Origin of the sequence: Hydrogenophaga laconesensis (assembly GCF_031457235.1) — a bacterium.
GTDB lineage: Bacteria > Pseudomonadota > Gammaproteobacteria > Burkholderiales > Burkholderiaceae_C > Hydrogenophaga > Hydrogenophaga laconesensis.
This window is the reverse complement of record NZ_JAVDWE010000010.1, coordinates 111,885-167,439: the sequence shown is the minus strand read 5'-3', so window position 1 is coordinate 167,439 and position 55,555 is coordinate 111,885. Positions and strand designations below refer to the sequence as shown.

The window sequence follows — 55,555 nt, the reverse complement described above, 5'->3', positions numbered from 1 at the left end:
TGCGCAATGAGCGACGCCAGCCAGATTGCCTCTCCCAAAGCGCGCAAACGCTGCGCGGTCTACTGCCGGGTGTCGTCGGATGAGCGCCTCGATCAGGAATTCAACTCCATCGATGCGCAGAAGGAGGCTGGCCACGCTTACGTCGCCAGCCAGCGCGCTGAGGGTTGGATTCCGGTGGCCGACGACTACGACGACCCCGGTTTCTCCGGCGGCAACACGGATCGGCCCGGGCTGAAACGCCTGATGGCGGACATCGAGCGCGGCCAGATCGACATCGTGGTGGTCTACAAAATCGACCGCCTGACGCGCAGCTTGGCCGACTTCTCCAAGATGGTCGAGGTGTTCGAACGCCACGGCGTGTCCTTTGTGTCGGTCACACAGCAGTTCAACACCACTACCTCAATGGGGCGGCTGATGCTGAACGTGCTGCTGTCTTTCGCCCAGTTCGAACGCGAGGTCACCGGCGAGCGCATCCGCGACAAGATTGCGGCGGCCAAGCGCAAAGGCATGTGGATGGGCGGAGTGCCCACCTTGGGATACGACGTCGAGAACCGCCTGCTGGTCATCAATGAAACCGAGGCAGCGGTGGTGCGGCGTATTTTCGAGGAAATGCTCACCATAGGTTCACCGACAAAGATCGCCGCCAACCTGACCGCCGAAGGCATCACCACCAAGGCGTGGACAACGCAGGATGGCCAGATTCGCAAGGGTGCTCAGATCGATAAGAAATATCTGCACAAAATCCTGCGCAACCGCATCTTCCTCGGCGAAATCTCCCACAAGGGTAAATGGTTCCCCGGCGTCCATGCTGCCATCATTGATCCTGGCCTGTGGGGCCGAGTCCACGAGGTGCTGGCCAAGGATTCACATGGGCGCGCGGTGGAAACCAAAATCCGCTCGCGTACCGATGCCTTGCTGCGCGGCCTACTGTACGCGCCGTCGGGCGAACGGATGTACCCGACCTACTCGCGCAAGAACGGGCGCAAGTATCACTACTACGTGTCCAAATCGGAAAACCGCTTCGGCGCACCGGGCAAGAATTACGAGCGCCTGCCAGCGCCGGAGATCGAGGGCGCAGTGGTGGCCCAGATCCGCACGGTGCTGACCAGCCCGGAGTCGGTCGCATCGGTGGTGCGGCATATCCAACGCAACGGTGCCCAGATCGACGAGGCCGCCACGGTAATGGCGATGGGGCGGCTCAACAACGTGTGGGATCAGTTATTCCCGGTCGAGCGCCATCGCATCGCCAATCTGATGATCGAACGCATCGACCTCATCCACGCGGGTGAGGTTCAAGGGATCAAAGTGAAGTGGCGCGAGATCGGTTGGAATGCGCTGATCGAGGAGTTCGCCCCTGACAGCATCGGTGCCGAGCTGCTCGAGGTGGAAGCCTGATGGACGATTCGATGGAAACCTTCGTGCCCCTGACGTTTCGTCGTCGGGGTGTCCAGCGCGTGGTCACCGACGAGCGCAGTGTCCACGACGTCACGCTGATCGACGGACTGGCCCGCGCCTTTTACTGGCAACACCTGTTGGACACCGGGGCAATGCAAAGCGGTGCCGCCATCGCCCGTGCCGAAAAACTGCACCACTCGGTGGTCAACGAACTGCTGCGCCTGACCCTGCTGGCACCCGACATCATCGAACAGTTCCTGGTGGGCAAACAGCCACGGCGGCTGACATTGATGTGGTTCCAACGAAACCGCCTGATGGTCGATTGGCACGCACAGCGCCAGCTCATGGCCAGCTTCGAGGAGGACGTATGAGCAAAAAACACCGTGGCCAGGTAAAGGGCGACCCGGTGACGTACCAGACGCCGTTGCCCGCTGGCGGCGTGCAGATGGAAACCTTCCTGCCTTGGACGCTGGTGCGCCGGGGTCTGAAGAAGCAGGTCATCACGCCATTGGATGCGCCACAGGAATTTCTGGACGAGGCTCGCCGCGAGCAGCAGGTACGGGAATTGGCGCAAGACACTCCCTTGATACGGGCGCTCGGCCTCGCGCACCACTGGCAGCGCTTGCTGGACGAAGGACGGTTCACGTCGATCACCGAGATCGCCGAGGCCGAAGGACTCGATCTCGGTCGTGCCAGCCGGATTGCCCGATTGGCACAGTTGGCACCGGCCATCGTTGAAGCCTGCGCGACCGGCACATCTTCGGGCGTGACGCTGGAAAGCGTCAGCCGTCGTGCCATTCCCCAGCGCTGGGACGAGCAGCACGAGCGCCTGCGGATTGCGTGATCACCCTCCGCAGCAACTACCTCTGCCGCGCTCCTGAATCGGTGGGCACGGCACCGTGCCATAGGAGCAATACACGCAGCAGTCTCCAGCTTTGGGCTTGAGCACCGCGTGGCACTGTTCGCACTCGTAGAACCACTGGCAGGCGTCCGTTGGCATCGTCTCGGTCTTGGTGTGGCCGCACTCGGGGCAGGTCAGCGTCGATTCCAGCATCACCGCAGTCACTTGGTGCTCCCCACCACGGTCGAGGGGTAACCAGCGTCCTTGGTGGCGCGCATGAGGGCCTCGACGTTGGTCTTCGCATCATCGAATGTCACCTTGGCTTCGCGGTTGTCCAGATTCACGTCGGTCTTGCTGACGCCCGATACCTTGGTCAGCGCCTTCTTGACCGTGATCGGGCAGGTGGCGCAGTTCATACCGGGCACGGACAAGGTGACGGTTTGGGTCGCCGCCCACAGGGGCGCGGCGAAGGCGGTGAATGCGGCCAATGCAACGAGCTTCTTCATGGCAATCTCCTTTCAGTAGAACCAGGGCGCGATCAGCGGGAAGCCGAGCGCGACAATCACCAGCACCACCACGATCCAGAACAGCAGCTTGTAGCTGCGGTTGACGGGCGGCAGCGCACAGACCTGCCCGGGAGCGCAGGCGGCAGCTGGTCGCCAGATGCGGCGGTAGGCGAAGAAAAGCGCCGCCATCGCCGCGCCGATGAACAGGGGCTGGTAGGGTTCGAGCAGCGTCAGGTTGCTGATCCACGCCCCGGAAACGCCGAGCGTGATCAGCACCAAGGGGCCGAGGCAGCAGGTGGAGGCCAGGATGGCGGCTAGGCCGCCGGTCAGTAGCGCACCACGCCCACCGCTGCGGCCATCGGTTGGAGAATCTGTTTTCATAGGGTAAGCTTACTTCCGTACTTAAGTACGGAGTCAAGCGCCATGAATGAACCACCCGAAACCCTGACCATCGGCGTCCTGGCCGATGCCGCCGGGGTCAATGTCGAGACGATCCGCTTCTATCAACGCAAAGGCTTGATGCAGGAGCCCGACCGGCCCCTGGGTGGCATCCGTCGCTACGGTGAGCCGGATCTGGCGCGCGTGCGCTTCATCAAATCGGCCCAGCGCCTGGGATTCAGCCTGGACGAGGTCGGGGACTTGCTAAGGCTTGAGGATGGATCGCACTGCACCGAGGCCCGCGCGCAGGCCGAGCGCAAACTGGCCGATGTGCGCGACCGCTTGGCCGACCTGCGCCGCATCGAAGTCGTGCTGCAGGATCTGGTGCAGCGCTGCTGTGCCGCCCACGGCGAAGTGCGCTGTCCGATGATCCAGGCTCTGCAGGAGGCATGACGATGGAACTGTTGAAAGTCGCCATCCTGTTTGCCGTCACGGCGGTCGCTGAAATCGTCGGCTGCTACTTGCCCTGGCTCGTCCTCAAGCAGGACAAGCCCGCGTGGCTGCTGATACCGGCCGCCTTGTCGCTCGGGCTGTTTGCGTGGCTGTTGACGCTGCACCCGACTGCGGCGGGGCGAACCTACGCGGCCTACGGAGGGATGTACATCGCCGTAGCGCTGGTCTGGCTGCACTTCGTTGATGGCGTGGCCCTGACCCGCTGGGACGTTGCGGGAGCCAGCATCGCCTTGGCCGGTATGGCGGTCATCGCGCTGCAACCGGCGACGGGTGCGTGACGCCCCCGCCTTTCTCCGTTCTCGGTCGCCTGCGCCATGCAGACGAAAAACGCAACTGCTGACCCTCAAACCCGCGAAACCAGCGGATTTCGGCACTTGCACGCTCAAGAGGGCAGCAGAGAACAGAGAGAGAAAAACGGCGGAATGCACGCCAAAAACCGCAAACTCGGGATGGGCGTGCTCAAGAGGCCAAGGCGTGAAACCGCGCCAACACTGGCGTTGCGGGCAAAAAAAATCCCAACCGATAAGGGTTGGGATTTTGGGTATTGGTGGAGCTGGGGGGATTTGAACCCCCGTCCGCAAGCCTTCTTCGAGCAGTTCTACATGTGTAGCCGTCTGTTTTGAGTCTCGCCGCCCAGGTCGCGCAGTGGCACGCTACAGGGGAAGCCAGCACCCTTGGATCTCACGCCGCGTCAAGGTGCCCGACGCAGCGCCAGCCGATGTGAATTACCTCGCAGCCGGGAGGTCTTGCGACCCCCTTGCCCAGCCCATCGGCCTGCTGTTGCGAGGCTCACCGGTGTTTAAGCGGCGAGTGCGAAACGTTCGTCGTTTGCAGTTAGGTTTTTTCTGCGGATTAACGAGGTGACAGAACCTCGACATGCCCTGCTGCGCGTCCGAACCCACGTCGAAACCAGTGCAGCCCCAGGAGAGTGAATTTTAAGGCAGTTATAGAAGTTTCAAGAGTTCCAGAGGCGCAGAAACTTCCGCATCCGCCTGCCAGCTCGAGACGTCGGCCCCGGCACCCAGATAGCCATACCTTGCAGCCACTGTCTGCATGCCTGCGGCCTTGCCGGCAAGAATGTCGCGCTCATCATCACCCACATAGATGCACTGGCCTGGCAGCAGGCTGAGCCTGCGCGCAGCTTCCAGCAGGGGCTCGGGATGCGGCTTGGAATGGGGCGTGGTGTCTCCACTGATCAGGACAGACGCCGCATGGAAGAGTGCCATGGATCTCGCCAGTGGAACACTGAACCGCTCGGCCTTGTTCGTCACGACACCCCACTGCAAGCCCAGCGAAACCAGACGAGACAGCAGATCCGGCACGCCATCGAAGGGCAACGTCCGTTCGGTCATGCATGCCTCGTAGGCGCGAAAGAATTCCTCTTTCAACGCAGGATAGTCCACATGATCGGGCGTGATGTCGAACGCGACACGCAGCATCCCGCGCGCGCCAGACCCAGCGTGCGGTCGGTACAAATCCAGGGGCAACGAAGGCAGGCCACGTCGCACCCGCATGCCGTCTGCGGCGGACCCGAGATCCGAGGCGCTGTCGATCAGGGTTCCGTCCAGATCGAACAACACGGCCCGCACGCCGTGGAACACGCGTACGCTCATGGTTTGCGCGTGGCAAACAGGTAGTTCACGCTCGTATCGTCGCTCAACCAGTAGCGTCCCGTCAAAGGGTTGTATTCCATGCCTCGCGTCTGCAGCAGATCCAGTCCCGCAACCCTGCAGTGTCCGGCCAGCTCGCTGGGGCGGATGAATTTGGCGTATTCGTGTGTTCCCCTGGGCAGCAACTGGAGCACATACTCAGCTCCCAGTACCGCAAACAGAAATGCCTTGGCGTTGCGGTTCAAGGTGGAGAAGAACACCCAGCCACCAGGCTTGACGAGCGTCGAGCATGAACGAACGATGGAACCGGGGTCGGGCACGTGCTCAAGCATCTCCATGCAGGTGACCACATCGAACTCACCGGGATGCTCCAGCGCCATCGCTTCCGCGCTGATTTCCTGGTAGCTGACATCGCTGGTCCCCGCCTCCAGCGCGTGCAACTGGGCCACCTTCAGAGCCTTCACCGACAGATCGATGCCCGTCACCCGGGCGCCCTTGCGCGCCATGGAGTCGGCCAGGATTCCCCCGCCACACCCAATGTCCAGTACATTCTTGCCGGCCAATCCGGCCAGACCGTCAATCCAACCCAGACGCAGCGGATTGATCTGATGCAAGGGACGAAATTCGCTGTCCGGGTCCCACCAGCGATGCGCGAGATCGGAAAACTTGGCCAGTTCGGCCGGATCGGCATTGACGTTCGGATTCATGCGTTGATTATCGCCAGCCCAATAAAAAACCGCGCCGAAGCGCGGTTTTCCTGATCAGAACCGAATCAATCAGTTCTTGCGGGTGCCGACCACTTCGACTTCCACGCGACGGTTCTTGGCGCGGCCTTCGCGGGTGGCGTTGTCGGCCACCGGCTGGGTCAGGCCCTTGCCTTCGGTGTAGATACGGTTGCTTTCGATGCCCTTGCTCACCAGATAGGCCTTCACGGCTTCAGCACGGCGGTTGGACAGCGCCTGGTTGTAGCTGGCAGCACCGGTGGAGTCGGTGTGGCCCACAGCGATGACGACTTCCAGAGCGATGCCGGACACCTTGCCAGCCAGATCGTCCAGCTTGGCCTTGCCTTCGGGCTTGAGAACAGCCTTGTCGAAGTCGAAGAAGGCGTCAGCGGCGTAGGTCACTTTGGAAGCGACGGGAGCCGGTGCGGGAGCGGGTGCCGGTGCGGGAGCAGGTGCAGCGGCGGGAGCGGGAGCAGGTGCGGGGGCCGGAGCCGGGGCGGCCACCGGAACGATCGCGCCGTCGCAGCCTTGAGCAGCGGTGGCCGGGGTCCAGTTGGCATCGCGCCAGCAGAGTTCATTCGTGCCGTTTTTCCAGACCAGTTCGCTGGTGCCATTGCGCCAGTTGTCGATGGTTTGGGCGCCGGCGGCGGTTGCCATGGCGGCGGTTGCCAACAGCATTGCCACTTTGTTAAGTTTTTTCATGGTTTTCCTCTATATAGGCCGCAGACAGACTGCGTAACAAGAACGACGCTTCAAGTGACCACCACTAAAAACGCTGGAATTTATTGTGCCACAAGCGCGCAATGCCAGACGGGCCGGCCAATGCGGTGGTGTCACCCGGTACAACCCACCCGGCCATTCGTTGTGGATGTACAACAAATTAACCAAAGTGGTGTAGGAGAACACGCCGCTTAAAATCTTGGGTTGCCTTAAGGCTCATTCACGCATCACATCACCTCGCTCATGACACAGTTCGCCAAAGAGACCCTGCCCATCAGTCTTGAAGAGGAAATGAGGCGCAGCTACCTCGACTACGCCATGAGCGTGATCGTGGGCCGCGCCCTGCCCGATGCCCGGGACGGTCTCAAACCTGTGCATCGCCGGGTGCTGTTCGCCATGCACGAGCTGAACAATGACTGGAACCGCCCGTACAAGAAATCGGCCCGCATCGTGGGCGACGTCATCGGTAAATACCACCCGCACGGCGACAGTGCCGTGTACGACACCATCGTCCGCATGGCGCAGGACTTCTCGCTGCGCCACATGCTGGTGGACGGCCAGGGCAACTTCGGATCGGTCGACGGCGACAACGCGGCGGCCATGCGCTACACCGAAATCCGCCTGTCGAAGATCGCCCACGAGATGCTGGCAGACATCGACAAGGAAACCATCGATTTCCAGCCGAACTATGACGGCAGTGAAAAGGAACCTACCGTTCTCCCCAGCAAGTTGCCCAACCTGCTGGTCAACGGTTCTGCCGGCATCGCGGTCGGCATGGCCACGAACATTCCACCCCACAACCTCAACGAGGTGGTGGACGCCTGCCTTCACCTTCTGAAGAGTCCTGAGGCCACCATCGATGAGTTGATGGAGATCATCCCGGCCCCCGACTTCCCCACCGCCGGCATCATCTACGGCATCCAGGGCGTGAAGGATGGCTATCGGACCGGGCGTGGCCGTGTGGTGATGCGCGCCAAGTGCCACTTCGAAGACATCGACCGCGGCCAGCGCCAGGCCATCATCGTGGATGAGCTGCCTTACCAGGTCAACAAGAAGACGCTGCAGGAACGCATCGCCGAACTGGTGCATGAGAAGAAGATCGAAGGCATCAGCCACATCCAGGATGAGTCGGACAAATCCGGCATGCGCCTGGTGATCGAACTCAAGCGGGGCGAAGTGCCTGAAGTGGTGCTCAACAACCTGTACAAGCAGACGCAGCTGCAGGACACCTTCGGTATCAATATGGTGGCGCTGGTCGACGGCCAACCGCGCCTGTGCAACCTGAAAGACCTGATCCAGGTGTTCCTGGAGCACCGCCGCGAGGTCGTGACCCGGCGCACGGTATTCAACCTGCGCAAGGCCCGCGAGCGTGGCCATGTGCTGGAAGGCCTGGCTGTCGCCCTGGCCAACATCGACGACTTCATCCGCATCATTCGGGAGTCGCCCACCCCGCCGGTAGCCAAGGCCGAACTGATGGCGCGCCCCTGGGACAGCCAGTTGGTGCGCGAAATGCTCACCCGCACCCGCGCCGATGGCGGCGTGATCAATGCCGACGACTACCGGCCCGATGGCCTGGAGAGAGAGTTCGGCATGGGTGGCGACGGCCTGTACCGCCTCTCGGAGACCCAGGCCCAGGAAATCCTCCAGATGCGCCTGCAGCGCCTGACTGGCCTCGAGCAGGACAAGATCGTGGCCGAATACAAGGAGGTCATGGGCGAGATCGACGACCTGCTCGACATCCTGGCCAAGCCCGAACGCGTCTCCACGATCATCGGCGAAGAGCTGATCGTGGTGAAGCAGGAGTTCGGCCAGACCAAGCTGGGCGCGCGCCGCAGCCTGATCGAACACAACGCACAGGACCTCGCGACCGAGGACCTGATCACGCCGACCGACATGGTCGTCACGCTCAGCCACAACGGCTACATCAAGAGCCAGCCGCTGTCGGAGTACCGCTCGCAGAAGCGCGGCGGGCGCGGCAAGCAGGCGACGGCCACAAAGGAAGACGACTGGATCGACCAGCTCTTCATCGCCAACACGCACGACTACATCCTGTGCTTCTCTAACCGGGGGCGCCTGTACTGGCTCAAGGTCTGGGAAGTGCCCGCGGGTTCGCGCGGTTCGCGTGGCCGCCCCATCGTCAACATGTTCCCGCTGCAGGAAGGCGAAAAGATCAACGTCGTGCTGCCTTTGACGGGCGAAATGCGCAGCTTCCCATCCGACCGCTATGTCTTCATGGCCACGTCCATGGGCACGGTCAAGAAGACAGCGCTGGACGAGTTCAGCAACCCACGCAAGGCCGGCATCATCGCGGTGGATCTCGACGAAGGTGACTTCCTCATCGGCGCCGCGCTCACGGATGGCCAGCATGACGTGATGCTCTTCAGCGACGGCGGCAAAGCCGTGCGTTTCGACGAGAACGACGTCCGGCCCATGGGCCGCAATGCGCGCGGCGTGCGCGGCATGATGATCGAAGACACACAAAGCGTGATCGCGATGCTGGTGGCCGAGGACGAAGAACAGAGCGTTCTCACCGCCACCATCAACGGCTACGGCAAGCGAACGCCCATTGCCGAGTACACGCGCCATGGACGCGGCACCAAGGGCATGATTGCGATCCAGCAAAGTGAACGCAATGGCAAGGTGGTTGCCGCCACGCTGGTGCACAAGGATGACGAGATCATGCTCATCACCGACAAGGGCGTGCTGGTGCGCACCCGCGTGTCGGAGATTCGCGAGATGGGTCGCGCCACGCAGGGCGTGACGCTCATCGCACTGGATGAAGGCGCTGAACTCTCGGGCCTGCAGCGCATTGTGGAGAACGACGCCAACGTGCCGGAACTCGGCGACGCAGGCGAAGCAGACGACACGGGCACCGAGCCGTGATGGCGCGCCCCTACAACTTCTCCGCCGGCCCGGCAGCCATGCCAGCGGAAGTGCTGCAGCAGGCCGCATCGGAAATGCTTGATTGGCACGGCAGCGGCATGAGCGTCATGGAGATGAGCCACCGCGGACAAGAGTTCGGTGCAATCCTCAAGTCCACCGAAGCAGACCTGCGTGAGTTGCTCGCGGTGCCGGAAAATTTTCGCATCCTGTTCATGCAGGGTGGCGGCCTGGGTGAAAACGCCATCGTGCCTCTCAACCTGTCTCGTGGGGAAACCGTTGACTTCGTCGTCACCGGCAGCTGGAGCAAGAAGTCGCTCAAGGAGGCCCGCCGCTATTGCACGGCCCGCGTGGCCGCGAGCAATGAGGCCGATCATCACACCCATCTGCCGGCACCAGCCACCTGGCAACTCAGCCGGGATGCGCGTTACGTGCATCTGTGCAGCAACGAAACCATCAACGGCGTGGAAGTTCATGAGCTGCCGGACCTGAAGGCCCTTGGCGCCGACGCACCGCTGGTCATCGACTTCTCGTCCCATGTGGCATCGCGCACCGTGGACTGGTCGCGCGTGGGCCTGGCCTTTGGCGGTGCGCAGAAGAACCTCGGGCCGGCGGGTCTCACCCTTGTGGTGGTGCGCGAAGACCTGCTCGGTCACGCGCTGCAGATCTGCCCCTCTGCGTTCGACTACAAGACCGTGGCCGACAACCACTCGATGTACAACACGCCGCCTACATATGCCATCTACATGGCCGGGCTCACCTTCCAATGGCTCAAGCGCCAGACCGAAGGAGCGCTGCGTGGCGTGGCGGCGATGGAAGCGCGCAACGTCGCCAAGGCCGATCTGTTGTACGGCTGTATCGACGAGTCGGCCTTCTACAGCAACCAAGTTGCGAAAGACTGCCGCTCGCGCATGAATGTGCCTTTCTTCCTGCGCGACGAGTCCCGCAACGAAGCGTTCCTGGCCGGAGCGAAGGCAGCAGGCCTTCTGCAACTCAAGGGGCACAAGTCCGTGGGCGGCATGCGCGCAAGCATCTACAACGCCATGCCCATTGAAGGCGTGCAGGCTCTGGTGGCCTACATGCGTGAGTTTGAAAAAACACAGGCCTGAACCGATGACCCTTCCCTCACAGTCCGAAGCCCTGGGCGCGTTGCGCGTCCAGATCGACGCACTGGACCAGCAACTGCTGAGCCTGCTCAACGAACGCGCCCGCGTCGCTGAGAAAGTGGGCGACATCAAGCGCGCTGAAGGCTCCCCGTTCTTCCGGCCGGATCGGGTTGCGCAAGTCATCGAGAAGATCCAGGGTGCCAATCAGGGCCCTTTGCTGAATCAGCATGTCGCCTCGATCTGGCGCGAGATCATGTCCGCGTGCCTGGCATTGGAAGCGCCCCAGCGTGTTGCCGTGCTCGGCCCCCAGGGGACGTTCTGCGAACAGGCCGCCATCGAGTTCTTCGGCGGTGCTGCCAACCTGATCTACTGCGCCAACTTCGACGAAGTCTTCCACGCCACCGCGGCCGGCACAGCCCAGTTCGGTGTCGTCGGCATGGAGAACTCCACCGAGGGCGTAGTGGCCCGCTCGCTGGACCTTTTCCTGCGTTCGCCCGTGCATGTGGTGGGTGAAGTGAGCCTGCTGATCCGGCACAACCTGCTGCGCCAGGTCAATCACCTCGAAGGCGTCGAAGTGGTCATGGCGCATCCGCAGGCGCTGGCCCAATGCCAGAACTGGCTCACTCAGCACCTGCCGAACGCGGAACGACGTGCGGTGTCGAGCAACGCAGAAGGCGCTCGGTTGGCGGCAGAGAATCCGGCCTGGGCCGGTCTGGCGAGCGAACGGGCGGCCGCCCAGTTCGGACTGCATATCGTGGCGCACGCCATCCAGGACGAGGCCTACAACCGCACGCGCTTTGCCGTGATCACATTGCCGCAGACCCTGGCCATGCCCCCGGCTTCTGGCCGCGACTGCACCAGCCTGGTGGTGTCCGTACCGAACCGGCCTGGTGCCGTGCACGACCTGCTCGTGCCGCTCAAGAACAACGGCGTGTCGATGACACGCTTCGAATCGCGCCCGGCCAAGTCGGGCCAGTGGGAGTACTACTTCTACATCGATCTCGCCGGTCATCCGTCTCAACCGCATGTGGCCGCCGCACTGCAGGAACTCCAGGGTCTGTGTGCCTTCTACAAGGTGCTGGGCGCGTATCCGGTGAACGAATGATGTTTGAACAACTGGGATTGATCGGCTGCGGAATGATGGGTGGCTCGTTCGCGCTGGCGCTCAAGCGCGCGGGCCTGGTCAAGCGCGTCGTGGGCTACAGCAAGTCGCCCTCCACCACCGAACGCGCGCGGCAGCTTGGTGTGATCGACGTCGAAGCCCCCTCGGCCCTGCTGGCTGTATCCGGCGCCGACCTCGTGCTGCTGGCCGTGCCGGTCTCTGCCACCGAAGCCACTTTCAAGGCGATCCGCCATCTCGTGCGCAGCAATGTGCTGATCATGGATGTCGGCTCCACCAAGCGCGAGGTGATCGATGCGGCACGCCGCGTGTTGAAGGATCAGGTCGGCGTGTTCGTTCCGGCCCACCCCATCGCGGGCAAGGAGGTCGCCGGCGTCGAACATGCCGACGCGGACTTGTACCAGGGCCGCCAGGTCATCCTCACCCCGATCGAACGCACGCTGACCACACAGCTCGACAAGGCTGCCCAGCTCTGGACCGCCCTGGGCTGCCATGTCAAACAGATGTCGCCAGAAGCGCACGATGCGGCGTATGCCGCCGTGAGCCACCTCCCTCACATGGTGGCCTTCGCCTTGATGAACGCCATCCATGGCCAGAGTGAGGCACAGGATTTTCTCTCACTGGCAGGCCCGGGTTTTCGCGACTTCACGCGCATCGCCGCCAGCGATCCTGCGGTATGGCGCGACATCCTCATGTCCAACCGCGAGGAACTGCTGGCGCAGTCGCGCCACTTCCAGCGCGCGCTTCATGCACTGGAAACGGCCATCAACGCCGGCAATCCGGATGCGCTGGAAGCCCTGATCGAACAGGCCAGCAGCGCGCGCTCGCGTTGGCGCATGACCGCCGTCAAGCCCCGCAGCTGAGCGCCGCGGCGGGCGACGCTCAACCTCTTTCGCGCATGTTTGCCATCCCCCACCTCGATATCCCGCCGCTGGCCAGTGCCGGTGGCACGATCCGGCTACCCGGCTCCAAGAGCATTTCCAACCGCGTGCTGCTGCTCGCCGCACTCAGCGTGGGGCACACGGACATCACCGATCTGCTCGACTCCGACGACACCCGTGTGATGCTGAAAGCCCTTGCCGAACTCGGCTGCCGCATCGAGCCGCAAGCCGATGGCGCACTGCGCATCCACGGCGTGGGCGGAGCGCTACCCGTGCAACGCGCGAAGCTGTTCCTTGGCAACGCGGGCACGGCCATGCGGCCCCTCACCGCCTCGCTCGCCCTGCTGGCCACCCGACATGGGGGTGAATTCGAGCTCAGTGGTATTCCGCGCATGCACGAGCGGCCCATCGGCGATCTCGTCGACGCCCTGCGCCAGCTCGGCTGCCCCGTCACCTGCCTGGCCAACGAGGGCTATCCACCCCTGCGACTCGGAGACGGGCAACCCCATGCGCTGCAACTGGAGCAACCCATCCGCGTGCGCGGAGATGTCTCCAGCCAGTTCCTGACGGCGCTGCTGCTCGCCCTGCCGCTCGTGGCACAGGAGAGCGACGTCGCCATCGAGGTCGTTGGCGAACTCATCTCACGCCCCTACATCGAGATCACGCTCAACCTGCTTGAGCGCTTTGGCGTCAACGTGCGACGCGACGGCTGGGAGCGGTTCACCATTTCCGCGGGCAGCCGCTACGCGTCACCGGGGCGCATTGCGGTCGAAGGCGACGCCTCTTCCGCGAGCTACTTCATCGCGCTGGGCGCGCTTGCGCCCGCCACCCCAGGCACCGATGGCATCACCATCGAAGGCGTGGGTCTGTCGTCGATCCAGGGCGACATCCGTTTCGTCGAAGCCGCGCGCCTCATGGGTGCGAACATTGCGGGTGAGGCGAACCGCCTGCACATCCGGCGCGGCACCTGGCCGCTCAAGGCGATCGATCTGGATTGCAACCACATCCCCGATGCGGCGATGACGCTCGCGGTGATGGCGCTCTACGCCGACGGAACGACGACACTGAGCAACATCGCCAGCTGGCGCGTCAAGGAAACCGACCGCATCGCGGCCATGGCCACGGAAGCCCGCAAGCTCGGCGCCAGCGTGGAAGAAGGTGCGGACTACATCCGCATCACGCCGCCGGCCCGCCCCCAGGACTGGCGCGCCGCCTCCATCCACACCTACGACGACCACCGCGTCGCGATGTGCTTCTCGCTGGCCGCCTTCAATCCGGCGCACCTCCCCGTGCGCATCGAAGACCCGAAGTGCGTCGCCAAGACCTTCCCGGACTACTTCGAGACGTTGTTCCAGGTGTGCGCCACACCCATCGAGAACATCCCAGTGATCTGCGTCGACGGCCCCACCGCCTCGGGCAAGGGCACACTGTCGGCTGAGGTCGCGGAGCAGCTGGGCTACCACCTGCTGGACTCCGGGGTGCTGTACCGTCTGGTGGGTCTCGCGGCCGAGCAGGCGGGCCTGTCCACGGCGGAACCCGACTTGAAAGACCCTGCGCATGCCCGTCGCCTGGGCGAACTGGCCGCCGGACTCCGCGTGCGCTTCGAAGGCCAGAAAACCCTGTTCGAGGGGCGCGACGTCACCGACGACCTGCGGACCGAAAGCGCCGGGATGGCCGCCTCCCGAGTCTCTTCTGTGGCCGAGGTGCGGCAGGCTCTGCTGGGCCTTCAGCATGCCTTTCGCCAGCTGCCAGGCCTGGTGGCCGACGGGCGCGACATGGGCACCGTGATCTTCCCTGACGCGCGGATGAAGGTGTTCCTCACCGCCAGCGCCGAACAACGCGCCGTACGGCGCCATAAGCAGTTGATTTCAAAGGGAATTGCTGCTAATATCGACGGTCTTTTGGCGGATTTGAAGGCGCGCGACCTGAGGGACATATCCCGCACGCACGCACCTCTCAAGGCCGCCGAGGATGCCTTGCAACTGGACAATTCCGGCATGGACATCGAGCAATCGGTGCAGCAGGTTCTTGACTGGTGGCAGGGCAGGACAGCGTTCTCAGGCAGCTGAGCACGCTCTTGTTGGCCCCGACGGCACAGCCGGGCGTTCCCTGCCCGCAGGCCCGAGGGTTCTTTTCACTTAACCCCGCGGTGTCACGCACCGCAATGTCAACGCCGCCCATCCGTCGATCCCTGCGCCCACCCGGCTCTGCCGGAAGAACGCGTCGACGCTGAGTGGCTGAGGAAATTCAATGTCTGAATCTTTTGCCGCCCTTTTTGAAGAGTCCCTGAAACGCGCCGAAATGCGCTCGGGCGAAGTCATCACCGCCGAGGTGGTCCGCATCGAGCACAACCACGTGGTGGTCAATGCCGGCCTGAAGTCGGAGGCCTACGTGCCCCTGGCCGAATTCAAGAACGACCAGGGCGAACTCGAGGTGCAAGTCGGTGACTTCGTCTCCGTCGCCATCGACTCCGTGGAAAACGGCTTCGGCGACACCCTGCTGTCGCGCGACAAGGCCAAGCGCCTGGCTTCCTGGATGTCCCTGGAAAAGGCCCTCGAATCCGGCGAATTCGTCACCGGCACCACTTCCAGCAAGGTCAAGGGCGGCCTCAAGGTCATGGTCAACGGCATCAGCGCCTTCCTGCCGGGCTCGCTGGTCGACAGCCGTCCGACCAAGGACCTGACCCCGTACGAAAACAAGACCCTGGAATTCAAGGTCATCAAGCTCGACCGCAAGCGCAACAACGTGGTACTGAGCCGCCGCGCCGTGGTGGAAGCCTCCATGGGCGAAGAGCGCGCCAAGCTGATGGACACCCTGAAGGAAGGCGCCATCGTTCACGGCGTGGTCAAGAACATCACCGAATACGGTGCGTTCGTCGACCTGGGTGGCATCGACGGCCTGCTGCACATCACCGACATGGCATGGCGCCGCGTGCGTCACCCGAGCGAAGTGGTCACGGCCGGCCAGGAGATCACCGCCAAGATCCTCAAGTTCGACACCGAGAAGCACCGCGTCTCGCTGGGTCTCAAGCAGATGGGCGACGACCCGTGGATGGGCGTTTCGCGCCGCTACCCGCAAGGCACCCGCATGTTCGGCAAGATCACCAACATCGCCGACTACGGCGCGTTCGTGGAACTCGAGCCCGGCATCGAAGGCCTGGTGCACGTCTCCGAAATGGACTGGACCAACAAGAACGTGGCCCCGTCCAAGCTGGTGTCGCTGGGTGACGAAGTCGAAGTCATGGTGCTCGACATCGATGAAGACAAGCGCCGCATCTCGCTGGGCATGAAGCAGTGCCGCGCCAACCCCTGGCACGAATTTGCTGAGCAGACCAAGCGCGGTGACCGCGTCAAGGGCCCGATCAAGTCGATCACCGACTTCGGCGTGTTCGTGGGTCTGGCCGCCGGCATCGATGGCCTGGTGCACCTGTCCGACCTGTCCTGGAACGAGCCCGGCGAGTCCGCCGTGCGCAACTACAAGAAGGGCCAGGAAGTCGAAGCCATCGTTCTGGCCATCGACGTGGAGCGCGAACGCATCTCCCTGGGCATCAAGCAGCTCGACGGCGACCCGTTCACCACTTTCGTGTCGGTGAACGACAAGGGTTCGATCGTGACCGGCAAGGTCAAGACCGTGGACGCCAAGGGCGCCGAGATCGACCTGGGTGAAGACGTGCTGGGTTACCTGCGTGCCAGCGAAATCAGCCGTGACCGCGTGGAAGACGCACGCAACGTGCTGAAGGAAGGCGACGAAGTCACCGCCGTGGTGGTGAACGTCGATCGCAAGACGCGCAACATCCAGCTGTCCATCAAGGCCAAGGATGCCGCCGACCAGCAGGAAGCCATGGCCAACCTGAGCCAGCAGTCTTCCCGCGAAAACGCCGGTACCACCAGCCTCGGTGCTCTGCTGCGCGCCAAGCTGGACAACAACCAGAACTGAAGCGGAACCGGATCGGCGCCGGATTGAACAGTCCGCCCGCAAGGGCGGCATTCTGTCCGGCGCTGTTCCTCAACGGCCCTCTATTCAAACCACATGACCCGCAGCGACCTCGTTGAAGCCCTGGCCAACCGTTTTGGCCAACTCACCCACCGCGATGCCGAGTTCGCCGTGAAGGCGATCCTGGACGCCATGGGCGACGCCTTGGTAAAGGGGCACCGCATCGAGATCCGGGGTTTTGGCAGTTTCTCCGTCAACCGCCGGTCACCGCGCATCGGGCGCAACCCGCGCTCCGGTGAGAGCGTGATGATTCCCGAAAAGCGTGTGCCTCACTTCAAGCCGGGCAAAGCCCTGCGCGAAGAGGTCGACAAGAAGACCGCCGAGATTCTGGGCCGCGAAACCCAGAAGAGCACCTGAACAGGCCCGCTCGCTACAATCGTCCGACCACAAAGGGGACGACGTGAAATACCTGATGTGGCTGCTCAATGCAGCCCTTTTTTTTGTGCTGTTCGCCTTCGCGCTGAACAACCAGGACAGCGTGACGCTCCACCTGTTCTTTGGTGCCAGCTGGCAGGCGCCTCTGGTGCTGGTGATCCTGGTCGCGCTGGTGATCGGCGTTTTCCTCGGCGTGCTCGTGATGCTGCCGCTGTGGCTGCGCGCAAGGCGCTCGCGCCGTGCGGGCGCCACCAGCTCGGTACTGCACAGCACGGCCTTCGAGGGCGACACCACCCTGCTGCCGCCTGAAACGATCGATCGCCGGCATGGACTTTGATTTCACCTGGCTGTTCTGGGGCCTTCCCCTTGCATTCGCCCTGGGCTGGGGGGCCTCCCGGTTCGACCTGCGCCAATGGCGCATGGAAGGCCGGCAAGCGCCCAAGGCCTACTTCCGTGGACTGAACCACCTGCTCAACGAGCAGCAGGATCAGGCCATCGACGCTTTCATCGAAGCGGTACAGGGCGACCCTGACACCGCCGAACTGCATTTCGCCCTGGGCAACCTCTTCCGCCGCCGGGGTGACTACGACCGTGCCGTGCGCGTGCACGAGCACCTTCTCTCGCGCGCCGACATCAGCCGCAAGGACCGTGACCGCGCCCAGCATGCGCTGGCGCTCGATTTCCTCAAGGCGGGTCTGCTGGATCGCGCAGAGTCCGCGCTGCACAAGCTTCAGGGTTCGGCTTTCGAGGGCGAGGCCTTGCTCGCGTTGCTGGGACTGTATGAGCGTTCACGAGACTGGCCGCAAGCCAAGCTCATCGCGCAGCGCCTCGAAGACGCCGAACAGGGCAGCTTCGCCACCCGCCTGGCGCACTACCTGTGCGAAGAGGCCGAACTTGCGCAGCGCAGCGGCGACAGCGCCAAGGCCCTGCGACTGCTGGAAGAGGCGGTACAGCGTGCGCCGCAACTTGCGCGAGGCTGGATGTCGCTCTCGATCCTCAGGAGCCAGGCATCGGATGCATCAGGGGCATTCGACGCACTCGTGCGGTTGAACCAGAACGCACCACAGAACCTGCCCCTGGCCGCGCGCGCCCTGGTGGAACTCGCCCGACAGACCGGGCGCGAAGCCGAGGCCCTGAAGCTGCTGCAGGCGAGCGACGAACGCTCGCCCTCGATCGATGTGACGGAAGCCCTTGCCAGCCTGAGCAGTGGCACCGAGGCCGTGCGCGACCGCTACCTCAGCCACCTGGAACGCGAGCCGTCCCTGGTGATCACCACACAGTGGATGGCGGGCGAGGCGCTGTCCGGCCCGGTCGCGCACGCACGCGTGCAGCAGGCGCTGGAGCACGCCAGCGCACCGCTGCGGCGCTACCGCTGCGCCGCTTGCGGCTTCGAGGCGCGCCAGCATTTCTGGCAGTGCCCAGGTTGCCAGACCTGGGACAGCTACCCCGCACGGCGCGTGGAAGAGTTGTAGTCAGGCCTTGCCGTAACCACCGCCGCCCGGCGTGTGGATCTCAAAGACATCGCCCACTTCCATCTCGGCCTGGCCGATATGCGCCAGGTCTTCGGTGCGCCCGTCGGTGCGCACGACGCGGTTGACGCCGAGCGCGCCCGGTGCGCCACCCGCCATGCCAAATGCCGGGTGCACACGGCCATTGGAGATAATGCTGGCGGTCATGGGCTCCAGGAAGCGCACGCGGCGCACACCGCCGTTGCCACCGCGCCATCGTCCAGCGCCACCGGAGTCGATACGGATCTCGTAGCTCTCCAGCCGCACCGGAAAGCGGAACTCCAGCACCTCGGGATCGGTCAGGCGTGAGTTCGTCATGTGGGTCTGCACCACGCTCGTGCCATCGAACCCATCGCCCGCGCCACTGCCTCCGGAGATGGTTTCGTAGTACTGGTGCGCGGCGTTGCCGAAAGTGAAGTTGTTCATCGTGCACTGGCTGGCCGCCATCACGCCCAGCGCACCATACAGCGCGTTGGTGATGCAGCTCGAGGTTTCCACATTGCCCGCCACCACCGATGCCGGCGGATTGGGGTTGAGCATGGAGCCCGGCGGAATGATCACCTTCAGGGGCTTGAGGCAACCGGCGTTGAGCGGGATGTCGTCGTCGACCAATGACCGGAACACATACAGCACCGCTGCCATGCACACCGCGGTAGGCGCGTTGAAGTTGTTGAGCTGCTGCGGCGAGGTGCCGGTGAAATCGATCTCGGCGCTGCGTTCAACCGCATTCACACGAACACTCACCTGGATCTGTGCACCGTTATCCAGCGGCAGCATGTACTGGCCATCCTTCAGGCGCGTGATGACGCGCCGCACCGACTCTTCCGCGTTGTCCTGCACATGGCGCATATAAGCCTGCACCACATCCAGGCCGAACTGCTCGACCATCTTGCGCAGTTCCTGCACGCCCTTCTCGTTGGCGGCGATCTGCGCCTTCAGATCGGCCATGTTCTGCTGCGGGTTGCGCGATGGAAACTTGCCACTCTGCAGCAGCGCCACCATCTCGGCTTCGCGCAACACGCCACGGTCTACCAGCTTCACGTTGTTGATCTGCACCCCCTCTTCCTCGATCCGCGTGGAGAACGGCGGCATGGAGCCGGGCGTGGTGCCACCGATGTCTGCATGGTGGCCACGCGAGCCCACATAGAACGTGGGCTGGCTACCCAGATAGACGGGCGTGATCACGGTCACGTCCGGCAGGTGCGTGCCGCCGTGGTATGGGTCGTTGAGCGCGTACACGTCGCCGGGCTGCATGCGGCCGCCGTTCTCGCGGATCACCGTCTTGATGCTCTCGCCCATGGAGCCCAGATGCACGGGCATGTGCGGCGCGTTGGCGATGAGATTGCCTTCGGCATCAAACAGCGCACATGAAAAATCCAGGCGCTCCTTGATGTTGACCGAGTACGCCGTGTTCTGCAGCTGCAGCCCCATCTGTTCGGCGATGTTCATGAACAGGTTGTTGAAGACCTCCAGCAGCACCGGGTCCACCGTCGTACCCACGGCATACGTAACAGTTCGCGGCACGCGACGGTCCAGAACCAGATGGTCGAGCGCCGTGAGCACGGCCTCCCAGCCGGGTTCGACGACCGTGGTCGCGTTCTTCTCGGCAATGATCGCAGGCCCCGGAATCGCATCGCCAGGCCGCAGGTCTTCACGCACAACGAGCGCGGCATCGAGCCACTGGCCACCGGAATACACGCGCACCGTTTCGCGGCGCGGCACTTCACGCGGCTCGTGCGTGTCAAGCCGCGGTTCTTGCGGCGCGTCCCCGGCCACCACGGCCTCGACCGACACCGCCTCCACCACGAGGCGCTTGCCCTGCATGAGAAAGGCGAAGCGCTGCCGGTAGGCTGTCTCGAAGCGCGCCTCGATCTCGGCAAGGCGACCGAAGGGCACGACCAGGGCCGAATCAGACCCCTCGTAGCGCACGTGCACGCGGCGGTGCATCGTGGTCTCGCCCGCGTTCACCTGCTGACGCTGCAACTCCGCACGCGCCGCATCGGCCAGGGCATCGAGCGCACCGGCCACTTCGGGCAAGGTCTCTGCCACCAGCGGCCGCTCGATGGCCTGCTCGCGGATCACGTTCTGGTCGGCCAGACCCATGCCGTACGCGCTGAGCACGCCCGCCAGCGGGTGCACGAACACGCGCGTCATGCCCAGTGCGTCGGCCACAAGGCAGGCATGCTGCCCGCCCGCACCGCCAAAGCACTGCAGGGTGTAGCGCGTCACGTCATAGCCACGGGCCACGGAGATCTTCTTGATCGCGTTCGCCATCTGCTGCACCGCGATGTTGATGAAGCCCTCTGCCACCTCCTCGGGCAAGCGACCGGTCTGCGCCGCGAGTTCGCCGAATTTCTTCTGCACCGCTTCCAGGCTCAGCGCCTCGTCGGCCTTGGGGCCGAACACCTTCGGAAAGTGGCGCGGCTGGATCTTGCCTGTCATCACGTTCGCGTCGGTCACCGCCAGCGGACCACCGCGCCGATAGCTCGCCGGGCCCGGGTTGGCACCTGCGCTCTCGGGGCCCACGCGAAAACGGGAACCGTCGAACGAAAGGATGGAGCCGCCACCGGCGGCCACCGTGTGGATGCTCATCATCGGTGCGCGCATGCGCACGCCAGCCACCTGGGTCTCGAACTCGCGTTCGAACTCGCCGGCGTAATGCGACACATCGGTCGACGTGCCGCCCATGTCGAAGCCGATCACCTTGCCATGCCCCGCCAGGCCGGCCGTGCGGGCCATGCCGACGATACCGCCCGCCGGGCCGGAGAGGATCGCGTCCTTGCCCTGGAAGGCGTGGGCATCGGTCAACCCACCGGAGGACTGCATGAAGAACAGCTTCACGCCCGGCATCTCGCTCGCGACCTGCTCCACGTAGCGGCGGAGGATGGGCGAGAGATACGCGTCCACCACGGTGGTGTCACCGCGGCTCACGAACTTCATGAGCGGGCTGGTGCCATGCGAAGTGCTCACCTGCGTGAACCCGACTTCGCGCGCGATGCGGGCAGCAGCCTCTTCGTGCGCGGTGAAGCGATAACCGTGCATGAACACCACGGCCACGCTGCGCAGGCCGCGCGAGTGGGCAACCTGCAGGCTGGTGCGCAACTGCACTTCGTCCAGCGGGTGCAGCACATCGCCGTGGGCGCCGACGCGCTCCTGTGCCTCGATCACTTCGGCGTACAGCAGTTCGGGCAGCACGATGTGGCAATCGAACAGACGCGGTCGGTTCTGGTAGGCGATGCGCAGCGCATCGCGAAAGCCGTGCGTGGTGACGAGCAGCGTGGGTTCGCCCTTGCGCTCCAGCAGCGCGTTCGTGGCCACCGTGGTGCCCATCTTCACGCACTCCACCTGCTCGGGCGTCACCGGCTCACCGGCTTGCAAGCCCAGCAGATGCCGGATGCCGGCGACCGCCGCGTCGCGGTATTGCTCCGGGTTCTCGGAGAGCAGCTTGTGCGTGACCAGAGAGCCATCGGGTCGCCGGGCCACGATGTCGGTGAAGGTGCCGCCCCGGTCGATCCAGAATTGCCAGCGGGACGCCTGCGTGGTGGTGTTCATGTTCAAGCTCAGAGTGATGCGGCGGAGCGCGCGGCCTGGTCGTAGATGCCGGAGAGCACGCGCAACAATCGCGCGAGCTGGCCGATGTCGTGGTTCAACGCGTCATCCGCCTTGAGCGCATCGATCAGACAGGTTTCGCGGATCTCGCGATAGCGCGTGACGTAACCCTTGCCGGTCTCGGTGGGCGCATAGGTCACCTCCTTGCCGTTCTTGCTCGACTCGACCATGCCCAGGCTCTGCAGCTTCTTGAGCGAGTAATTCACCAGGTGCGTGTCTTCCACGTTCATGATGAAAGCGATGTCGGCCAGGCGCTTGTCACGCGCGCGGTGCGACACGTGGTGCAGCACCAGCACATCGAGCGCGGTGAGGTCCTTCAGCCCGGCGGCGCTCATGCAATGCACCACCCAGCGGTGGAAAGCATTGCCCGCCACGATGAGGCCGAATTCGAACTCGCTCATCTCCGCGCTGTGCGGCGACACCAGGTGAGCTGAAGACACGATGGGCGGCGCCTGCGTGGCTGGCTTGGCATTTGCTTTGGAACGGGCCATGGCAAGAAGTCTGCGTCGTTTCGGTGCGGCGGAGTTTAGGCGTTATGCCGACAATTTGCCAACAATTTATTGACATCAAGGGAAAATACCGATCACACTTCGTCCGCTCATCGCTAGAGTCCACCGTGCCGCAAATCGCAGCACGACCTGTGTCCATACCCACCTGGAGCCTTCAACATGAAACGTCGCCTGTTCAGCCTCTCCGTGGCCGCTGCCGCCATGGCCGTCAGCCTTCCCGCCCTGGCCCAGACCAAATGGGACCTGCCCGCCGCCTACCCGGCCACCAACTTCCACACGGTCAACCTGACGGCGTTCGCCAACGATGTGGACAGGGCCACCGGCGGCAAGCTCAAGATCACCGTGCACGCGGGTGCATCGTTGTTCAAGGCGCCGGAGATCAAGCGCGCGGTGCAGGGTGGCCAGGCGCAGATCGGCGAGATCCTGCTCGCGGCTTACCAGAATGAGTGGCAGATGTTCGGTGCCGATGGTCTGCCATTCCTCGCCACCAGCTATGCCGACTCCATGAAGCTCTACAAGGCGCAGAAGCCCATTCTGGAAAAGAAGCTGGCCGAGCAGGGCATGATGCTGCTCTATACCGTGGCATGGCCGCCGCAGGGCATCTACAGCAAGAAGCCTGTCACCAGTGCCGCTGACCTCAAGGGCAGCAAATGGCGCGCGTACAGCCCTGCCACCGCCCGCATCGCAGAACTCGTGGGTGCCCAGCCCGTGACCGTGCAGGCCGCCGAGCTTTCGCAGGCGCTGGCCACTGGTGTCGTCGAATCCAACATGACCTCGGGTGCCACCGGCGTGGACAGCAAGCTTTACGAGCATCTGAAGTTTTACTACGACGTGCAGGCATGGCTGCCCAAGAATGCCATCATCATGAACAAGCGCGCCTTCGACGCACTGGACAAAGCCACGCAAGATGCCGTGCTCAAGGCAGGCGCAGAGGCGGAGACACGCGGCTGGGCTGCATCGCAGAAGGTCAATACCGATACGCTCGCCATCCTCAAGACCAATGGCATGGCGGTGGAGCCTCCATCGGCCACGCTCAAGGCCGACATGCAGAAGGTCGGTGAGACGATGGTCAAGGAATGGCTGGAGAAGGCGGGCCCCGAGGGTCAGGCCATGCTCGACGCATACCGCAAGTAAATGCGGAAGTCGCTCGACGCGCTCTACACCGGCTCGGCATGGCTGGCGGCACTTTTCATGATCGGCGTGCTGGTCATGGTGCTGCTGTCCATGCTCGGACGCCTGATGCACTTCCATGTGCCAGGCACCGACGCCTATGCCGGATACGCCATGGCCGGGGCTGGTTTCCTGGCCCTGGCTCACACCCTCAAACGGGGCGAACACATCCGGGTCACGCTCATCATCGGCAAGCTCGGTGGCGGCGCGCGCAGAGGCCTGGAACTGTGGTCGCTCAGCGTGGCTGTGTTGCTCGCCGGGTTGCTCGCGTTCTACGCATGGCGGCTGACGTGGCAATCCCACACGTTTCACGACATCTCCACCTCCAGCGATGCCACACCGCTGTGGATTCCACAGGTTCTGATGGGCCTGGGAACCACCGTGCTGCTGATCGCCTTCATCGACGAATGGGTGCTGGAGTTCCGGCGCAAACGCTCACACGACAGTGGGGAGACACGCCATGAGTGATGTCGTCATCACCACCTTTCTGATCATTTCGCTGTTCGCTTTTCTGGGCAGCGGCGTCTGGATCGGCCTCACCCTGGCCGGCGTCGCATGGATCGGCATGGAACTGCTCTCGTCCCGACCAGCGGGTGATGCCATGGCCATCACCATCTGGGGGGCCGCGAGCAGCTGGACACTGACTGCACTGCCCCTGTTCGTGTGGATGGGCGAGATCCTCTTTCGCACCAAGCTCTCCGAAAGCATGTTCCGCGGTCTGGCGCCATGGGTCAATGCGCTGCCAGGTCGTCTGCTCCACACCAACATTCTGGGCAGCACCATCTTCGCTGCCGTCTCCGGCTCGTCGGCCGCCACCTGCGCCACCATCGGCAAGATGAGCATTCCCGAGCTCACGAAACGCGGTTACCCACCCGAAAAGATCGTGGGTTCATTGGGTGGCGCCAGCACGCTGGGCCTGCTCATACCACCGTCGATCATCATGATCGTCTACGGTGTGGCTGCCGAGGTTTCGATTGCCAAACTGTTCGTTGCCGGCGTGCTGCCCGGCCTCCTGCTCGCCAGTCTGTTCAGCGGACACCTGATGATCTGGGCCCTGCTCAACCCCGACAAGGTGCCACGCGGTGACATCCGCATGAGCCTGAAGGAGAAGCTCAGCGAGTCTCGCCATCTCATTCCGGTGGTGCTGCTCATCGGCGGCGTGATCGGCACCATCTATACCGGCATCGCGACCGCCACCGAGGCCGCTGCGGTGGGCGTGGTGGGTTCGCTCGTCCTGTCGGCGGCGCAGGGCTCCTTGAGCTGGGCCACCTTCCGGGACTCGCTGCTCGGCGCAACGCGTCTCTACTGCATGATCGCGCTGATCCTTGCGGGCGCGGCCTTTCTCACGCTGGCCATGGGTTACATCGGTCTGCCACGCCATCTCGCCGAGTTCGTGGCCGGCCTGAACTTGTCGCCGGGTGCGCTGTTGCTGGCGCTCGCGCTGTTCTACATCGTACTGGGCTGCTTCCTCGATGGCATTTCCATGATCGTGCTGACCATGGGCGTCATCCTTCCCACCATCACCGCTGCGGGCATTGACCTTATCTGGTTCGGCATCTTCCTCGTGATCGTGGTGGAGATGGCCCAGATCACACCGCCGGTGGGCTTCAATCTGTTCGTCTTGCAAGGTATGACGCAACGCGAGATCACCTGGATCGCCAAGGTCTGCATGCCTTACTTTTTCATCATGGTCCTGGCGGTCCTGCTCCTCTGGTGGTTCCCGCAGATCGTGTCCTGGCTGCCCGCTCAGATGTAACAGGCGAGCGAAATGGCCGGCAGCCATCCTCTACACTGACACATTCCGCCGCCACCGTGCGGCGGTTGTTTTTTCAGAGGACTTTTCCGTGTTCAAGAATGTGACGATCTACCGCATCGCGCCCGGGTGGGACGCGACGCTGGAAGACATGGAGGCCGCGCTGGACGCGGCCCGTTTCGTGCCCTGCGGCGCCACGCAGGACAAGGCCGTCGGCTGGGTCGAGCCGCGCGGCGAGGCCCACGGCCCGCTGGTGGAAGCGGTCGCCGGTCAGCGCATCCTCAGGCTGCAGATCGAGACCAAGGGCGTACCCGGCTCTGTGGTGAAGAAAAAGGCCCAGGAAGAAGCCGACCACATCGAAGCCACCACCGGTCGCAAGCCGGGCAAGAAGGAAACCAAGGCCCTGCGCGAAGACGCCCTGCTCGCCCTGTTGCCCCAGGCTTTTGCGCGGCAGATGAACGTGTGGGTGTGGATCGACCCGAAGAACGGCTGGCTCGTCACCGACGCCAGCAGCCAGGGCAAGATCGACGAAGTGGTCACCGCCCTCGTGCGCGCGTTCGACGGTCTCGCCATCACCCTGCTGCAGACCGCCGTGACGCCGCAGACCGCCATGACGCAATGGCTCTCGGCCACCACGCCCGACGAATGGCCCGGTGGATTCGCAGTAGAGCGCGAGTGCGAGCTGAAGTCGGGCGACGAGGAAAAGTCGGTCGTGAAGTTCACGCGCCACAACCTGGCCACCGACGAGGTGCGCAAACACATCACCGAAGGCAAGCTGCCCACGCGCCTGGCCATGAGCTGGGAAGGCCGCATCGGCTTCGTGCTCACCGAATCCCTGCAGGTCAAGAAGATCAACTTCCTGGAAGGCGTGTTCGACGGCCGGCCCGAAGCGGACGAAAACGGTTTCGATGCCGACGTCGCTCTGTCCACCGGCGAACTGCAGAAGCTCATCCCGGAACTTATTGAAGCCCTGGGCGGAGAGATGGCATTCGGCGCCGCCTCGGACAACGAACCCGTGGCTCCAGCGAAACGCGAACCCGCCATGGCAGGTGCCGACGACGACGGCCCGCCGTTCTGAAGCCCATCTCCAGTCGCACCCCGCCGCCATGCACAGCGTCATCGCCATTTCCATCGGAGCGGTGCTCGGCGCCCTGGCCCGCTGGCGCCTGAGCCTCTGGCTCAACCAGAGTGCCGCCGTGCTCCCCTGGGGCACACTGGCCGCCAACTGGATCGGCGCCTACATCGTGGGCATGGCGGTGGTGTTCTTCCAGAGCCAGACACAGATCGACCCCGCATGGCGACTTGCCGTCATCACCGGGTTCCTGGGCGCGCTCACCACCTTCTCCACCTTCTCGGCCGAGGTCATCTCGATGCTGCAGCATGGCCGTTTCGCACTCGCGGTCGGTACCTCGGCGCTGCACCTGCTCGGTTCACTCGCGCTCACCTGGGTGGGCATGCGGACAGCAACGATCTGGTTCACACCCACCTAGCCAGCGCACCACGAAATGGGGAGAGCATGGCCCACATCGACTGCTATCTCGCCCCCGTGCCCCCGCGCCAACAAGGCCGGCGACGAGCACATGGCCACCATCTCTGCCCAGGTGGTCCGCGAACACGGCGCCACCCGGGTGACCAAGTGCTGGCTCGACGAATCGGGACCAGACGCCTCCACCTACCACGGCGATGACGTCCGCCTCGATGCCGGCGCCTACAGCAACTTCCTCAAGGCGGCGGGCGCCGGGCCGGACGACACCGTCGTGATGTCCTGGGTGGAGTGGCCCGACAAGGCCACCAGAGACGCGGGCATGGCCAAAGTGACCGGCGACCCGCGCATGCGGTTCAATGACATGCCTCCTGTGTTTGACGGTGCACGGTTGATTGCCGGTAGCTTTCAGCCCATGCCCACTGACCAAAGATTCAGCGAATCCATTGGGTTGTGAAGCGACAGTGCGTGGAGCACCCAGCAGCGCGAGGCACACGGGCAAATTTTGCACACATTCCATAGACCAAAGCCCAGATTACGGACTGGCCGAAGCGTCTGGCCTCAGGCTCAATGCCGAGTTTTTGGATGGTGGAGGAGCACTGGAAAACTGTATGAGAGGCGTGTTCATCCTCTTTCCCAACCTCTCGAAGAACGAGAGTTCCGGGAGGATGTAGTACTGCGCAAGGCCCGGCTTCCAATTTGAATTGCTATTGGTCGGTTGGAGCGTCAGGCCGAGATCAAGATTGGCAATGGTACCGGCCAAAAACGCCGTCGCAACTGCCCCACCTAGAGCGTTCTTCTGATCCGATGTAGCGCCCTCCAGCAATTCAGTAATGTAGTCACCTGCAGGCGTATAGCCATACAACATCCCCAAAAGCAGTGGCGTCTTGTTGATAGAGGAGTATGCAGTTTGTTTCCATGAGGGAGAGAAACTCACACCCTTATATCGATCAATCATCTTCGAAATCACCCCATCCGATGGAGGACTACGGAAGTGAATGTAATCATCCACCTCCTTGCGGTAAGAAATCAGAGCTTCCGACGCCAATTGACGGTCATTCCTTGCATCCAACGCTTCTTTCAGAAGGGCCCCCTTCGATTCCGAAGAAAGCTCCACCTTTTCACCTCGATTGGCGCTTGCCTCTAACAAATTATTCAGATCACGCCTAATCCATGCACGTTGCTCCAAAAGAGAGTTAATTTCCTTATTAGTAAATTGATCAACCTTGATATCTCCCACACCAAGCAATGAACTTCCATCCAGGCCTTTCAATGCATGAGCCTTCGTATCTTCACCAACTCCAATAGTCTCATTCAAATCAAGGCCAAGTTCCTTCAGATGGAGTCGCACCGTGTCAACATGCTTAGTCAACGAGTCCCGTTCTGCTCCCGTGGCGGTAGGGATGGCCACAATGGCATAAATCAATGCACTACGAACCTCCGTATCTTTGACCAACTTCGCAGCATCGCTGCGAGTTTTCGTGGACTGCACCTCGGCAACCAACTTGTCCAGCGCCCTTTTTTCACTCACTTCTCGTGAGTATTGACCAAGGATATTCCAGTCCAGCACATTCAAATTTTCTCTAAGTGCGATAGCTCTTTGTGTGTCTTGCAGCTCCCGCTTATCCTCCGATTCGCTCAGAATTCCTTTGCGAAATTCGTTAGCCGAGGTCTGGGCCAGTTTAGACTCCATGGCCTCCAGCTTCGGCAGCACTTTCAAATCACGCACACGCTGATAATTTGCAACACCCTCGGTCAAGAAGTGATCTTGGATATTACCCCCCAGATTTTGAATCTCTTCTTGCATCTGCGTTGAATCAAGCTTCTGCTCCACCAGATTTTCATAGTTTGCCAATGTCTGGGTTGCAAGCATCCTGATACTGCGATCATTTTTGAAGTGTCGACTCAGCATTGCCGCAGAAGGATATGTCACCAGTGAAACAAGCTGATGGGCAGGACCCGGAACTCCTGTTGCAAGCAATGCAACTTTGGCACCCGTATCCAACGTTTCGGTCAACACCGTTTCAGCGACTGCCAATTGCTTCTCAGAAAACCGGCCCTGCTCTCTCCTGGCCTGTTTTTTAGCATCACTATAGGCGTCGGCATTCAATTCGGAATTTTCAGCAATTTTTTCTATTACTGCGATGTCCACACCCTTCATCATGGATTTCATGAACAAACGCCCTCCACTTTCAACCTGCTTCTTCATGGTTTGAAGCTTGGCATCAGAGAATGTCGGTTTTGGGTCTACGAGCTTCTCTCCCAGATTGATCTGAAGAGTCTCGAGGCCAATGCTGACGCCGGTATGAGCCATACCTCTCATTGCCCCACCAACCCAGCTAGCGGCTTCCTTCGTCAGGATTTCACTGGGAACCTGAGAAACAATCGACGGGATCATCCGTGTCGGGAGCGTCACCGCCTGTTTGGCCAGAGTGGTTAAGCCCGCATTCAATATGTTGGAATTGGCGGATTTCTTCTGAAGGCTTTCCGACACGCCTGCATGGGTGATCAACTCCTTGGCTGCGGCTTTCGACGGGCGGTTGACTTCGTGCTCGACCATGCCCTTCAGAGCCGTTTCAAATTTCTCCGAAACTTCTTGTTTCTCTGGTTTGCCTGCCTTTACGAAATTGGCAGCCTTGTTGTCGATTTCTGCTCGCCGCTCAGCACTCATCTCGCCTTGCTTCCCAAGCGCCATGGGATCGCCTTCGGCAGCAGCGATGTCGATCTGGTTGTCGATCTGGTTGTCGAAGTGGTTGTCGAAGTGGTTGTCGATCTTGCTGTCGAAGCGGTTGCTGAACGGGTTCTGGCTCTGGGTCTGCTGGTGCGCGAAGTCACCACCCTGGGCACCACCAGCGTCCATCGAACGTGGAGCGGGCTTCGGCCAGCACGATGCTGCCCTCTTCGGACTGCAGCCCGAGCGTGCCCCCGGCGGCCATCTGCGTGCCCTCGTAGGTCTGGTTACCGCGTGAGCTCACGCTCAGGTTCCCCCCAGCCTTGACGCTGCCCACATGGGCCGTGTCCGCCGTGATCACACGCTCCTTGTTGCGCGCGGAGAAGTCCGCCGTGCCCGTCAGGCCCCCGCTCTTGAGGTCGAGCTCGGGCGAGATGTTCATGGACACGTAGGTGCCCGACTCCCGCGCCTGCTCGTGCGTGCGCGCCGCCTCGAAGTTCACCACGCCGCCCGAGGCCAGGCTCACGTCACCCGCGGCCTCGATCTGCGTGCCCCGCAGGGTCATGTCCCCGCTGGTGGTCTTGAGCAGGATATTGCGCCCGGCCTGCAGGCGCGCACCCGCCGGTAGCCCCTCAGACCAGGCGTTCCGGTATTCCGACCTCCATCACGCCCATCCCCCAAACCCATCACAACGCCTGTCCTGTTGCCCACCGCGATCCCCTCGCTCCGCTCGGTTCTTGTTGATTGAGCCCCTTCATGCACGCTGCGCGCGCACCTCCCAGAGCAGGCTCACTTTGGAAACCGCGGAGGCTATTCGATTGCAGTGCTTCCATCAGACGCAGGCACCACCCCACAAAAAGGATGATCGAAAAGAGCGGGATTCGGCACGAATGATCGAGGCGCGATGAGGTTGACTGCGCCGCCCTCGAAAGTGCGTTTTTTCAGAGGTGGCGCGCCAGCACCGCCGCCGCCTGCTGCGCCATGCGCTCGCGAAGCGCAGGAGGTGACAGCACCTCGATCTCACCGCCGAAGCCCAGCAGCTGCCGCGCGCCCTGCGCCACGGATTCCACGCGCAACGTCACTTCGTCGTCGACATGGGAGGCAAAGGAAATGCGCGCATTCGCGAGCCATTTCAGACAGCGCGGCGTGACGCGGGCGCGCACCTCCACCGAGCGCAGTTCCGCCTCGAAGCGCGCGGCGGAGGCTTGCCAGATGGCGCCGAGATCGACGTGTTTCGGACGGCGGAAGGCGGCGCCCACCTGCAGTTCCAGCAGGCTGGCCAGCCGATAGGTGCGCACCGATTCGGGTCTGGGAAGACGGTCGGTTGCACGCGCGACGAGGTACCACGCACCCGCCTTGAGCACCAGGCCCAGCGGTTCCAGCACACGACGAGTCTCGCCGCGCCAGCTCTCGTAGCGCACCTCGATGCGGCGCGCGCGCCAGACGGCATCGGCCACCTCGCGCAGAAAACGCGGCGAGTCCTGCGTGCGGTACCAGTCCACCGGGTCGATGTGCAGCCGCTGTCCCACGCGGTCGGCCTGTTCGCGCCATTCACCGGGCAGGCTGGCCACCAGCTTCAGCCGGGCGGATGCCGCGGCCGCGCCCAGACCGAGTTCTGTCGCGGGCCCGGGCAGCCCGGCCAGCAGCAATGCGCTGGCCTCGGGCTCGGTCATGCCGGTGAGTTGGGTGCTCCACCCTTCGCGCAACCGGAAACCGCCCAGGCGCCCACGCTCGCCCCACAGGGGAACGCCGGCGGCGGAAAGCTGGTCGATGTCACGCAGCACCGTGCGCGTCGACACCTCCATCGCCCGCGCAAGCTCGGGCGCTGTCATTCGACCGCGCGCCTACAACAGCATCAGGATGGACAGCAGTCGACCGGCTTGCATGGTTGCCGATTTAAACATGACACACCTTGTCATGTTATGAACTGCATGATCGGCACTCCTCATTTCAAGGAGTCCCCACATGCCCGAATCGTCCATCGTCGAGCTGCGCCGCTACACGCTGCACCCTGGCCAGCGCGACACCCTCATCGAACTCTTCGACCGCGAATTTGTGGAAACCCAGGAGACCGCCGGCATGCGCGTGATCGGTCAGTTCCGTGACCTCGACGACGCCAACCGCTTTGTCTGGCTGCGCGGTTTCGCCGACATGGCGGCCCGGGCGGCTGGACTGGACGCGTTCTACGGTGGCCCGGTGTGGCAGACACACCGCGATGCCGCCAACGCCACCATGGTGGACTCGGACGATGTGCTCCTGCTCCGCCCTGCCTGGCTCGGCGCCGGCATCGACAGCGACACCCCCGCCCGCGCCACGCCCGGCAGCACCGCCCAGCCTGCCGGCCTGCTGGATGTCAGCGTCTTCCCACTGCGCGCACCGGCCAGCGACGAACTTCTGGCGCTCTGCCGCGACATGTTCTCACCCTTGCTGCGACAGCACGGTGCGCAGCGCACGGGCTGGTATGTGACGGAGCACAGCCCCAACAACTTTCCACGCCTGCCGGTGCGCGAGGACGGGCCTGTGCTGGTGGGCCTGGCGATGTTCGACCACATGACCGCGTTCAACGCCTTCCTGCGCAGCGGCGCCTGGGCGCGCCAGGCGCAGCCCCTGCTGGCGCCGTGGCTCGCCTGCCCCGCCAACGGCCTCCGCCTGGTCCCCACCGCCCGCTCGGCCTTGCACGCCTGAAAGGAACTCCATGACCAACAGCGCCCATGATTTCGACTTCCTCCACGGCCACTGGCGCGTGGACCACCGCCGCCTGCGCCAGCGCCTGTGCGGCTGCACGGACTGGGACCGTTTCGACGGCACCTGCTCTGCGCAGCCTCTGCTGGGTGGTGAGGGCAACGTGGACGACAACCTGCTGCACCTGCCTGGTGGCAGCTACCGCGCCGCCACGCTGCGGGCGCACGACGCGCGGACGGGCCAATGGTCCATATGGTGGCTCGATGGCCGGCAACCGCACCGGCTGGATGTGCCCGTCGTCGGCCGGTTCGACCATGGCGTGGGCACTTTCTTCGCCGACGACGTATTCGACAGCAGGCCCATCCGCGTGCGCTTCCGCTGGACGGACATGCAGACCGCATCACCCGGCTGGGAACAGGCCTTTTCGGCGGACGGCGGCCTCAGCTGGGAAGTGAACTGGACCATGCGCTTCCACCGCCTGCCGGATTGACACCATCGTGCGGTGGCGAACAGACGTTCTCCCTGACTGCTTTCATATTGGTCGGTCAACCCCACACGGCAGCGACCCATGACAAAAGTCCGCACAGGCCAGGCGCCGGCACCGCTCAAGCGCGCGCAATTCAACGATCGCTTCCGCGCCTTCTTCACGGACCCGGCCTTCCGCGCGGAAGACGAAAGCATCGAGCGGTTGGCGGCAATCGCCTGGGACGCCTATCAGGAGGGCCGCAAGGCGCCGATCACCCAGAAGGCTGGACCGGGCTATGCAGACCCCGGATACGAGTTGTCGAGCGAATGGGTGGAGACGAAGAGGCGTATCGACGAGGCACAGACCCGCTGGCACAAGAAATCAACGGCCTCTCGTGTGTTGCTGGTGTGCAGTGCCGCGCGCAATGACGGCACCTGTCCAGGTGAAATGTCCAAAAGCTTCAGGCTCGCGCAAATCGCCGAGCAGGCGTTGAAGACGGAGTCAATGGAGGTCGACCTGCTGGACCTGAGCCTGCTGACCTCCAGCTACGCCCTGCACATCCACCCTTGCAAGGGCTGCGTGTCCACAGCCATGCCGCTGTGCCACTGGCCCTGCAGCTGTTACCCCAACCACAGCCTGAACCAGACGCACGACTGGATGGCCGAGATCTACGAGCGCTGGACCGCCGCGCACGCGGTGCTCATCGTCACGCCGGTCTACTGGTACCAGAGCCCCAGCCCGCTCAAGCTGATGATCGACCGGCTGGTGTGTGCCGACGGCGGCAACCCGGACCCGACTTCCACCGGGGGCAAGAAGCCCGAAAAGGCCAAGGCCCTCGAAAAGGCCGGATGGGACTACCCGCGGCACCTGGCCGGTCGGGCTTACGGCGTGGTGGTGCACGGCGACGTGGCGGGCATCGAGGGAACGCGCCGCGCCCTGTGCGACTGGCTGGACTGGATGGGTCTGATCGATGCCGGTCCCCAGGCCCGGCTGGACCGGTTCATCGGCTACTACGAGCCGTACCACAACAGCCACGACACGCTCGACAAGGACACCGGCGTGCAGGCCGAGGCGCGCAACGCGGCGCTGGCGGTGGCCCATGCGGTGCGGGAGCTTCGCGCCGGCCGCCTGCGCGCGGTGCAGCCGAAGCTGGAGCGCCCCCGTCTCAAGTAGGCGCCGATTCGTGGCCCCCGTCTCAAATTGAGAATGATTGGTGCCAGCCGGGAGTTTTCAGGGTTAACCCGCAAATCCGCGCCCGGGCCGGTGCTCACACTTGTTGTGCCCCACCACAACAAGGAGACAACCCATGCAGGTTCAACTCACGGTCAACGGCAAACCGGTGACCATCGATGCACCGCCCCACACGCTGCTCGTCCAGGCGATCCGCGAAAACCTCCGCCTCACCGGCACCCATGTGGGCTGCGACACCGCCCAGTGCGGCGCCTGCACCGTGATGCTCAACGGGCGCGCGGTCAAGTCCTGCAACATGCTGCTGGCCCAGGCGGCGGGTTGCGACGTCACGACCATCGAAGGATTGGCCAGCGCCGACGGCACCATGCACCCGATGCAGGCGGCCTTCAAGGACTGCCACGGACTGCAATGCGGCTTCTGCACACCGGGCATGGTGATGAGTTCCGTGAGCCTGTGCAAGTCGAACCCGGGCGCGAGTGCCGGCGAAATCCGTGAACTCCTCGAAGGTAACCTGTGCCGCTGCACCGGTTACCAGAACATCGTCAAGGCCGTGCAGCAAGGCGCTGCGGCCATGAAGGCCTGAGGAGCACGACCATGGGTGCATCCGACTTCTCCCAACTTCCGCACATCGGCGAATCGCTCAAGCGCAAGGAGGACTACCGCTTCCTCACCGGTGCCGGTCAGTACACCGACGACATCATCCTGCCCAACATGCACCACGCGGTGTTCGTGCGATCGCCGCATGCGCACGCCAACATCCGCAAGGTGGACAAGAGCGCGGCGTTGAAGGCGCCCGGTGTGATCGGCGTGCTCGATGGCAACGACGTCGCGGCCGACAAGGTGGCTGGCCTGCCCTGTGGCTGGCTCATCACCGACACCGCCGGCCAGCCCATGAAGGAGCCGCCACACCCCATCCTCGCCTTTGGCAAGGTGCGCTATGTGGGCGACCACGTGGCCATGGTGGTGGCCGACACACTGGAGAACGCGAAGAACGCCGCCGAGCTGGTGGACGTGGACTACGACCCGCTGCCTGCTGTGGTGGACGTGCGCGACGCCATGAAACAGGGGGCGCCCTCGCTGCACGAAGCCGCCGCCGACAACCACTGCTACAAATGGGCCATCGGCGACAAGGGCCAGGTGGACGCGGCCTTCAGCGGTGCGGCCCACGTGACCAAGATCGACCTGATCAACAACCGTCTGGCGCCCAACCCCATGGAACCGCGCGCCGCCATCGCCAGCTACAACCGCGCAGGCGACGACTACACCCTCTACGTGGCCAACCAGAACCCGCACGTGGAGCGGCTGCTGATGACGGCCTTCGTGCTCGGCCTGCCGGAACACAAGGTGCGCGTGATCGCGCCCGACGTGGGTGGTGGCTTCGGTGCCAAGATCTTCCTGTACGCCGAAGACGTGTGCCTGACCTGGGCGTCGAAGAAGCTGAACTGCGCGATCAAGTGGACCTGCGACCGCTCCGAGGCGTTCCTGAGCGACGCGCACGGCCGTGACCACGTGACGCACGCCGAGCTCGCCCTCGACAAGGACGGCAGGTTCCTCGCCTTCCGTGTGCACACGGACGCCAACCTCGGCGCGTACCTGTCCACCTTCTCCACCGCAGTGCCGACCATCCTCTACGCCACGCTGCTTGCGGGCCAGTACAAGACGCCGCAGATCTACGTGGAGGTGGACGCGTGGTTCACCAACACCTCGCCGGTGGACGCTTACCGGGGCGCGGGCCGTCCCGAGGCGACCTACCTGCTCGAGCGCATCGTGACCCGCGCGGCCTGGGAAACCGGCCTGTCGCAGGACGAGATCCGTCGCCGCAACTTCATCACCGAGTTCCCGTACCAGACCCCCGTGGCCCTGCAGTACGACACCGGTGATTTCCCCGCGTGCATGCAGAAGGCAAACGAACTGGCCGAGATGTCCAGCTTCGAGCAGCGCAAGGCGGCGTCGAAAGCCAAGGGCCTGTTGCGCGGCGTGGGCTACAGCAGCTACATCGAGGCCTGCGGCCTGGCGCCGTCGAACGTGGCGGGTGCGCTCGGCGCGCGGGCTGGGCTGTTCGAGTGCGGCGAGGTCCGCGTGCACCCCACCGGCAGCGTCACGGTGTTCACCGGCTCGCACAGTCACGGGCAGGGCCACGAAACCACCTTCGCGCAGGTGGTGGCCTCGCGCCTCGGTCTGGACCCATCGCAGGTGGACATCGTTCACGGCGACACCGGCCGCGTGCCCTTCGGCATGGGCACCTACGGCTCGCGCTCCATCTCGGTGGGCGGCGCGGCGATCATGCGCGCGCTCGACAAGATCGAGGCCAAGGCCAAGAAGATCGCGGCCCACCTGATGGAGACCGGCGACGCCGACGTGGAGTTCGCGAACGGCGAATTCACCGTGAAGGGCACCGACAAGAAGGTCACCTTCGGTCAGGTCGCGCTCACCGCCTACGTGCCGCACAACTACCCGCTGGACAAGCTGGAGCCGGGCCTGAACGAAACCGCGTTCTACGACCCCACCAACTTCACCTACCCGGCCGGCACGCACATCTGCGAGGTGGAGGTGGACCCGAACACAGGCGTGGTGCGCATCGACCGCTTCACCGCCGTGGACGACTTCGGCACCATCATCAACCCGATGATCGTGGAAGGCCAGGTGCATGGTGGCCTCACCCAGGGCATCGGCCAGGCGCTGCTGGAGAACTGTGTGTACGACCGCGAGACCGGCCAGCTCGTCACCGGGTCGTTCATGGACTACGCCATGCCGCGCGCCGACGATGTGCCCGACTTCCGCCTCGGCCACGTGACCACGCCCTGCACCACCAACCCGCTGGGCACCAAGGGCTGCGGCGAGGCCGGCGCGATCGGCTCGCCACCCGCCGTCATCAACGCCGTGCTGGACGCGCTGGCGCCACTGGGCGTGAAGGACCTGGACATGCCTGCCAGCCCCAGCCGCGTCTGGACCGCGATCCAAGCCGCCAAAGCCTGAACGGGAGGAGACACACCATGTACGCATTCACTCTGGAACAACCCAAGAGCCTGGCCGACGCCAAACGCTTCAGCGGCGCAGGCGCACAGCCCCTGGCCGGTGGCCAGACCCTGCTGGCCTCGATGAAGCAGCGTCTGCTGCGGCCCGAGCAGCTGGTGGACCTGGGCGGTGTGGCCGACCTGCGCGGCGTGAAAGTGGAGGGGCAGACCCTCGTCATCGGCGCCATGACCTGCCACCAGGACGTGGCCGACAACGCCGAGGTGCGCAAGCAGATTCCCGGGCTGGCCGCGCTGGCCGGCGGCATTGGCGACCGCCAGGTGCGTGCCCGCGGCACCATGGGCGGCTCCGTGGCCAACAACGACCCCGCCGCCTGCTACCCCAGCGCGGTGCTCGGCCTGGGAGCCACCGTCGTGACGGACCGGCGCCAGATCGCCGCCGACGACTTCTTCCAGGGCCTGTACACCACGGCGCTGGAACCGGGCGAGCTGATCACCGCGATCCGCTTTCCGATCCCGTCCAAAGCGGCCTACGCCAAGTTCCGCCAGCCGGCCTCGCGCTTTGCGCTGGTGGGCGTGTTTGTCGCGCTCACGCCGTCCGGCCCGCGCGTTGCGGTCACTGGCGCGGGCAACGGCGTGTTCCGGCACGAGGGCCTGGAAGCGGCTCTGGCGAAGAGCTTTACCCCCGAAGCGGTGAAGGACGTGAAGATCGACGCCAGCGACATCAGCGGCGACCTGCACGCCAGCGCGGAATACCGGGCGCACCTCATCACGGTGCAGACCCAGGCCGCGGTGCGGCAGGCCAATGGATGAACCGGGTGCCTGAAGACACCGGCAGCATCGACGGTCTCACCCACGCCCTGCAGGGCGTGGGCTACCACGCTCCCCGGCGGCTGGCCACCGCCGTCTTCCTCGCGATGCGCCTGCAACGCCCGCTGCTGCTCGAAGGTGAGCCCGGTGTGGGCAAGACCGAACTGGCCAAGGCGCTGGCGAAAGTGCTCGGCCGCCCGCTGCTGCGCCTGCAGTGCTACGACGGCATGGAGCAGCGCGAGGCGCTCTACGAGTGGAACCACACGGCGCAACTGCTGCACATGCGCGCAGCGCAGGCCACGTCCACCCCCGACGAAATCGAACGCGAGGTGTACCAGGCGCGCTATCTCATCCGCCGGCCCTTGCTGCAGGCCCTGCAGACGCCCGAACCCGGCGCTGTGCTGCTGATCGACGAAGTGGACCGGGCCGACGAACCTTTCGAGGCCTTCCTGCTGGAGTACCTGGGCGAATACCAGGTCAGCATTCCCGAACTCGGCACCATCCAGGCCGTGGCCGCGCCGTTGACCATCCTCACCAGCAACCGCACGCGCGATCTGAACGACGCCGTGAAGCGCCGCTGCCTCTACCAGTGGCTGGATTACCCCGAGCGCGAACGCGAACTGGCCATCGTGCGCAGCCAGGTGCCGCAGGCCAGTACCGCGCTCACCGAGCAGGTGACGCGCTTCGTCTCGCGCCTGCGCAACCAGCCCTTCGCCAACGCCTTCCAGCGCAGCCCCGGCATTGCCGAGAGTGTGGAATGGGCCAAGGCCCTGGTGGCCCTGGACACGCTCACGCTCGACCCCGAGGTGATCCAGGACACGGCCGGCATCCTGTTCAAGCAGCGCGAGGACGTGGCGGCACTGCTGCCGATGCTGGACAAGCTGCTCGAGCCCGAACCGACCTGACGGTTGCCCGCATGATCCTCGGCGACGCCCGCTCCGGAAAATTGCCGGACCACATCACCGCCTTCGGCCGCGCGCTGCGCCGCGCCGGGGTGCCGGTGGACAGCAGCCGCGTGGCGCTGGCCGTGACCGCCGCGCAGGAGGTTGGCGTGGAACAGCGCGAGGACCTGCGCGCCGCACTGGGCGCCGTGATGGTCAGCCGGCAGCAGGACCTGGGCGTGTTCGACGAAATGTTCGACGCCTTCTTCCGCAACCCCGAACTGGCGCAGCAGTTGCTCGCGCAGATGCTGCCCAAGGCCGCCAAGGCACACCCGGTGCGGCGCAAGGCCCGCGTTCAGGAGGCACTGAGCGTGGCGGGCCTGAAGGCGCGCACGCCCAACCAGGGCGAGACCGAACTGAAGTTCGACGCGGCCATGTCCGCCAGCGACCAGCAGCGCCTGCGCCACGCCGATTTCGCGGGTCTGTCGGCCAGCGAGTTCCGCCTGGTGGAGCAACTGGCGCGCGAGATTCCCCTGCCCCTGCCCACGGTGCGCTCGCGCCGCGAACGCGCCGGCACGCGCGGCCACCGCCCCAACTGGGCGCGCGCGCTGCATCAGGCGCGCCGGCACGACGGCGAGCTGCTGCAAATGCCGCTGATGACACGCCGGCCGCAGCCTCTGCCTCTGCTGATCCTGGTGGACGTCTCCGGCTCCATGGAGCGCTATGCGCGGCTGCTGCTGGCTTTCCTGCACCAGGCCACGCAGGGCACGCCGCGCGCCGCGTTCGCCTTCGGCACCGGCCTGACCGACCTGCGCGCGGCGTTCCGCCTGCGCGACACCGACCAGATGCTGGCGCTCGCCAACGAGGCCATCGACGACTTCGCGGGTGGCACACGCCTGGGTGAATCGCTCGCGCAGTTGCGCACCGGGCACCGGCGCTGCCTGGTGGGCCGCCGCACCGTGGTGCTGCTCATCACCGACGGGCTGGACACCGGCTCGCCCGAACTGCTGGATCAGGAACTCACCTGGCTTGGCCGCCACAGCCGCCGGCTGCTCTGGCTCAACCCCCTGCTGCGCTACGACGGTTATGCACCGCTGGCGAATGGCGCCAGCGTGCTGCACCGCCACGCCCACGGCATGCTGGCGGTGCACAACCTCAGCCGGCTCGAAGACCTCGCGCGCGCCATGGCATCGCTGATGCGGCGCAACTGAAAACAGCGAAATCCCTCACCATTCCCACCCGACAGGAGAACCCACGTGGACATGCAAGGAAGCCGGCCGCTGGCCGTGACACAACAACAGGCCTGGGAAGCCCTGAACGACCCTGACATCCTCAAGGCCTGCATTCCAGGTTGTGAAAAATTCGAACTCACCGAGCCGAACACTTACGCGGTCACCACGGCGCTCAAGATCGGCCCCGTGGCCGCGCGTTTCAGTGGCCGCGTGACACTCTCCGACATCGCCCCCCCCCACGCCTACAAGATCGGCTTTGACGCACAGGGCGGCGTGGCCGGCTTCGGCAAGGGCGAAGCCGCCGTGAAGCTCACTCCGGCCGCCAGCGGCTGCGAGCTGAGTTACTCCGTGAACTCCACGGTGGGTGGGAAAATCGCCCAACTGGGGCAGCGCCTGATCGACGGCGCCGCCAGGTCGCTGGCCGAGGATTTCTTCCGCCGCTTCGACGAGGCGCTACAACAACGCTACCCGAGTGCCGCGCCCACCCCGGCCAGCACCGACCCCACGCCACTGCCCAAACCGGGCCGGGGCATGCCCGGCTGGGGCTGGGCCGCCGTTGCCGTGGTGGTGGCGGTGGTGATTTACCTGACGACGAAAGGCTGAAAGTGGAAAACCTCGATGTCACCGTGCTGCGCGCGCTACAGGGCTGGCGCGCGGAAGGCCGGCGTGCGCTGCTGGCCACGGTGGTGCGCACCTGGGGCTCGTCGCCGCGCCCGGTGGGTTCGGTGATGGCACTGTGCGAAACCGGCGCGGTGGTCGGCTCGGTCTCGGGCGGCTGCATCGAGGACGACCTGATCTACCGCTACAGCCGCGCCCACGGCGCCGTGCAGGGCACCAGCGTGCCGCCGGGCATCACGCACGAGATTCCCACCGGCCCACCCGAACGCGTGAAGTACGGCGTGAGCGCCGACGAAGCCCACCGCTTCGGCCTGCCCTGCGGCGGCACGCTGGAACTGGTGCTCGAATTCAACCCCGATGCCGGTTCGCTCGCCGAGCTGGTGCAGACGCTCGCTTCCGGCCACCTGGTGGAACGGCGCACGGAGATTGACACCGGGCGCGTCGAACTGCGCCCCGCCGCCACGCCCGCCGCCCTGTCCGACGACGGGCAATGGCTGAGCAACACCTTCGGCCCCGAATACCGCATGCTGCTGATCGGCGCAGGCCAGCTCACCGAGTACCTCGCCACCATGGCCGTGTTCAACGGCTTTGCCGTCACCGTGTGCGACCCGCGCGAGGAATACCGCGGTAGCTGGAACGTGCCCGGCGTGGACATCGCCACCGACATGCCCGACGATGTGGTGCGTGGCTTCCGTGTGGACCGCCGCACCTGCGTGATCGCCCTCACCCACGACCCCAAGCTGGACGACCTGGCCCTGCTGGAGGCCCTGGAAACCGATGCGTTCTACGTCGGCGCGATCGGCTCCCGCCGCAACAACGAAGCACGCCATGCCCGCATGATTGAGCACTTCGACCAGACGCCCGAGAGCCTGGCCCGGCTGCGCGGACCGATCGGCATCTACATCGGCAGCAAGACGCCGGCCGAGATCGCGGTGAGTGTGATGGCCGAGGTGCTGGCCGTGAAGAACGGCGTGCCGCTGCCTCGCGACATGGAGGTGGCGACGGCGAAGAACACCCTGTCCGCCGCCGAGCCTTCGGCAGCGGTTTGCTTCGTCCGCGAGCCATCGTGAGCCGCCCGACACAGGGGGCGTCGCAATGAAGACGGGATTCGTCATCCTCGCCGCAGGTGCCGGCCGGCGCATGGGCGGGGTCGCCAAGTGCCTGCTGGAGCTGGAAGGCCGCACGCTGCTGGAGCGGCTGCTTACCCACCTGGAGCCCTTGCGGGGGCCGTCACGGCACGACCTGGTGCTGGTACTGGGCCACCACGCGATCGACATCCAGACCCATGTGGCGCAACTGCCCGACAAGATCGCACCGCTGTGCGTGATCAATCCCCGCCCCGAAGACGACACCGCGTCGTCGCTGCGTGCGGGCCTGCGGGCGCTGGCGCACGACGTCGGGCAGGTGGTGGTGCTGCTGGCCGACCAGCCCCTGATCGATGGCACGGACGTGCAGGCCGCGCTGAACGCGTTCAAAGGCCGCGAGCCCGGCATCCGCGTGCAGGTGCCCATGGTGCATGGCCAGCCCGGGCACCCGGTGATCTTCGATGCCCTGGTGCGCGAGGCACTGATCGCGCCGCTGCAACCCAGCCTGCGCCAATGGCGCGCCGCGCACCCCGGGTCCGTGCGCCTGTGGGTCACGGAAAACCCGCACTACACGCGCGATCTCGACACCCCGGCAGACCTCGAAGCGCTGGTGCGCGAAACCCGCTGGAGCTGGCGCTGGCCGGGTTAACCCGGCCACGGCGGGGGTGCGCGAGCCGCCAAACACTGCTCTAATGACAGGCACCCCACCGATCCTCCAGCCCGGCGTCTGCCCAGCCAATACCGTGCCGATCGTGACACCACAGCCCCAGCCGTCAGTTCCACAACAACAGCGCCTGGCCCTGATCGAACAGGCGCGCAAGGCGGTACTCGAATCGCGCACCCCCATCAGCCCACCGCTGCTCGCGCCCTGGGTCGAGCGTTCGTGGCGGCGCTGTCTGGACATCGGGCTCGAACCGCGCCAGCACATCACCTTCGACACCGTCACCAGCGGAGCGGCGCGCCACGCCATCGAGGCCAACCAGCCACTGCTGCGCGCAGCAGCGCCGGTGATCCAGTCGCTCTCGCGCGCGATGGCGCACACGCGTTACTTCGCCATCCTCACCGACGCGCGGGGCCTGGTGATCGACGTCAATGGCCCGGTGGACCGCAGCGACCCGCAGGCTGCGAACATCGCCCGCGTCGGGGTCGACCTGTCCGAGCGCGCTGTGGGCACCACCGCCATCGGCACCACGCTGGCGGACCTGCAACCCGTGTGGCTGCACCGGGGCGAACATTTCTTCGACGACACCAGCGTCTACAGCTGTGCGGGGGCGCCCATCTGGGGTCCCGACGGGCAGTGCGTGGGCATGCTCGACCTCACCGGCGTTAACGTGCTCGAGCAACCCGCGCTCAAGCACCTCGTGACGCAATCGGCGCGCAGCATCGAGAACGCGCTCACACTCGGCCAGCCGCACCGCCTGCTGCTGTGCCTGGGCTGGCCCGGCCACATGCCAGGCGACGCGAGCGACGGCCTGGTGTGCGTGGACACGGATGGTCAGATCACCGCGCTCAACCGCCCTGCGGCCGACATGCTCGGCGTCGTCGCCGGCATGACACCTGGCCATTGCAGTGAACTGTTCGCCGTGCCGGTGGAAACATTGTTCGACGCCGCCCGCCAGCAGCGCGGCCCGCTGGAGGTGCCGCTGTGGTCTGGCCTGCGCCTGAGCGTGCGTGCGCAACTCAATGTGGGCGGCGAACGTGGTGCGGTGCATGGCGTAGTGGGTCATGGCCTGCCACTCAAGGACGTGGAGACCGCCATGATCCGCAAGGCGGTGGACGACGCGCGTGGCAATGTGAAGGAAGCGGCGCGCGCCTTGGGCATCAGCCGCGCCACGGTCTACCGCAAGCTCGGCAAGAGGTAGCGAGCACCCCCTGCGCCGCTTCGCGGCTTCCCCCTCTCTGGCGCGCCTTCGGCGCTGGGAAGGGGACGGCACCTTGGGCCGGCGGAGCCGGACCCTCGGTGCCACTGGAGGGCGTCACTTCATCCGTTGCGCCCCACCTCATTCGTTGCGCGTCACTGCACGCGGCGCGTATCGATGTACGACTTGATCGCCCACACCGCCTCCTGCGACAGCGTGCCCTCGAATGGCGGCATGTAGACGCGGCCATCCCGCACGCGGCCGCGCCGCACGGTGGCCACGAAATACTCTTCCATCTCCTTGTAGCAAGCCTGCTTCTTGCCGGCGTCGGCCATGCCCGAACAATCCTTGTCGAACAGGCGCAGGTCGGGCGATATGCCACCCGAGATGGCCTCCAGCCCATGGCAGCGTGCGCAGTTCTGGTTGTAGGCGGAACTGCCGATGCGCAGCGCCTCCTTGTGCGCGTTGCTTTCCGGCGTGTAAGGGTTCTCGGGCAACCATTTCTCGCCCAGCTGCGGCAGCGTTCTGGTGTCCACCGCCTGCGGCACCATGTCACCGTGTGCATAGACGGCGGCCGCGACACCAGCGCCAACGGCCAGTGCCAGCATGGCCTTGCCCAGGCGCGACGCAAGGGGGTTCGTAGGGAATTGCATGTGCATGTCTCCGTGGATGTGAAAGCGTGAAGGCCGGGCGTTGACAACCCTGACTCGCACCCATCTCTGCAATATGCAGGCCACGACGCGGCCGCCCGCACACCGTGCAGCCGCGCCACACGGTTGTTGCAGATTGCAGCAACCCTTGCTCCAAACTGGACGCTTTCATCCGCCGCAATCGCCATCCACCATGGAAGAGCCGGGGTGGCGAGCAATTTGCTAATCCCATCGCGAGACAGCGTCCCACCGTGGGACATCCGAGGGAAAGCCTGTGTTGATCCATGACACAGCAGCAAGGAAAATCGGCATGAGCAGCGATCACGACAAGAACGACCCTTACCAGGGCGACCCATCCGACCCGATGGTTCCGTGGGACCTCGACCCCTGGAGCACGGGATCCACAGAGGCAGGAGACCACATGAACGGAGGGATGCATCCCCACAGTGCAGGCCGCCCGGCGGGCCATGCACCGGGCAGCGATGCCGATGCCCGGCTGATCACCCAGTCGCACGAACGCTCGCGCGCACACGGTCTGCGCAGCGCGGACGAGCCCGATTTCTCCAGCCCCGCCCGCGGCACACTCAGCGACGCGCTGGAGGAAAGCCGCTTCCTCTACCAGCACGCCGCGCCGGTGATGGAGACGCTCTACAACCAGATCGTCAACACCCACAGCATGGTGCTGCTCACGTCCTCGTCGGGCTTCGTGCTGCACACGCTGGGCGACAACGACTTCCTGGAGAAAGCACAACGCGTGGCGCTGACCACGGGTGCGGACTGGTCCGAACAGAGCAAGGGCACGAATGCCATCGGCACAGCCCTGACCGAAGCCGAGGCCCTCACCGTGCACGGCGAGCAGCACTACCTGGAGGCCAACCGCTTCCTCACCTGCTCGTGCTCGCCCATCTACGACCCCTATGGCCAGGTGATCGGTGCGCTGGACGTCACGGGTGACCACCGCAGCTTCCACCAGCACACGCTGGCGCTGGTGCGCATGTCGGCACAGATGATCGAGAACCACATGTTCGCGGACATCTTTCCCAAGGCGATCCGGCTGCATTTCCACACACGCTCGGAATTCCTCGGCACGCTCGTCGAAGGCATCGCGGTGTTTTCGCCAGAGGGCCGCTTCATGTCGGCGAACCGCAGCGCGCAGTTCCAGCTCGGCCTGCCGTTCAGCGCACTCAAGGCGCACACGTTCTCATCGCTGTTCGGCCTGCCGGTGTCGGCATTGATCGACCTCTTCCGCAGCGCCGTGCCCACCACCCGGCAGCTGTGCATGCACAACGGCGTCACGGTGTGGTGCCAGGCCAAGGTGCAGGCGCTCTCGTCCTCGTGGTCCATGTCGGCCCCCTCGCGCGAAGCCGCCGATGCGGCACCGGGTGCGGCAGGTGCCACTCCCGCCGTGGCCAGGGTGCCCGCGCGAAAGCCGCAGTTCTCGTCCCTGCAGTACCTCGACACGGGCGACCCGCAGGTGTCCTCCGTCATCACCAAGCTGCGCATGGTCTCCGGTCGCGACATCCCGGTCATGATCCTGGGCGAGACCGGCACCGGCAAGGACCTGCTCGCGCAGGCGATCCACGGCGATTCGCAGCGCAGCAACGGGCCCTTCGTCTCGGTGAACTGCGCGTCCATTCCCGACACGCTGATCGAGGCCGAACTGTTCGGCTACGAGGAAGGCGCCTTCACTGGCGCGCGCAAGCGCGGCGCCACCGGCAAGATCCTGCAGGCCGATGGCGGCACGCTGTTCCTCGACGAGATCGGCGACATGCCCAAGCACCTGCAGGCGCGCCTGCTGCGCGTGCTCCAGGAACGCAAGGTGAGCCCGCTGGGAGCCGGCAAGGAAATTCCGGTGGACGTGGCCATCATCAGCGCCACACACAAGAACCCCAAGGCCATGATCGCCGAGGGCGCGTTCCGCGAAGACCTGTATTACCGGCTCAACGGTCTGGTGGTCCGGCTGCCCGCGCTGCGCGAGCGCACCGACTTCGATTTCGTCGTGCGCAAGATCCTCAAGTCGCTGTGCGACAACGGACAGAACGTGGGCATCTCCCCCGACGTGATGGCCATGTTCAAGCAGTACAACTGGCCGGGCAACCTGCGCCAGCTGCACAACCTGCTGCGCACGGCGGTGGTGATGGTGGGCTGCGATGGTGAGATCGACCGCCTGCACCTGCCCGACGACTTCATCGAGGAGCTCGGCACGTCACCGCCACCAGCGGCAGCGACCCCCACGCCAGCACCTCACCTCGCGCCGCCATCGCGCAGCGCACCGCCCGACACGGCGGAACCACCGGTGGAAATCCAGGAAAGCCAGCGCCTGGAAGACGTGGCCCTGTCGGCCATGGCGCAGGCCCTGCGCGCGCACAACGGCAACGTGTCGGCAGCAGCAAAGGCGCTGGGCGTGTCGCGCAACACCATCTACCGCAAGAAGCACGCGCTACCGCCCGGTCTGCTCGACTGAGGACGTCTCCATCCAGACGGCTTCCAGTTCGCGCCACGCCCTGAGCACGTTGAAGCCGTGGCGCTCGGTATAACCCGCCCAGTGCGCATAGGCCGGCAACGGCACCACATCGGCCTCCTGCGGCAAGCGGCCCGCGTCCATGGCCTGCAGCACGCCTGCACGCAGGGCCTCCAGGTAGCCGAGGGTCAGACCCGGTGCAGGTGGCGGTGAGCCGTCTGGCGAAGCGGCCGACCAGGTGGCGCCAATCACGGCATACAACGGCATGGCCTGCAGGCGGCGCAGCGCCGCGATCCAGGCGTCCACATGTCCTTGCGCCAGCTCGGGCACGCGCTCGCCATACACCAGACCACCGGCCCACAGCACGCGGTTCGCCTCGTCCCACAGCAGCAGATCGCCTTCGGTATGGCCCTGCTCCACCCGCAACACCCGCAGGCTTCGCATGCCCACGCGCAGGCGCTGACCCGGCACCAGTGTCTGGTCGGGCAGCACGATGGCCGTGTCCCGCATCGCGGCGTCACCCACGCGCGATGTGAGGCTGGCCAGGCAGGCCGGGCAGCGCGCGCGCATGCTCTCGCGCGTGGCATCGCTCGCCCCGATGCGCAGCCGGCCTTGTGCCTGCCCGTGCGCGAAAGCCGAGTTGCCCAGCACGTTCTCGGCGTGCGCGTGGGTGTTGACCACCCCCACCACGCGTGCGCCGAAACGGCACTGCAGCGACCGCTTCACGCGCTCGCCATGCAAGTGGTTGGGGCCGGGGTCGATCAGCAAGGCTTCCCCTGCGTCCACGACCACGGTCGTGGGCACCACGTGGCCACCAATGACCGCACCGATCTCGCCCTCATGGTCGGGCATCCACACCCACACCGATGGCGCCACCGCCTGCCAGGGAACCTCATCGTCACACACCGTGTGCGGCAAGGCACAGCCCATGGCAAGGCCCGCGCAGACCGTGGCACCGATCTTGCCTTTCTGCCGCGCCACGAAACGACCAAGACAGGAGACAACACGATGGACCGCGAACAACACGACCGCTTTTCGGTGCTGCTGCACTGGCTGATGGCCGCCCTGCTCATCGCTCAACTGGGCCTGGGTCTGTGGATGATCGAGCTGCCCAAGGACAACACCGGCGCGCGCGCCTGGTGGTTCAACGTGCACAAGTCGATGGGCATGCTGCTGGGCATGCTGATCCTCTTGCGCGTGTGCTGGGCCGTGGTGCGGCCTCGCGTCGTGCCGCTGGACATGCCGCGCGGCAAGCAACTGCTGGCCTGCGGGAGCCACCGGTTGATGTACGTGCTCATGCTGGTCGCGCCGCTCTCCGGCTTCCTGGGTTCGGTGTTCTCGCCCTACCCGATCCGCTTCTTCGGCGCACGCCTGCCCCGGCTGGCCGAGCCCTGGGAAGGCGCGAAAGAAGTGCTGAGCGTTGTGCACCTGTGGGCCGTGTACAGCCTGCTGTTCCTGGTCGCCCTGCACCTGATCGCCTTCGTGCATCACCAGTTCATCCTGAAGGACAACCTGATCCGGCGCATGCGGTAGAGCACGGCGCCGAACGAAGCAACCTCAGCCAGAGGCATCCAGGGTCCGGCTCCGCCGGCCCGGGATGCCGTCCCCCCTCCCAGCGCCGAAGGCGCGCCAGAGAGGGGGGGAAGCCGCAAAGCGGCGCAGGTGGCGTTCCCCATCAACACGCTTGAAGATCGACGATACCGTGGCGCACCGCCAGACGCAGCAGCTGGATGTCGCTGTCGGTCTCCAGTTTCTGGCGCACCATCGACAGGTGGTTGTGGATGGTCTTGGGACTCAGGTGCATGTGCGTGGCGATCTGCCGCGTCTCTTCGCCAGACACCAGCATGCGCAGCACCTCGAACTCACGCGGCGTGAGCCGGCCGAACACCTGCTCGCCATCCAGGCTGGCCTCGGCCAGCACCTGCGCCACGTCGCGGGAAAGCACGCGCCGCCCGCGCGCCACGGCGCGGATGCCATCGAGCAGCTCGCCGGGTTCGCTGCTCTTGGTGAGGTAACCCAGCGCACCGGCGCGCATGGCCTGCGTGACGATGCTCGGGTTGTCGTGCATGGAGAGCACCAGCACGCGCACCTGCGCGTCGCGCGCCAGGATGCGGCGTATCGCATCGATGCCGCTGGTGCCGCGCAGGCTGATGTCGACCACCGCTAGGTCGATGCGCTCCTCCAGCAGGCGGGCATAGGCCTCCGCGGCCGTCGACGCCTCCGCGACGACCTGCAGGTCGGGCTCCGCGTCGATCAGGCGCCGATAGCCCGTTCTCACCACCGAGTGGTCATCCAGCAGCAGCACGTTCACCATGGCTCTTGTCTCCTTGTGGTTGTTCAATGTCCTCGACGCTTTGAGCGGCCGGCAGCCACAGCGTGAGCCGCAGGCCGCCCAGTTCCGATCTCGAGACGGCGAAGTGCCCGGCAGCCATCGCGGCACGTTCGCGCATGCCCTGCAGGCCGCAACGGCGCGACCGCGATGCCGCCTGCGCATCGCCGCGTCCATCGTCCTCGATGCGCAACCTCACACCCCCGCACGCGCATTCGCAGGCCAGCACCACACGGCTGGCGCCTGCGTGCCGCACGACGTTCGTCAGCGCCTCCTGCACCGTGCGGTACAGCGCCTTCGCGGCCTGCGGTGACAGCGCGGGCATGGCCTTCGGCCAGCGCGCCTGCACCTGAATGCCCGCCGCGCGCAGCCAGTGCCCATCGGCCAGCGCCGCCAGCGCAGCGCCCAGCGAGGCGCCCTGCAGGTCCTGCGGGTGCAGCCGTTGCAGGTGGCCGCGCAACTGCTGCGCCATCTGCGCGGCGGCGGTGCGCATGTCGCGTGCGCAGTCGGCCACCACGGGGGGCGAGGTGGTGGGTGCATACCGCTCCAGAAAACCCGCGGCCGTCACCATCACCGCCAGGTTCTGGCCGAACTCGTCGTGCAGTTCGCGCGCCAGGGCGGCGCGTTCGGCCTCCAGCAGACGCAGGCACTCACGCCGCCAGGCGCGCTCGATCCACCACCACACCGCACCGGCGAACACCAGTGCCGAGCCCACGAGAGGCCAGGTGTCACGTGTTGCGAAATGGGACAGGTGTTGCCCATCTGAACGCTGCTCCGTCCCCAGGCAGAACGCCGCCAGCGCCACGCCGCCCGACAGCAGCACCAGCAGCAGCCGAATCCGCAGATCCATGGTGTCTCCAGGTGGTTTTTCCTCCGATGTCGCAAGGCACATGCCAGCCCGGGTGGAACACCCGGTGCGGTCGGGAAGACTTCCCGGAAACGCGTGGCCAGACTCCCGTGGCGAATGCAGGGTGGCGTCTGATACTGCCCCGGCGATGCGGCACCCGCCTCATCGACAAGACCACCACCCCGACATGAGGAGCCAACATGACAAGACTTTCTGCCCCGCGCACACGGATGCTGACCCGGCTCACGCTGGCGGCCGCCGCGCTGCTGGCCGGCGCCACGCACGCGGCCAAGCCCGTCACCTGGGACGACATCGCCAACGACCACAAGACCACCGCCGACGTGCTGAGCTACGGCCTGGGCCTCACCGCCCAGCGCTACAGCCCCGCCAGGACCATCAACACGCGCAACGTGGGTGGCCTGGTACCGGTGTGGAGCTACTCGTTCGGTGGTGAGAAACAGCGTGGCCAGGAAGGCCAGGTGCTGGTGCACGACGGCGTGATCTACGCCACCGGCTCCTACTCGCGCTTCTTCGCGATCGACGCACGCACCGGCAAGCGCCTCTGGACGTACGAACACCGCCTGCCGGAGGACATCCGCCCCTGCTGCGACGTGGTCAACCGCGGCCCCGCCATCTACGGCGACAAGGTGTTCTTCGGCACGCTGGACGCGTCCATCGTGGCGCTGGACCGCGCCACCGGCAAGGTGGTATGGCGCGAGAAGTTCGGCGACCACAAGGTCGGCTACACCATGACCGGCGCCCCGTTCGTGGTGAAGGACCAGAAGAGTGGCAAGGTGCTGCTGGTGCACGGCTCGTCGGGCGACGAGTTCGGTGTGGTCGGCTACCTCTACGCACGCGACATCGACACCGGAGCCGAAGTCTGGGCGCGCCCCATGGTCGAAGGCCATATGGGCCGCCTCAACGGCAAGCCCAGCACGCCCACCGGAGACCCCAAGGCCCCCACCTGGCCGAACGACCCGAACTCGCCCACCGGCAAGGTCGAGGCCTGGAGCCAGGGCGGCGGCGCGCCGTGGCAGACGGCTTCGTTCGACGTCGAGACCAACACCATCTTGATCGGTACCGGCAACCCAGCACCGTGGAACACCTGGAAGCGCACCGCCGAAGGCGACAAGCCGCTGAACTGGCCCAGCCTCTACACCTCGGGACAGGCCTACGTGGACCCGACCACCGGTGACCTCAAAGGCTTCCTCTCGCACACGCCGAACGACGCCTGGGACTTCTCGGGCAACAACTCGGTGCTGCTGTTCGACTACAAGGACCCCAAGAGCGGCAAGGTGGTGAAGGCCGCCGCGCACGCCGACCGCAATGGCTACTTCTTCGTGACCGATCGCGAGAAACTCGCGAAGCCCGGTGCCGCGCACCCCTGGAAGCAGGACTCCATCATCGGTGCCTGGCCGTTCGTGGATGGCATCACCTGGGCCAGCGGCTTCGACCTGAAGACCGGCATGCCCAAGGTCGATGAGAAGCAGTACCCACCCAAGCCGAAGGCCGGCCAGGACAAGGGCGACAGCATCTTCGTCTCGCCGCCATTCCTGGGTGGCACCAACTGGATGCCAATGAGCTACAGCCCCGACACCGGCCTGTTCTACATCCCGGGCAACCACTGGGCGATGGACTACTGGTCGGAGAACGTGTCGTACAAGGCCGGTGCCGCGTACTTGGGTCAGGGTTTCCGCATCAAGAAGCTGTACGACGACCACGTCGGCATCCTGCGCGCGATCAACCCGGTCACCGGCAAGATCGAGTGGGAACACAAGGAGCAGTTCCCGCTGTGGGCCGGCACGCTCACCACCGCCGGCGGCCTGTTGTTCACTGGCACGTCCGACGGCTACATCAAAGCCTTCGACTCGAAGAACGGCAAGGAGCTGTGGAAGTTCCAGACCGGCTCGGGCGTGGTCTCGGTGCCCGTGACCTGGGAAATGGATGGCGAGCAATACATCGGCATCCAGTCCGGCTACGGCGGTGCCGTGCCGCTGTGGGGCGGTGACATGGCCGAGCTGACCAAGCAGGTGTCTCAAGGTGGTTCGATGTGGGTCTTCAAGCTGCCCAGGCAAGTGGCCAGCCGCTGAAGCCCTCCACCCCTGACCTGGCCAGCGCTCCTTCCCCGGGGTCTGGCCGGGTCTTTTTCTTCGGAGTTCCCCATGTTCCCCACGAAGACCGCCATGCCGATCGCGTCGCTGCTCGCGGCCCTGCTGGCCGGGCCCGCCGCCCTGGCCCAGCCGGCCGCCGACGACAACGGGCCGCAAGTGATCAACGGCTGCCCGATCTGGCCCTACACGCGTTGCCCCGGTGCGGATCTGCGCCACGCCAATCTGGTGGGCAAGAACCTCGCAGGCGCCGACCTGCGTGGCGCCGACCTCAGCCGCGCCGACCTGCGCGGCGCGAACCTGGCCGCCGCCGATCTCGAAGGCGCCAACCTCACCGGTGCGCGGCTCAACAAGGCCACCGCTGCCAACACCAACTTCCAGCGCGCCCGCTTCATCGGCACCGACCTGGAAGCCGCACGCCTGATGCGCTCCGACTTCTCGCACGCCGAGTTCAACGGTGCCAGCCTGGAGATCGCGCGCCTGAACAACGCCTGGTTCGTCGGCACGCGTTTCGTGGCCAGCAACCTGCAGGAGGCCAAGTTCGTCTCCACCAACCTGAAAGATGCCTTCTTCGAGGCCAACGTGCTGCGCTACGCCATCTTCCCGGACTCGCTCATGGAAGGTTGCAAGAACTGCCCGGAGGCCTGGAGGTGAACCCCATGAAAACCTTGCATGCCCTCTTTCTCGGCCTGGCCATGCTGGCCACCGGTGCATGGGCCGACGCACCCGTTGCCCCGAAGGTGGATACCGGCCCGCTGCCTGCCATCGCTGGCGGCTGGGCCGACATCAACCCGCTGCGCGGCAATGCCGCCGCCATCCAGGTGGGCCGCGAAGCCTTCAACCAGGCCTGTGCGGCCTGTCATGGAGCGGACGCCAACGGCGCACGCTCCCCCGCGCCCGACCTGCGCCGCATGGGCCGCAGCTGCCAGCGCGTGCAGGACGAAGCGCTGCGCCAACGCTGCCAGTCCGACGCGGATCACTTCTTCGTGAAATCGGTGCGCTACGGCAAACAGAAGTTCGGCATCGTGCACATGCCGCCGTGGGAGGGTGTGCTGGAGCCTTCGGTGGTGTGGTCGCTGCGGACCTTCGTCGAAAACGCGCCGATGCAGTGAGGCTTCAGTCGAAAGGCGCTGCGAGGAAGGCCTCGAGCCTTTCCGCCTGCTGCGAATGTCGCACCGTGGCCGCACAGGCCTGCGGATCGATATCGCCCGGCACCATTTCCTGCACGAATCGCCAGGCGACGGCCGCCGTGATGCCCGCCTGGTTGATGGACGCCTGGTCCACCGGCAGGGCACGCGCCGCAAGCTCGGCTTCCAGCCCCGCCAGGGCAGCGCTCAGCTGGGCCTTCACACGGAGCATCCAGGGCTCGTGCAGCTTCTCGGCCGGGCGGAGGTTGTGTTCATAAACGATCTGCACCGCCTTCTCGCAGGCGGCCAGCCCCAGGCCGATGATGCGCAGCGCGCGCTGCCGTTCCGCGCCCCCCGCGGGCATCAGGCTGCGCCCGGCCACCGTCTCCACGTGATCGATGATCAAGGTGGAATCCATGAGTGTCTGTCCGTCGTCGCACACCAGCGTGGGCGCCTTCACCACGGGGTTGATGGCGCGGAATTGCTCGAACGTGCGAAAGACCGAGATCGGCCGGTGCACATAGGGCAACCCCAGCAATTGAAAAGTGACCGCCACCCGCCGCACATAGGGCGAATCGAGCATGCCGATGAGTTCCATGTTCCTGTCCTTGGGCAAGAGCCGTTGCACCGCGCGAACCGGCTGGCACCATGCTAGAGAATGGCAGGCGCAACGCCAAGTGAGAACCATCGGAATCCGGGCCTGCAAACCGATGGATCATCGCCCACCCTGTCACGCAACACACCGCCATGAAGCTGGACAAGAAAGACCTCCTGATTCTCGAAGCCCTGCAGCGCGACGCGCGGCAAAGCCTGGCCGCGATCGGCAAGCGCATCGGCCTCTCGCAACCCGCGATGAGCGAGCGCGTGCGCAAGCTGGAGGACGCCGGCGTGATCGATGGCTACGGCGCACGGGTCAACCTGCGTGCCGTTGGCATCGGCCTGCAGGCCATCATCCGCATCCAGACCACGCACGCCGGTATCGCGAAATACGTGAAACTCTTCGAAGAGATGCCCGAGGTGCTGGAAGCGGACCGCGTGACCGGCGAGGACTGCTTCATCGTGCGCTGTGCCATCGCCGAACCGAAGGATCTGGAACGCGTGGTCGACGCGCTCGCCGCACATGGCGGCGTCACCACGTCACTGGTGCTGTCCAGCCCCGTCCGCAAGACAGCCACTGTGCTTGCAGCGCGGCGGGCGTAGCCCTGGCGTCGCGGGAACATGTGCCCCAACGTGGTATTTTTCGGGCCTTTCCCGCTTGCAGAAAACAGGAGGTGCCCCGATGCAGTCCGATGAGACGTGTGATGTTCTTGTGGTGGGTGGTGGCCCCGCCGGTTCGACCATTGCGACCCTGCTCGCCCGCGAAGGCCGCAAGGTGGTGCTGCTGGAGAAAGAACATCATCCCCGCTTCCACATCGGCGAATCGCTGCTGCCCGGCAACGTGGCCCTGTTCGACAAGCTTGGCGTGCGCGATCAGATCGAGAAGATCGGCATGCCGAAATATGGCATCGAGTTCGTGCCACCCGATCTCGACTACTGCAGCTACGTCGATTTCGCCGAAGGCTGGGATCCTTCGAAAGCATCGGCGTGGCAGGTGCGCCGTTCCGAGATGGACGAACTGCTGTTCCGCCATGCCGCCCGCGTGGGCGCGCAGGCGCTGGAAGGCGCAAAGGTGCGCGATGTCGCCTTCGACGACGAAGGCGCCCGCGTCGAGGCGGTGCTGGACAGCGGCGAGTCGCGCCACTGGCGCGCGCGCTTCGTGGTCGACGCCACCGGCCGCGACACCCTGCTGGCCAACAAGTTCAAGTGCAAGGAAAAGAACAAGGACCACAACAGCACCGCCCTGTTCGGCCACTTCCGTGGCGCCCGGCGCCTGGAAGGCAAGCGCGAGGGCAACATCAGCATCTGCTGGTTTGAACACGGCTGGTTCTGGTTCATTCCACTCGCCGACGGCACCACGAGCGTGGGCGCGGTGTGCTGGGCCTACTACCTGAAGGCGCGCGACAAGCCGCTCAAGGACTACTTCTTCGACACCATCGCCCTGTGCCCGGAACTGCACGACCGCCTCAAGGACGCCACGCTGGTGGACGACCAGGTGCACGCCACCGGCAACTTCTCGTACGCGAGCACGCATGCCACCGGTGACCGCTACCTGATGGTGGGCGACGCCTTCACCTTCATCGACCCCATGTTCTCCTCGGGCGTCTTTCTGGCGATGCAGAGCGCCTTCGACGGCGCGGCGTTCGTCGCTACCGCGCTGGACCAGCCGCAGCGTCTGCCCGCCGCCCGTGCTGCGCTGGAAAAACGCCTGCGTGTCGGTCCGCGCGACTACTCCTGGTTCATCTACCGCGTGACCAACCCGACCATCCGGGACATGTTCATGCACCCGAACAACCGCTTCAAGGTCAAGCAGGGCCTCATGTCGCTGCTGGCGGCCGACATCCACCACGGCCCGGCCTACCGGATGTCGCTGGTGATGTTCAAGCTGGTGTACTAC

The 55,555-nt window shown here is 64.9% G+C and carries 55 protein-coding genes, 1 other RNA gene and 1 pseudogene (2 of these 57 only partly in view); 40 read left to right on the top strand and 17 right to left on the bottom strand.

Annotation, left to right across the window (positions count from 1 at the left end; genetic code table 11):
• The 4 genes in view from J2X09_RS17810 to J2X09_RS17795 are tightly spaced (each overlapping or abutting the next) and all read left to right on the top strand, a layout consistent with a single transcriptional unit that may run on beyond the window.
• Positions 1 to 10 carry the 3' end of a DUF2924 domain-containing protein gene (locus tag J2X09_RS17810; RefSeq protein WP_204732015.1) on the top strand. It extends 443 nt beyond the left edge of the window, so only the last 10 of its 453 coding nucleotides appear in the window; its start codon lies beyond the left edge, outside the window; it ends in the stop codon at positions 8 to 10.
• A complete protein-coding gene (locus J2X09_RS17805; protein WP_204732016.1) occupies positions 7 to 1,395 on the top strand; it encodes a recombinase family protein in 1,389 nt (462 codons plus the stop codon). Before J2X09_RS17810 ends, J2X09_RS17805 begins: the two co-directional genes overlap by 4 nt.
• Positions 1,395 to 1,766: a site-specific recombinase resolvase gene (locus J2X09_RS17800; RefSeq protein ID WP_204732017.1), complete on the top strand. Its 372-nt coding sequence runs from the start codon at positions 1,395 to 1,397 to the stop codon at positions 1,764 to 1,766. The genes J2X09_RS17805 and J2X09_RS17800 overlap by 1 nt, the downstream gene beginning before the upstream one ends.
• Complete coding sequence (locus J2X09_RS17795; protein WP_204732018.1) at positions 1,763 to 2,239, top strand: ParB/RepB/Spo0J family partition protein; 477 nt, start codon at positions 1,763 to 1,765, stop codon at positions 2,237 to 2,239. Before J2X09_RS17800 ends, J2X09_RS17795 begins: the two co-directional genes overlap by 4 nt.
• Here J2X09_RS17795 and J2X09_RS17790 read toward each other — a convergent pair whose 3' ends face one another.
• From J2X09_RS17790 to merT, 3 genes are read right to left on the bottom strand one after another with little or no spacing between them, the layout of a single operon-like run.
• A complete protein-coding gene (locus tag J2X09_RS17790) occupies positions 2,240 to 2,461 on the bottom strand; it encodes a GDCCVxC domain-containing (seleno)protein (RefSeq protein ID WP_310308911.1) in 222 nt (73 codons plus the stop codon).
• Entirely contained in the window at positions 2,458 to 2,742 is a 285-nt protein-coding gene (merP, locus tag J2X09_RS17785) for a mercury resistance system periplasmic binding protein MerP (RefSeq protein WP_204732019.1), read from the bottom strand. Before merP ends, J2X09_RS17790 begins: the two co-directional genes overlap by 4 nt.
• Before the next feature lie 12 nt (positions 2,743 to 2,754).
• Positions 2,755 to 3,123 carry a mercuric ion transporter MerT gene (gene merT / locus J2X09_RS17780; protein ID WP_204732020.1) on the bottom strand — a complete coding sequence of 123 codons (369 nt, stop codon included), beginning with the start codon at positions 3,121 to 3,123 and terminating at the stop codon, positions 2,755 to 2,757.
• Positions 3,124 to 3,165: 42 nt separating this feature from the next.
• Here merT and merR point away from each other — a divergent pair, with 42 nt between their 5' ends.
• Complete coding sequence (gene merR / locus J2X09_RS17775) at positions 3,166 to 3,573, top strand: mercury resistance transcriptional regulator MerR (RefSeq protein WP_204732021.1); 408 nt, start codon at positions 3,166 to 3,168, stop codon at positions 3,571 to 3,573.
• Positions 3,574 to 3,575: 2 nt separating this feature from the next.
• Positions 3,576 to 3,911, top strand: a complete 336-nt coding sequence (locus J2X09_RS17770) for a YnfA family protein (protein WP_204732022.1) — start codon at positions 3,576 to 3,578, stop codon at positions 3,909 to 3,911.
• A 267-nt stretch (positions 3,912 to 4,178) separates the two neighbouring features.
• Here the strand turns inward: J2X09_RS17770 and ssrA are convergent.
• From ssrA to ompA, 4 genes are all read right to left on the bottom strand, one after another.
• Positions 4,179 to 4,555: a transfer-messenger RNA gene (gene ssrA / locus J2X09_RS17765) on the bottom strand.
• A 22-nt stretch (positions 4,556 to 4,577) separates the two neighbouring features.
• Positions 4,578 to 5,234: an HAD-IA family hydrolase gene (locus J2X09_RS17760; protein WP_204732513.1), complete on the bottom strand. Its 657-nt coding sequence runs from the start codon at positions 5,232 to 5,234 to the stop codon at positions 4,578 to 4,580.
• Positions 5,235 to 5,242: 8 nt separating this feature from the next.
• Positions 5,243 to 5,950: a bifunctional 2-polyprenyl-6-hydroxyphenol methylase/3-demethylubiquinol 3-O-methyltransferase UbiG gene (ubiG, locus tag J2X09_RS17755; RefSeq protein ID WP_204732023.1), complete on the bottom strand. Its 708-nt coding sequence runs from the start codon at positions 5,948 to 5,950 to the stop codon at positions 5,243 to 5,245.
• Positions 5,951 to 6,019: 69 nt separating this feature from the next.
• Positions 6,020 to 6,667: an outer membrane protein OmpA gene (gene ompA, locus J2X09_RS17750; RefSeq protein WP_204732024.1), complete on the bottom strand. Its 648-nt coding sequence runs from the start codon at positions 6,665 to 6,667 to the stop codon at positions 6,020 to 6,022.
• A gap of 261 nt (positions 6,668 to 6,928) precedes the next feature.
• On the opposite strand from ompA, the gene gyrA reads away from it, so the two are divergent.
• From gyrA to lapB, 9 genes and pseudogenes are all read left to right on the top strand, one after another.
• Positions 6,929 to 9,568, top strand: coding sequence for a DNA gyrase subunit A (gene gyrA, locus J2X09_RS17745; protein ID WP_204732025.1), 2,640 nt, complete (start codon positions 6,929 to 6,931; stop codon positions 9,566 to 9,568).
• The gene (serC, locus tag J2X09_RS17740) at positions 9,568 to 10,674 is read left to right on the top strand and encodes a 3-phosphoserine/phosphohydroxythreonine transaminase (protein WP_204732026.1); all 1,107 of its coding nucleotides are present in this window, start codon (positions 9,568 to 9,570) and stop codon (positions 10,672 to 10,674) included. The genes gyrA and serC overlap by 1 nt, the downstream gene beginning before the upstream one ends.
• A gap of 4 nt (positions 10,675 to 10,678) precedes the next feature.
• Positions 10,679 to 11,776, top strand: a complete 1,098-nt coding sequence (gene pheA, locus J2X09_RS17735) for a prephenate dehydratase (RefSeq protein WP_204732027.1) — start codon at positions 10,679 to 10,681, stop codon at positions 11,774 to 11,776.
• On the top strand, positions 11,776 to 12,654 hold the full coding sequence (locus tag J2X09_RS17730) for a prephenate dehydrogenase (protein ID WP_204732514.1): 879 nt from the start codon (positions 11,776 to 11,778) through the stop codon (positions 12,652 to 12,654). Before pheA ends, J2X09_RS17730 begins: the two co-directional genes overlap by 1 nt.
• 35 nt (positions 12,655 to 12,689) lie before the next feature.
• Positions 12,690 to 14,741 carry a bifunctional 3-phosphoshikimate 1-carboxyvinyltransferase/cytidylate kinase gene (locus tag J2X09_RS17725; protein WP_204732028.1) on the top strand — a complete coding sequence of 684 codons (2,052 nt, stop codon included), beginning with the start codon at positions 12,690 to 12,692 and terminating at the stop codon, positions 14,739 to 14,741.
• A gap of 181 nt (positions 14,742 to 14,922) precedes the next feature.
• A complete protein-coding gene (gene rpsA / locus J2X09_RS17720; protein WP_204732029.1) occupies positions 14,923 to 16,608 on the top strand; it encodes a 30S ribosomal protein S1 in 1,686 nt (561 codons plus the stop codon).
• A 66-nt stretch (positions 16,609 to 16,674) separates the two neighbouring features.
• Positions 16,675 to 17,022, top strand: a pseudogene (locus J2X09_RS17715) (integration host factor subunit beta); the annotation flags it as partial.
• Positions 17,023 to 17,065: 43 nt separating this feature from the next.
• Positions 17,066 to 17,377 (top strand): lipopolysaccharide assembly protein LapA domain-containing protein, encoded by a 312-nt coding sequence (locus J2X09_RS17710; protein WP_204732031.1) that lies wholly within the window; start codon positions 17,066 to 17,068, stop codon positions 17,375 to 17,377.
• The gene (gene lapB, locus J2X09_RS17705) at positions 17,367 to 18,512 is read left to right on the top strand and encodes a lipopolysaccharide assembly protein LapB (protein WP_204732032.1); all 1,146 of its coding nucleotides are present in this window, start codon (positions 17,367 to 17,369) and stop codon (positions 18,510 to 18,512) included. Before J2X09_RS17710 ends, lapB begins: the two co-directional genes overlap by 11 nt.
• Here the strand turns inward: lapB and J2X09_RS17700 are convergent, their stop codons facing one another.
• Entirely contained in the window at positions 18,513 to 22,100 is a 3,588-nt protein-coding gene (locus J2X09_RS17700; RefSeq protein WP_204732033.1) for a hydantoinase B/oxoprolinase family protein, read from the bottom strand.
• Between the two features lie 8 nt (positions 22,101 to 22,108).
• Positions 22,109 to 22,648 carry a winged helix DNA-binding protein gene (locus J2X09_RS17695; RefSeq protein ID WP_204732034.1) on the bottom strand — a complete coding sequence of 180 codons (540 nt, stop codon included), beginning with the start codon at positions 22,646 to 22,648 and terminating at the stop codon, positions 22,109 to 22,111.
• Positions 22,649 to 22,825: 177 nt separating this feature from the next.
• On the opposite strand from J2X09_RS17695, the gene J2X09_RS17690 reads away from it, so the two are divergent.
• From J2X09_RS17690 to J2X09_RS17665, 6 genes are all read left to right on the top strand, one after another.
• A complete protein-coding gene (locus J2X09_RS17690) occupies positions 22,826 to 23,800 on the top strand; it encodes a TRAP transporter substrate-binding protein (protein ID WP_204732035.1) in 975 nt (324 codons plus the stop codon).
• Complete coding sequence (locus J2X09_RS17685) at positions 23,801 to 24,304, top strand: TRAP transporter small permease (RefSeq protein WP_204732036.1); 504 nt, start codon at positions 23,801 to 23,803, stop codon at positions 24,302 to 24,304. It abuts the gene before it with no gap.
• A complete protein-coding gene (locus J2X09_RS17680; protein ID WP_204732037.1) occupies positions 24,297 to 25,592 on the top strand; it encodes a TRAP transporter large permease in 1,296 nt (431 codons plus the stop codon). The genes J2X09_RS17685 and J2X09_RS17680 overlap by 8 nt, the downstream gene beginning before the upstream one ends.
• A gap of 88 nt (positions 25,593 to 25,680) precedes the next feature.
• Positions 25,681 to 26,667: a recombination-associated protein RdgC gene (locus J2X09_RS17675; RefSeq protein WP_204732038.1), complete on the top strand. Its 987-nt coding sequence runs from the start codon at positions 25,681 to 25,683 to the stop codon at positions 26,665 to 26,667.
• A gap of 28 nt (positions 26,668 to 26,695) precedes the next feature.
• Positions 26,696 to 27,079, top strand: coding sequence for a fluoride efflux transporter CrcB (gene crcB / locus J2X09_RS17670; RefSeq protein WP_204732039.1), 384 nt, complete (start codon positions 26,696 to 26,698; stop codon positions 27,077 to 27,079).
• A 90-nt stretch (positions 27,080 to 27,169) separates the two neighbouring features.
• Positions 27,170 to 27,529, top strand: a complete 360-nt coding sequence (locus tag J2X09_RS17665; protein WP_310308903.1) for a DUF1428 domain-containing protein — start codon at positions 27,170 to 27,172, stop codon at positions 27,527 to 27,529.
• Between the two features lie 78 nt (positions 27,530 to 27,607).
• Here J2X09_RS17665 and J2X09_RS17660 read toward each other — a convergent pair whose 3' ends face one another.
• From J2X09_RS17660 to J2X09_RS17650, 3 genes are all read right to left on the bottom strand, one after another.
• A complete protein-coding gene (locus J2X09_RS17660; RefSeq protein ID WP_204732040.1) occupies positions 27,608 to 29,932 on the bottom strand; it encodes a hypothetical protein in 2,325 nt (774 codons plus the stop codon).
• Complete coding sequence (locus J2X09_RS17655; protein ID WP_204732515.1) at positions 29,904 to 30,353, bottom strand: hemagglutinin repeat-containing protein; 450 nt, start codon at positions 30,351 to 30,353, stop codon at positions 29,904 to 29,906. The genes J2X09_RS17660 and J2X09_RS17655 overlap by 29 nt, the downstream gene beginning before the upstream one ends.
• A 331-nt stretch (positions 30,354 to 30,684) precedes the next feature.
• On the bottom strand, positions 30,685 to 31,575 hold the full coding sequence (locus J2X09_RS17650; RefSeq protein WP_310308901.1) for a helix-turn-helix transcriptional regulator: 891 nt from the start codon (positions 31,573 to 31,575) through the stop codon (positions 30,685 to 30,687).
• A gap of 133 nt (positions 31,576 to 31,708) precedes the next feature.
• Between J2X09_RS17650 and J2X09_RS17645 the strand changes: the two genes are divergently transcribed.
• From J2X09_RS17645 to J2X09_RS17590, 12 genes are all read left to right on the top strand, one after another.
• Positions 31,709 to 32,428 (top strand): NIPSNAP family protein, encoded by a 720-nt coding sequence (locus tag J2X09_RS17645; RefSeq protein WP_204732041.1) that lies wholly within the window; start codon positions 31,709 to 31,711, stop codon positions 32,426 to 32,428.
• Positions 32,429 to 32,438: 10 nt separating this feature from the next.
• Positions 32,439 to 32,915: a DUF1579 domain-containing protein gene (locus tag J2X09_RS17640; protein ID WP_204732042.1), complete on the top strand. Its 477-nt coding sequence runs from the start codon at positions 32,439 to 32,441 to the stop codon at positions 32,913 to 32,915.
• Between the two features lie 78 nt (positions 32,916 to 32,993).
• On the top strand, positions 32,994 to 34,064 hold the full coding sequence (locus tag J2X09_RS17635) for a flavodoxin family protein (RefSeq protein WP_204732043.1): 1,071 nt from the start codon (positions 32,994 to 32,996) through the stop codon (positions 34,062 to 34,064).
• A gap of 133 nt (positions 34,065 to 34,197) precedes the next feature.
• Positions 34,198 to 34,665 (top strand): (2Fe-2S)-binding protein, encoded by a 468-nt coding sequence (locus J2X09_RS17630; protein ID WP_204732044.1) that lies wholly within the window; start codon positions 34,198 to 34,200, stop codon positions 34,663 to 34,665.
• Positions 34,666 to 34,676: 11 nt separating this feature from the next.
• The gene (locus J2X09_RS17625; protein ID WP_204732045.1) at positions 34,677 to 37,058 is read left to right on the top strand and encodes a xanthine dehydrogenase family protein molybdopterin-binding subunit; all 2,382 of its coding nucleotides are present in this window, start codon (positions 34,677 to 34,679) and stop codon (positions 37,056 to 37,058) included.
• A gap of 17 nt (positions 37,059 to 37,075) precedes the next feature.
• Positions 37,076 to 37,867, top strand: a complete 792-nt coding sequence (locus J2X09_RS17620) for an FAD binding domain-containing protein (RefSeq protein WP_204732046.1) — start codon at positions 37,076 to 37,078, stop codon at positions 37,865 to 37,867.
• Complete coding sequence (locus J2X09_RS17615) at positions 37,864 to 38,769, top strand: AAA family ATPase (protein WP_204732047.1); 906 nt, start codon at positions 37,864 to 37,866, stop codon at positions 38,767 to 38,769. The genes J2X09_RS17620 and J2X09_RS17615 overlap by 4 nt, the downstream gene beginning before the upstream one ends.
• A gap of 11 nt (positions 38,770 to 38,780) precedes the next feature.
• On the top strand, positions 38,781 to 39,956 hold the full coding sequence (locus J2X09_RS17610; RefSeq protein WP_204732048.1) for a vWA domain-containing protein: 1,176 nt from the start codon (positions 38,781 to 38,783) through the stop codon (positions 39,954 to 39,956).
• Positions 39,957 to 40,001: 45 nt separating this feature from the next.
• Entirely contained in the window at positions 40,002 to 40,580 is a 579-nt protein-coding gene (locus J2X09_RS17605) for an SRPBCC family protein (protein ID WP_204732049.1), read from the top strand.
• A 2-nt stretch (positions 40,581 to 40,582) separates the two neighbouring features.
• Positions 40,583 to 41,665 carry an XdhC family protein gene (locus tag J2X09_RS17600; RefSeq protein ID WP_204732050.1) on the top strand — a complete coding sequence of 361 codons (1,083 nt, stop codon included), beginning with the start codon at positions 40,583 to 40,585 and terminating at the stop codon, positions 41,663 to 41,665.
• A 25-nt stretch (positions 41,666 to 41,690) separates the two neighbouring features.
• Positions 41,691 to 42,329: a nucleotidyltransferase family protein gene (locus tag J2X09_RS17595; protein ID WP_204732051.1), complete on the top strand. Its 639-nt coding sequence runs from the start codon at positions 41,691 to 41,693 to the stop codon at positions 42,327 to 42,329.
• A gap of 43 nt (positions 42,330 to 42,372) precedes the next feature.
• A complete protein-coding gene (locus J2X09_RS17590) occupies positions 42,373 to 43,542 on the top strand; it encodes a sigma-54-dependent Fis family transcriptional regulator (protein ID WP_204732052.1) in 1,170 nt (389 codons plus the stop codon).
• Between the two features lie 152 nt (positions 43,543 to 43,694).
• On the opposite strand, the gene pedF is transcribed toward J2X09_RS17590, so the two are convergent.
• Complete coding sequence (gene pedF / locus J2X09_RS17585) at positions 43,695 to 44,192, bottom strand: cytochrome c-550 PedF (protein ID WP_204732053.1); 498 nt, start codon at positions 44,190 to 44,192, stop codon at positions 43,695 to 43,697.
• 430 nt (positions 44,193 to 44,622) lie between these two features.
• Between pedF and J2X09_RS17580 the strand changes: the two genes are divergently transcribed.
• On the top strand, positions 44,623 to 46,653 hold the full coding sequence (locus J2X09_RS17580; RefSeq protein WP_204732516.1) for a sigma-54-dependent Fis family transcriptional regulator: 2,031 nt from the start codon (positions 44,623 to 44,625) through the stop codon (positions 46,651 to 46,653).
• Here J2X09_RS17580 and J2X09_RS17575 read toward each other — a convergent pair.
• Complete coding sequence (locus J2X09_RS17575) at positions 46,630 to 47,631, bottom strand: MBL fold metallo-hydrolase (protein WP_204732054.1); 1,002 nt, start codon at positions 47,629 to 47,631, stop codon at positions 46,630 to 46,632. The two genes, J2X09_RS17580 and J2X09_RS17575, sit on opposite strands and share 24 nt — an antisense overlap.
• Positions 47,632 to 47,658: 27 nt before the next feature.
• On the opposite strand from J2X09_RS17575, the gene J2X09_RS17570 reads away from it, so the two are divergent.
• Positions 47,659 to 48,183, top strand: coding sequence for a cytochrome b (locus J2X09_RS17570; RefSeq protein ID WP_204732055.1), 525 nt, complete (start codon positions 47,659 to 47,661; stop codon positions 48,181 to 48,183).
• A gap of 142 nt (positions 48,184 to 48,325) precedes the next feature.
• Here J2X09_RS17570 and J2X09_RS17565 read toward each other — a convergent pair whose 3' ends face one another.
• Together J2X09_RS17565 and J2X09_RS17560 are read right to left on the bottom strand one after the other, a co-directional pair.
• Complete coding sequence (locus J2X09_RS17565; RefSeq protein WP_204732056.1) at positions 48,326 to 48,964, bottom strand: response regulator; 639 nt, start codon at positions 48,962 to 48,964, stop codon at positions 48,326 to 48,328.
• Positions 48,939 to 49,829 carry a sensor histidine kinase gene (locus J2X09_RS17560; protein ID WP_204732057.1) on the bottom strand — a complete coding sequence of 297 codons (891 nt, stop codon included), beginning with the start codon at positions 49,827 to 49,829 and terminating at the stop codon, positions 48,939 to 48,941. Before J2X09_RS17560 ends, J2X09_RS17565 begins: the two co-directional genes overlap by 26 nt.
• 197 nt (positions 49,830 to 50,026) lie before the next feature.
• Here J2X09_RS17560 and J2X09_RS17555 point away from each other — a divergent pair, with 197 nt between their 5' ends.
• The 3 genes from J2X09_RS17555 to J2X09_RS17545 all read left to right on the top strand — a co-directional run bounded on the left by J2X09_RS17555 (position 50,027) and on the right by J2X09_RS17545 (position 53,046).
• Positions 50,027 to 51,916 carry a methanol/ethanol family PQQ-dependent dehydrogenase gene (locus J2X09_RS17555; protein WP_204732058.1) on the top strand — a complete coding sequence of 630 codons (1,890 nt, stop codon included), beginning with the start codon at positions 50,027 to 50,029 and terminating at the stop codon, positions 51,914 to 51,916.
• 72 nt (positions 51,917 to 51,988) lie between these two features.
• Positions 51,989 to 52,588, top strand: coding sequence for a pentapeptide repeat-containing protein (locus J2X09_RS17550; RefSeq protein WP_204732059.1), 600 nt, complete (start codon positions 51,989 to 51,991; stop codon positions 52,586 to 52,588).
• Positions 52,589 to 52,593: 5 nt separating this feature from the next.
• Positions 52,594 to 53,046 carry a c-type cytochrome gene (locus J2X09_RS17545; RefSeq protein WP_204732060.1) on the top strand — a complete coding sequence of 151 codons (453 nt, stop codon included), beginning with the start codon at positions 52,594 to 52,596 and terminating at the stop codon, positions 53,044 to 53,046.
• Positions 53,047 to 53,050: 4 nt separating this feature from the next.
• Here J2X09_RS17545 and J2X09_RS17540 read toward each other — a convergent pair whose 3' ends face one another.
• A complete protein-coding gene (locus J2X09_RS17540; protein WP_204732061.1) occupies positions 53,051 to 53,659 on the bottom strand; it encodes a glutathione S-transferase family protein in 609 nt (202 codons plus the stop codon).
• 149 nt (positions 53,660 to 53,808) lie between these two features.
• Here J2X09_RS17540 and J2X09_RS17535 point away from each other — a divergent pair, with 149 nt between their 5' ends.
• Positions 53,809 to 54,261, top strand: a complete 453-nt coding sequence (locus J2X09_RS17535; protein WP_204732062.1) for an Lrp/AsnC family transcriptional regulator — start codon at positions 53,809 to 53,811, stop codon at positions 54,259 to 54,261.
• A 79-nt stretch (positions 54,262 to 54,340) separates the two neighbouring features.
• Positions 54,341 to 55,555: the 5' portion of an NAD(P)/FAD-dependent oxidoreductase gene (locus J2X09_RS17530; protein WP_204732063.1), read on the top strand. 111 nt of this gene lie beyond the right edge of the window; 1,215 of the gene's 1,326 nt are visible here — the first part of the coding sequence; the start codon lies at positions 54,341 to 54,343; the stop codon falls past the right edge of the window.

Bases quoted from the DNA above. Each gene is read 5' to 3' on its own strand.
- J2X09_RS17805 (WP_204732016.1), top strand. From the start codon at position 7: ATGAGCGACGCCAGCCAGATTGCCTCTCCCAAAGCGCGCAAACGCTGC.
- J2X09_RS17800 (WP_204732017.1), top strand. From the start codon at position 1,395: ATGGACGATTCGATGGAAACCTTCGTGCCCCTGACGTTTCGTCGTCGG.
- J2X09_RS17795 (WP_204732018.1), top strand. From the start codon at position 1,763: ATGAGCAAAAAACACCGTGGCCAGGTAAAGGGCGACCCGGTGACGTAC.
- merP (WP_204732019.1), bottom strand. From the start codon at position 2,742: ATGAAGAAGCTCGTTGCATTGGCCGCATTCACCGCCTTCGCCGCGCCC.
- merT (WP_204732020.1), bottom strand. From the start codon at position 3,123: ATGAAAACAGATTCTCCAACCGATGGCCGCAGCGGTGGGCGTGGTGCG.
- merR (WP_204732021.1), top strand. From the start codon at position 3,166: ATGAATGAACCACCCGAAACCCTGACCATCGGCGTCCTGGCCGATGCC.
- J2X09_RS17770 (WP_204732022.1), top strand. From the start codon at position 3,576: ATGGAACTGTTGAAAGTCGCCATCCTGTTTGCCGTCACGGCGGTCGCT.
- ubiG (WP_204732023.1), bottom strand. From the start codon at position 5,950: ATGAATCCGAACGTCAATGCCGATCCGGCCGAACTGGCCAAGTTTTCC.
- ompA (WP_204732024.1), bottom strand. From the start codon at position 6,667: ATGAAAAAACTTAACAAAGTGGCAATGCTGTTGGCAACCGCCGCCATG.
- gyrA (WP_204732025.1), top strand. From the start codon at position 6,929: ATGACACAGTTCGCCAAAGAGACCCTGCCCATCAGTCTTGAAGAGGAA.
- serC (WP_204732026.1), top strand. From the start codon at position 9,568: ATGGCGCGCCCCTACAACTTCTCCGCCGGCCCGGCAGCCATGCCAGCG.
- pheA (WP_204732027.1), top strand. From the start codon at position 10,679: ATGACCCTTCCCTCACAGTCCGAAGCCCTGGGCGCGTTGCGCGTCCAG.
- J2X09_RS17730 (WP_204732514.1), top strand. From the start codon at position 11,776: ATGTTTGAACAACTGGGATTGATCGGCTGCGGAATGATGGGTGGCTCG.
- J2X09_RS17725 (WP_204732028.1), top strand. From the start codon at position 12,690: ATGTTTGCCATCCCCCACCTCGATATCCCGCCGCTGGCCAGTGCCGGT.
- rpsA (WP_204732029.1), top strand. From the start codon at position 14,923: ATGTCTGAATCTTTTGCCGCCCTTTTTGAAGAGTCCCTGAAACGCGCC.
- lapB (WP_204732032.1), top strand. From the start codon at position 17,367: ATGGACTTTGATTTCACCTGGCTGTTCTGGGGCCTTCCCCTTGCATTC.
- J2X09_RS17700 (WP_204732033.1), bottom strand. From the start codon at position 22,100: ATGAACACCACCACGCAGGCGTCCCGCTGGCAATTCTGGATCGACCGG.
- J2X09_RS17695 (WP_204732034.1), bottom strand. From the start codon at position 22,648: ATGGCCCGTTCCAAAGCAAATGCCAAGCCAGCCACGCAGGCGCCGCCC.
- J2X09_RS17690 (WP_204732035.1), top strand. From the start codon at position 22,826: ATGAAACGTCGCCTGTTCAGCCTCTCCGTGGCCGCTGCCGCCATGGCC.
- J2X09_RS17685 (WP_204732036.1), top strand. From the start codon at position 23,801: ATGCGGAAGTCGCTCGACGCGCTCTACACCGGCTCGGCATGGCTGGCG.
- J2X09_RS17680 (WP_204732037.1), top strand. From the start codon at position 24,297: ATGAGTGATGTCGTCATCACCACCTTTCTGATCATTTCGCTGTTCGCT.
- crcB (WP_204732039.1), top strand. From the start codon at position 26,696: ATGCACAGCGTCATCGCCATTTCCATCGGAGCGGTGCTCGGCGCCCTG.
- J2X09_RS17665 (WP_310308903.1), top strand. From the start codon at position 27,170: ATGGCCACCATCTCTGCCCAGGTGGTCCGCGAACACGGCGCCACCCGG.
- J2X09_RS17660 (WP_204732040.1), bottom strand. From the start codon at position 29,932: ATGGACGCTGGTGGTGCCCAGGGTGGTGACTTCGCGCACCAGCAGACC.
- J2X09_RS17650 (WP_310308901.1), bottom strand. From the start codon at position 31,575: ATGACAGCGCCCGAGCTTGCGCGGGCGATGGAGGTGTCGACGCGCACG.
- J2X09_RS17645 (WP_204732041.1), top strand. From the start codon at position 31,709: ATGCCCGAATCGTCCATCGTCGAGCTGCGCCGCTACACGCTGCACCCT.
- J2X09_RS17640 (WP_204732042.1), top strand. From the start codon at position 32,439: ATGACCAACAGCGCCCATGATTTCGACTTCCTCCACGGCCACTGGCGC.
- J2X09_RS17635 (WP_204732043.1), top strand. From the start codon at position 32,994: ATGACAAAAGTCCGCACAGGCCAGGCGCCGGCACCGCTCAAGCGCGCG.
- J2X09_RS17630 (WP_204732044.1), top strand. From the start codon at position 34,198: ATGCAGGTTCAACTCACGGTCAACGGCAAACCGGTGACCATCGATGCA.
- J2X09_RS17625 (WP_204732045.1), top strand. From the start codon at position 34,677: ATGGGTGCATCCGACTTCTCCCAACTTCCGCACATCGGCGAATCGCTC.
- J2X09_RS17620 (WP_204732046.1), top strand. From the start codon at position 37,076: ATGTACGCATTCACTCTGGAACAACCCAAGAGCCTGGCCGACGCCAAA.
- J2X09_RS17615 (WP_204732047.1), top strand. From the start codon at position 37,864: ATGAACCGGGTGCCTGAAGACACCGGCAGCATCGACGGTCTCACCCAC.
- J2X09_RS17610 (WP_204732048.1), top strand. From the start codon at position 38,781: ATGATCCTCGGCGACGCCCGCTCCGGAAAATTGCCGGACCACATCACC.
- J2X09_RS17595 (WP_204732051.1), top strand. From the start codon at position 41,691: ATGAAGACGGGATTCGTCATCCTCGCCGCAGGTGCCGGCCGGCGCATG.
- J2X09_RS17590 (WP_204732052.1), top strand. From the start codon at position 42,373: ATGACAGGCACCCCACCGATCCTCCAGCCCGGCGTCTGCCCAGCCAAT.
- pedF (WP_204732053.1), bottom strand. From the start codon at position 44,192: ATGCAATTCCCTACGAACCCCCTTGCGTCGCGCCTGGGCAAGGCCATG.
- J2X09_RS17580 (WP_204732516.1), top strand. From the start codon at position 44,623: ATGCATCCCCACAGTGCAGGCCGCCCGGCGGGCCATGCACCGGGCAGC.
- J2X09_RS17570 (WP_204732055.1), top strand. From the start codon at position 47,659: ATGGACCGCGAACAACACGACCGCTTTTCGGTGCTGCTGCACTGGCTG.
- J2X09_RS17565 (WP_204732056.1), bottom strand. From the start codon at position 48,964: ATGGTGAACGTGCTGCTGCTGGATGACCACTCGGTGGTGAGAACGGGC.
- J2X09_RS17560 (WP_204732057.1), bottom strand. From the start codon at position 49,829: ATGGATCTGCGGATTCGGCTGCTGCTGGTGCTGCTGTCGGGCGGCGTG.
- J2X09_RS17555 (WP_204732058.1), top strand. From the start codon at position 50,027: ATGACAAGACTTTCTGCCCCGCGCACACGGATGCTGACCCGGCTCACG.
- J2X09_RS17550 (WP_204732059.1), top strand. From the start codon at position 51,989: ATGTTCCCCACGAAGACCGCCATGCCGATCGCGTCGCTGCTCGCGGCC.
- J2X09_RS17545 (WP_204732060.1), top strand. From the start codon at position 52,594: ATGAAAACCTTGCATGCCCTCTTTCTCGGCCTGGCCATGCTGGCCACC.
- J2X09_RS17540 (WP_204732061.1), bottom strand. From the start codon at position 53,659: ATGGAACTCATCGGCATGCTCGATTCGCCCTATGTGCGGCGGGTGGCG.
- J2X09_RS17535 (WP_204732062.1), top strand. From the start codon at position 53,809: ATGAAGCTGGACAAGAAAGACCTCCTGATTCTCGAAGCCCTGCAGCGC.